General features: G+C 38.5%; 46 protein-coding genes, 1 tRNA gene and 3 pseudogenes. 29 read left to right on the top strand and 21 right to left on the bottom strand.

Annotated features, from left to right (window positions below; genetic code table 11):
• Positions 1-82: pseudogene (locus tag MKL32_RS00805) on the top strand (IS1595 family transposase); the annotation flags it as partial.
• A 14-nt stretch (positions 83-96) separates the two neighbouring features.
• A pseudogene (locus MKL32_RS00800) lies at positions 97-318 on the top strand (winged helix-turn-helix domain-containing protein); the annotation flags it as partial.
• A 59-nt stretch (positions 319-377) separates the two neighbouring features.
• Here MKL32_RS00800 and MKL32_RS00795 read toward each other — a convergent pair.
• Positions 378-1,838, bottom strand: coding sequence for a coniferyl aldehyde dehydrogenase (locus MKL32_RS00795; RefSeq protein WP_270900065.1), 1,461 nt, complete (start codon positions 1,836-1,838; stop codon positions 378-380).
• 639 nt (positions 1,839-2,477) lie between these two features.
• Between MKL32_RS00795 and MKL32_RS00790 the strand changes: the two genes are divergently transcribed.
• The 5 genes and pseudogenes from MKL32_RS00790 (at position 2,478) to MKL32_RS00770 (ending at position 8,576) form a co-directional block, all read left to right on the top strand.
• Positions 2,478-3,815: a CitMHS family transporter gene (locus MKL32_RS00790; protein ID WP_270900064.1), complete on the top strand. Its 1,338-nt coding sequence runs from the start codon at positions 2,478-2,480 to the stop codon at positions 3,813-3,815.
• Between the two features lie 142 nt (positions 3,816-3,957).
• Complete coding sequence (locus MKL32_RS00785; protein ID WP_270900063.1) at positions 3,958-5,067, top strand: porin; 1,110 nt, start codon at positions 3,958-3,960, stop codon at positions 5,065-5,067.
• A 195-nt stretch (positions 5,068-5,262) separates the two neighbouring features.
• Positions 5,263-5,823, top strand: a complete 561-nt coding sequence (locus MKL32_RS00780; RefSeq protein WP_270900062.1) for a phosphatase PAP2 family protein — start codon at positions 5,263-5,265, stop codon at positions 5,821-5,823.
• 147 nt (positions 5,824-5,970) lie between these two features.
• A pseudogene (locus MKL32_RS00775) lies at positions 5,971-7,383 on the top strand (glutamine synthetase family protein).
• Positions 7,384-7,766: 383 nt separating this feature from the next.
• Positions 7,767-8,576 carry a metal-dependent hydrolase gene (locus tag MKL32_RS00770; protein ID WP_270900061.1) on the top strand — a complete coding sequence of 270 codons (810 nt, stop codon included), beginning with the start codon at positions 7,767-7,769 and terminating at the stop codon, positions 8,574-8,576.
• A gap of 221 nt (positions 8,577-8,797) precedes the next feature.
• Here the strand turns inward: MKL32_RS00770 and MKL32_RS00765 are convergent.
• Together MKL32_RS00765 and MKL32_RS00760 are read right to left on the bottom strand one after the other, a co-directional pair.
• Positions 8,798-8,873 (bottom strand) — tRNA-Arg (locus MKL32_RS00765).
• Positions 8,874-8,945: 72 nt separating this feature from the next.
• Positions 8,946-10,304, bottom strand: coding sequence for an amino acid permease (locus MKL32_RS00760; RefSeq protein ID WP_004950684.1), 1,359 nt, complete (start codon positions 10,302-10,304; stop codon positions 8,946-8,948).
• A gap of 371 nt (positions 10,305-10,675) precedes the next feature.
• On the opposite strand from MKL32_RS00760, the gene prpF reads away from it, so the two are divergent.
• The 3 genes from prpF to MKL32_RS00745 all read left to right on the top strand — a co-directional run bounded on the left by prpF (position 10,676) and on the right by MKL32_RS00745 (position 13,257).
• Positions 10,676-11,863: a 2-methylaconitate cis-trans isomerase PrpF gene (gene prpF / locus MKL32_RS00755; RefSeq protein WP_270900060.1), complete on the top strand. Its 1,188-nt coding sequence runs from the start codon at positions 10,676-10,678 to the stop codon at positions 11,861-11,863.
• A gap of 157 nt (positions 11,864-12,020) precedes the next feature.
• Positions 12,021-12,932, top strand: a complete 912-nt coding sequence (locus MKL32_RS00750; RefSeq protein WP_270900059.1) for a polyprenyl synthetase family protein — start codon at positions 12,021-12,023, stop codon at positions 12,930-12,932.
• Between the two features lie 13 nt (positions 12,933-12,945).
• Positions 12,946-13,257: a DUF3817 domain-containing protein gene (locus MKL32_RS00745; RefSeq protein WP_004908508.1), complete on the top strand. Its 312-nt coding sequence runs from the start codon at positions 12,946-12,948 to the stop codon at positions 13,255-13,257.
• 68 nt (positions 13,258-13,325) lie between these two features.
• Here the strand turns inward: MKL32_RS00745 and MKL32_RS00740 are convergent, their stop codons facing one another.
• The 4 genes from MKL32_RS00740 to MKL32_RS00725 form a co-directional block, all read right to left on the bottom strand.
• Positions 13,326-14,174, bottom strand: a complete 849-nt coding sequence (locus tag MKL32_RS00740) for an SPFH domain-containing protein (protein ID WP_004908506.1) — start codon at positions 14,172-14,174, stop codon at positions 13,326-13,328.
• 18 nt (positions 14,175-14,192) lie between these two features.
• On the bottom strand, positions 14,193-14,654 hold the full coding sequence (locus tag MKL32_RS00735) for an NfeD family protein (RefSeq protein WP_270900058.1): 462 nt from the start codon (positions 14,652-14,654) through the stop codon (positions 14,193-14,195).
• Between the two features lie 106 nt (positions 14,655-14,760).
• Complete coding sequence (locus MKL32_RS00730; protein ID WP_005402178.1) at positions 14,761-15,678, bottom strand: patatin-like phospholipase family protein; 918 nt, start codon at positions 15,676-15,678, stop codon at positions 14,761-14,763.
• A gap of 62 nt (positions 15,679-15,740) precedes the next feature.
• The gene (locus MKL32_RS00725; RefSeq protein ID WP_004908496.1) at positions 15,741-16,367 is read right to left on the bottom strand and encodes a lysophospholipid acyltransferase family protein; all 627 of its coding nucleotides are present in this window, start codon (positions 16,365-16,367) and stop codon (positions 15,741-15,743) included.
• A 144-nt stretch (positions 16,368-16,511) separates the two neighbouring features.
• Between MKL32_RS00725 and MKL32_RS00720 the strand changes: the two genes are divergently transcribed.
• The 5 genes from MKL32_RS00720 to MKL32_RS00700 all read left to right on the top strand — a co-directional run bounded on the left by MKL32_RS00720 (position 16,512) and on the right by MKL32_RS00700 (position 23,148).
• The gene (locus tag MKL32_RS00720) at positions 16,512-17,771 is read left to right on the top strand and encodes an MFS transporter (protein ID WP_270900057.1); all 1,260 of its coding nucleotides are present in this window, start codon (positions 16,512-16,514) and stop codon (positions 17,769-17,771) included.
• A gap of 312 nt (positions 17,772-18,083) precedes the next feature.
• Positions 18,084-19,214 carry a porin gene (locus tag MKL32_RS00715; protein ID WP_151814116.1) on the top strand — a complete coding sequence of 377 codons (1,131 nt, stop codon included), beginning with the start codon at positions 18,084-18,086 and terminating at the stop codon, positions 19,212-19,214.
• 265 nt (positions 19,215-19,479) lie between these two features.
• Positions 19,480-21,117, top strand: a complete 1,638-nt coding sequence (locus tag MKL32_RS00710; protein ID WP_270900056.1) for a phosphoethanolamine transferase — start codon at positions 19,480-19,482, stop codon at positions 21,115-21,117.
• A gap of 13 nt (positions 21,118-21,130) precedes the next feature.
• Positions 21,131-21,808 carry a DNA-binding response regulator PmrA gene (locus tag MKL32_RS00705; RefSeq protein ID WP_004950703.1) on the top strand — a complete coding sequence of 226 codons (678 nt, stop codon included), beginning with the start codon at positions 21,131-21,133 and terminating at the stop codon, positions 21,806-21,808.
• A gap of 5 nt (positions 21,809-21,813) precedes the next feature.
• Positions 21,814-23,148 (top strand): sensor histidine kinase, encoded by a 1,335-nt coding sequence (locus MKL32_RS00700; protein WP_125298508.1) that lies wholly within the window; start codon positions 21,814-21,816, stop codon positions 23,146-23,148.
• 11 nt (positions 23,149-23,159) lie between these two features.
• Here the strand turns inward: MKL32_RS00700 and MKL32_RS00695 are convergent, their stop codons facing one another.
• From MKL32_RS00695 to MKL32_RS00685, 3 genes are all read right to left on the bottom strand, one after another.
• A complete protein-coding gene (locus MKL32_RS00695) occupies positions 23,160-23,966 on the bottom strand; it encodes a serine/threonine protein kinase (RefSeq protein ID WP_270900055.1) in 807 nt (268 codons plus the stop codon).
• Between the two features lie 46 nt (positions 23,967-24,012).
• Positions 24,013-24,729 (bottom strand): phosphatase PAP2 family protein, encoded by a 717-nt coding sequence (locus MKL32_RS00690; RefSeq protein WP_199955600.1) that lies wholly within the window; start codon positions 24,727-24,729, stop codon positions 24,013-24,015.
• A gap of 115 nt (positions 24,730-24,844) precedes the next feature.
• A complete protein-coding gene (locus MKL32_RS00685; protein ID WP_042893565.1) occupies positions 24,845-26,032 on the bottom strand; it encodes an ammonium transporter in 1,188 nt (395 codons plus the stop codon).
• A gap of 371 nt (positions 26,033-26,403) precedes the next feature.
• Here MKL32_RS00685 and MKL32_RS00680 point away from each other — a divergent pair, with 371 nt between their 5' ends.
• From MKL32_RS00680 to drt2, 3 genes are all read left to right on the top strand, one after another.
• The gene (locus MKL32_RS00680) at positions 26,404-27,444 is read left to right on the top strand and encodes a molecular chaperone DnaJ (RefSeq protein WP_270900054.1); all 1,041 of its coding nucleotides are present in this window, start codon (positions 26,404-26,406) and stop codon (positions 27,442-27,444) included.
• A 459-nt stretch (positions 27,445-27,903) separates the two neighbouring features.
• A complete protein-coding gene (locus MKL32_RS00675; protein ID WP_270900053.1) occupies positions 27,904-28,140 on the top strand; it encodes a hypothetical protein in 237 nt (78 codons plus the stop codon).
• Positions 28,141-28,157: 17 nt separating this feature from the next.
• The gene (gene drt2, locus MKL32_RS00670) at positions 28,158-29,261 is read left to right on the top strand and encodes an antiviral reverse transcriptase Drt2 (protein ID WP_270900052.1); all 1,104 of its coding nucleotides are present in this window, start codon (positions 28,158-28,160) and stop codon (positions 29,259-29,261) included.
• Positions 29,262-29,304: 43 nt separating this feature from the next.
• Here the strand turns inward: drt2 and MKL32_RS00665 are convergent, their stop codons facing one another.
• Complete coding sequence (locus MKL32_RS00665; protein ID WP_270900051.1) at positions 29,305-32,202, bottom strand: valine--tRNA ligase; 2,898 nt, start codon at positions 32,200-32,202, stop codon at positions 29,305-29,307.
• Between the two features lie 404 nt (positions 32,203-32,606).
• Here MKL32_RS00665 and MKL32_RS00660 point away from each other — a divergent pair, with 404 nt between their 5' ends.
• Genes MKL32_RS00660 through MKL32_RS00650 form a run of 3 tightly spaced genes read left to right on the top strand, consistent with a single transcriptional unit; the run spans position 32,607 to position 34,798 of the window.
• Positions 32,607-33,269 carry a hypothetical protein gene (locus MKL32_RS00660; RefSeq protein ID WP_004908464.1) on the top strand — a complete coding sequence of 221 codons (663 nt, stop codon included), beginning with the start codon at positions 32,607-32,609 and terminating at the stop codon, positions 33,267-33,269.
• Positions 33,270-33,287: 18 nt separating this feature from the next.
• Positions 33,288-34,094 carry an SDR family NAD(P)-dependent oxidoreductase gene (locus MKL32_RS00655; RefSeq protein ID WP_151830214.1) on the top strand — a complete coding sequence of 269 codons (807 nt, stop codon included), beginning with the start codon at positions 33,288-33,290 and terminating at the stop codon, positions 34,092-34,094.
• Complete coding sequence (locus MKL32_RS00650) at positions 34,091-34,798, top strand: adenine nucleotide alpha hydrolase (RefSeq protein WP_270900050.1); 708 nt, start codon at positions 34,091-34,093, stop codon at positions 34,796-34,798. Before MKL32_RS00655 ends, MKL32_RS00650 begins: the two co-directional genes overlap by 4 nt.
• 42 nt (positions 34,799-34,840) lie before the next feature.
• On the opposite strand, the gene MKL32_RS00645 is transcribed toward MKL32_RS00650, so the two are convergent.
• The 8 genes from MKL32_RS00645 to sdsA form a co-directional block, all read right to left on the bottom strand.
• Positions 34,841-35,281 (bottom strand): YbjQ family protein, encoded by a 441-nt coding sequence (locus tag MKL32_RS00645; protein ID WP_004908459.1) that lies wholly within the window; start codon positions 35,279-35,281, stop codon positions 34,841-34,843.
• An 8-nt stretch (positions 35,282-35,289) separates the two neighbouring features.
• The gene (locus MKL32_RS00640) at positions 35,290-35,640 is read right to left on the bottom strand and encodes a YbjQ family protein (RefSeq protein WP_004908457.1); all 351 of its coding nucleotides are present in this window, start codon (positions 35,638-35,640) and stop codon (positions 35,290-35,292) included.
• A 108-nt stretch (positions 35,641-35,748) separates the two neighbouring features.
• Positions 35,749-37,209, bottom strand: a complete 1,461-nt coding sequence (gene adeK, locus MKL32_RS00635) for a multidrug efflux RND transporter AdeIJK outer membrane channel subunit AdeK (protein WP_004908454.1) — start codon at positions 37,207-37,209, stop codon at positions 35,749-35,751.
• A gap of 5 nt (positions 37,210-37,214) precedes the next feature.
• Positions 37,215-40,388: a multidrug efflux RND transporter permease subunit AdeJ gene (gene adeJ, locus MKL32_RS00630; protein WP_075696744.1), complete on the bottom strand. Its 3,174-nt coding sequence runs from the start codon at positions 40,386-40,388 to the stop codon at positions 37,215-37,217.
• Between the two features lie 12 nt (positions 40,389-40,400).
• Positions 40,401-41,651 carry an efflux RND transporter periplasmic adaptor subunit gene (locus MKL32_RS00625; RefSeq protein WP_270900049.1) on the bottom strand — a complete coding sequence of 417 codons (1,251 nt, stop codon included), beginning with the start codon at positions 41,649-41,651 and terminating at the stop codon, positions 40,401-40,403.
• On the bottom strand, positions 41,638-42,288 hold the full coding sequence (locus MKL32_RS00620) for a phosphatase PAP2 family protein (RefSeq protein ID WP_270900048.1): 651 nt from the start codon (positions 42,286-42,288) through the stop codon (positions 41,638-41,640). Before MKL32_RS00620 ends, MKL32_RS00625 begins: the two co-directional genes overlap by 14 nt.
• Positions 42,289-42,440: 152 nt before the next feature.
• Positions 42,441-44,495 carry a site-specific recombinase gene (locus tag MKL32_RS00615; RefSeq protein WP_270900066.1) on the bottom strand — a complete coding sequence of 685 codons (2,055 nt, stop codon included), beginning with the start codon at positions 44,493-44,495 and terminating at the stop codon, positions 42,441-42,443.
• A gap of 14 nt (positions 44,496-44,509) precedes the next feature.
• A complete protein-coding gene (gene sdsA / locus MKL32_RS00610) occupies positions 44,510-45,487 on the bottom strand; it encodes an All-trans-nonaprenyl-diphosphate synthase (protein WP_004950751.1) in 978 nt (325 codons plus the stop codon).
• A gap of 447 nt (positions 45,488-45,934) precedes the next feature.
• Between sdsA and rplU the strand changes: the two genes are divergently transcribed.
• Both rplU and rpmA read left to right on the top strand, forming a co-directional pair.
• Positions 45,935-46,246 carry a 50S ribosomal protein L21 gene (gene rplU / locus MKL32_RS00605; protein WP_004652230.1) on the top strand — a complete coding sequence of 104 codons (312 nt, stop codon included), beginning with the start codon at positions 45,935-45,937 and terminating at the stop codon, positions 46,244-46,246.
• 18 nt (positions 46,247-46,264) lie between these two features.
• The gene (rpmA, locus tag MKL32_RS00600) at positions 46,265-46,519 is read left to right on the top strand and encodes a 50S ribosomal protein L27 (RefSeq protein ID WP_004640422.1); all 255 of its coding nucleotides are present in this window, start codon (positions 46,265-46,267) and stop codon (positions 46,517-46,519) included.
• A gap of 66 nt (positions 46,520-46,585) precedes the next feature.
• Here rpmA and MKL32_RS00595 read toward each other — a convergent pair whose 3' ends face one another.
• Positions 46,586-47,455, bottom strand: coding sequence for a pirin family protein (locus tag MKL32_RS00595; protein WP_270900047.1), 870 nt, complete (start codon positions 47,453-47,455; stop codon positions 46,586-46,588).
• Positions 47,456-47,750: 295 nt separating this feature from the next.
• Here MKL32_RS00595 and lolA point away from each other — a divergent pair, with 295 nt between their 5' ends.
• The 5 genes from lolA (at position 47,751) to MKL32_RS00570 (ending at position 52,706) form a co-directional block, all read left to right on the top strand.
• The gene (gene lolA / locus MKL32_RS00590) at positions 47,751-48,446 is read left to right on the top strand and encodes an outer membrane lipoprotein chaperone LolA (protein WP_270900046.1); all 696 of its coding nucleotides are present in this window, start codon (positions 47,751-47,753) and stop codon (positions 48,444-48,446) included.
• Between the two features lie 111 nt (positions 48,447-48,557).
• Positions 48,558-49,313: an RsiV family protein gene (locus MKL32_RS00585; protein ID WP_004908432.1), complete on the top strand. Its 756-nt coding sequence runs from the start codon at positions 48,558-48,560 to the stop codon at positions 49,311-49,313.
• Between the two features lie 114 nt (positions 49,314-49,427).
• Positions 49,428-50,699: a serine--tRNA ligase gene (serS, locus tag MKL32_RS00580; protein ID WP_004908431.1), complete on the top strand. Its 1,272-nt coding sequence runs from the start codon at positions 49,428-49,430 to the stop codon at positions 50,697-50,699.
• 70 nt (positions 50,700-50,769) lie between these two features.
• Positions 50,770-52,143, top strand: a complete 1,374-nt coding sequence (gene cysG, locus MKL32_RS00575) for a siroheme synthase CysG (RefSeq protein WP_039047817.1) — start codon at positions 50,770-50,772, stop codon at positions 52,141-52,143.
• A gap of 89 nt (positions 52,144-52,232) precedes the next feature.
• Positions 52,233-52,706, top strand: coding sequence for a tRNA (cytidine(34)-2'-O)-methyltransferase (locus MKL32_RS00570; protein WP_004950756.1), 474 nt, complete (start codon positions 52,233-52,235; stop codon positions 52,704-52,706).
• A 40-nt stretch (positions 52,707-52,746) separates the two neighbouring features.
• On the opposite strand, the gene MKL32_RS00565 is transcribed toward MKL32_RS00570, so the two are convergent.
• Positions 52,747-53,136, bottom strand: a complete 390-nt coding sequence (locus MKL32_RS00565) for a winged helix-turn-helix transcriptional regulator (RefSeq protein ID WP_004963630.1) — start codon at positions 53,134-53,136, stop codon at positions 52,747-52,749.
• Positions 53,137-53,257: 121 nt separating this feature from the next.
• Here MKL32_RS00565 and MKL32_RS00560 point away from each other — a divergent pair, with 121 nt between their 5' ends.
• Positions 53,258-53,815 carry a flavodoxin family protein gene (locus tag MKL32_RS00560; protein ID WP_075696742.1) on the top strand — a complete coding sequence of 186 codons (558 nt, stop codon included), beginning with the start codon at positions 53,258-53,260 and terminating at the stop codon, positions 53,813-53,815.
• The last annotated feature ends 135 nt before the right edge of the window (positions 53,816-53,950 follow it).

Here is a 53,950-nt window from a genome sequence, read left to right as displayed (position 1 = left end):
AGAAACGGAGTATCGCTTCAATCATCGGAACGGTAATTTATATCTCGATTTGCTTAAATTACTCCGTAACAATCCTCTTTAACTTCCTAAGCCCCAAAAGAAATACAGCTTTTAGCATTACTGATTCGCCACCAAGGAAAGATTGTTACCCAAAAACAAATCATGGCTGAGCTATGGGGTGTCAGCCACGAAGAGGATACTCACTATCTCCGAATTTTAGTTAAAAAATTGCGTACTAAGATAGGTGATTCAGCACTCACGCCATCTTATATTTTTACAATTGCAGGTGTTGGATTACGTTTTTTAGATCCAAACTAAGGAAATAACCTGTTTATTCACTTAAAAAAAAGAGAGTTTTAAACTCTTTTTTTTCAATTTTATTTGAGATTTGGATCGCCCTTTTTCAAAAAGAAATGCAAAGCGAGTTTTTGTACCCAAGTTCCGTAGGGTGGATAGAATAATTGGGTTGGGAAAAAGCGCTGACGGGTAAAAATAGTTTTTGCATGCGAAAGCTCTCGGAAACCTTCAACACCATGATAAGTTCCCATACCTGAGTTACCGATACCACCAAAAGGAGCATCATGGTTGACTACATGCCAACCCCAATCATTGATCGTCACACCACCTGAATGAGTTTGTTTTAAAATATAGTCACGTTCATTGGCATCATGGGTAAAGCAATACAGTGCTAATGGGCGTTCACCCACTTTGATGTAGGTAATCGCATCATCAATCGTATTGTATGCAACGACTGGTAGGATGGGACCAAATAATTCTTCCTTGAGAATGCGCATATCTGCTGTGCAATTCAATACAAGATGCACAGGCATACGACGAGCATCACGTTCTGGATGATATTCTCCACATGCAATAACCTCAGCACCTTTAGCCTTTGCATCCTCAAGTATCTCCAGCAATCGTTTTAAGTGACGATCATTGACGATGGAGGTGTAATTGCTATTTTCATCAATTGTGTTGCCATACATAGATGTAAAATGTGATTTACATTGTTCAGCAAACGGAATTACTTTTTCTTTTGGAACAAGTGCATAATCTGGTGCTACACAAATTTGCCCACAGTTGGTCGCTTTCCCATGCAGGATACGCATGGCAGCATCAGCTAATGGATAATGACGACTCACTAAAGCTGGTGATTTACCGCCTAGTTCTAAGGTGACTGGGGTCAAATTCTCTGCCGCAGCACGCATTACCACACGACCGATCGCGGGTGACCCTGTGAAAACGATATGATTGAAAGGCAGGGTCGTGAATAGCGAAGGATCGGTAATTTCCTCGCCAAAAATAGCGACTTCATCTTCACTAAAAACTTCAGCAAGCATGCGTTTCATAACAGCATTGGTCGCAGGTGTGATTTCAGGTAATTTGATCATGACCCGATTGCCAGCAGCCAAGGCTGCCACCAATGGTCCTAAAGCCAAGTAAACAGGGAAATTCCAAGGTACAACAACACCGACCACACCTTTAGGTTGGTATTGGACTCTTAGTCGATTTGATAAAAAAAGTAATTCAGTACTTCGTTTGCTTGGACGCATCCATTTTCTTAGATGGCGGATCGCATGTTCAGCCTCTAGAACAGAACCAAGTAAATCGAGCAGTTTAGATTCATCGATTGATCGAGAACTAAAGTCAGTATTAATGGCTTCGGCGATGATATCTTGATAACGAATAATTTGCTTTTTAAGCTTAAATAGTTTGCTACGTCTTGAATCTAAATCGGGATATGGAAGAGCATTAAATGCGGAACGTTGTTGGTTGAAGATGTTAAAAAGTTGCTCATGGGCAGTATCGCGGTGTCCCTGAGATTCATAAAGATTCATTTTTTGTTCCTTCCATGCGTTATGTCTTTGTTTTATATCGTTTAGGATCAAACTATCTATGATTATAATTAAAATTATGATTTTAGATAGTATTCTTTTTTTGATTGTAATGTTATTCGTTAGAATGTTTTTTGAGGATTGTTTTAAATAATATTTTTATTATAAAAAATAGATTTTTAATAAATAAATCTTTTTTGGATTTTTATTCTTTATTCGGGTGTTAAATAAAATAATTGTTTTGAATATTAATCTGGTCTCAGTTGGGTGTTATTTATTCATTATATGTGTTCTTCTAATTAGGTTTATTTATTTTAATTGTTATATTAATAAAATAGTTAAAAAATAACCAATATTTGCACTATTATATTGCATAGGTGTGGTAAATATATAGTATTTTTAAATATTATTTTTACCAACTTTTTATCATTTGGTTGTATTTGTTTTTGTATAAAAGCATTAAAATCAATAACTTGTTTTTGATTGTTGATATTATATGTTTTTTGTTTATTTTTCATGTGAATGTATTTGTTGATTGTTATAATAAAATTAAATGAATTATTTTGATTTCTATCGCATAGAATCTCGGCTGGGTTAGGAGATAACCAGTCACAATATTAATTATGCTAAGGATTGCTTAAAATGCTTACTTTTTTAGGTATTAGCATGATCATGAGCTTTATGTATTTGATCATGTCAAAATGTCTTAGTGCGTTAGTTGCATTAATTTTAATCCCATTCTTATTTGCAATTATTGCATGGGGATTAGGTTTTTATTTTGAAAGTCTTAGTCATATTCAATTAGCCGAGCTCGGCAATACCATGTTAGATGGTATTAAAAAACTTGCACCAACGGGCGTAATGCTTCTTTTTGCAATCCTTTATTTTGCATTGATGATTGATACAGGGTTGTTTGACCCATCGGTTAGATGGATTCTGAAGAAAGTCAAAGGTGATCCACTCAAAATTACCCTAGGAACTGTTTTTCTAACCTTATTGGTTTCCTTAGATGGTGATGGTTCCACGACCTACATGATCTGTGTTGCAGCCATGATGCCACTGTATAAACGGGTCGGCATGAATCCACTCATTATGACTTGTTTGATGTTGTTGTGTAGTGGAGTTATGAATCTTACGCCGTGGGGTGGTCCAACAGCACGTGCCGCAAGCGCGCTGCAAGTGGATGCAAGTGAAGTATTCATTCCAATGATTCCCTCGATGATCGTTGCGGCTGCTTGGCTATTTTTCTTGGCTTATCTGTATGGTATGTACGAACGTAAACGTTTAGGTGTTATTGAGCTGGTAGATATTAGTCATGCTGATGATATCTCGATCTCAAAAGACCCTGATGCGCAACGTCCACATTTACGCTGGTTCAACGGTATTTTAACCTTGTTGTTGATGGCATCTTTGGTGAAAGGGATTTTACCGATGTCGATCTTATTCATGCTTGGTTTCTGTATTGCTTTAGTTGTGAATTATCCATGCGTAAATATGCAGAAAAAACGTATCGCGATGCATGCAGACAGTGTGCTTGCAGTCGTGGGTGTGATTTTTGCAGCGGGCGTATTTACGGGCATCTTATCGGGTACAGGTATGGTTGAAGCGATGTCGAAAGGCTTCGTCGCGATTATTCCACCAAGTATGGGACCTTATCTTGCACCGATTACAGGTGTATTGAGTATGCCACTCACATTTTTTATGTCGAATGATGCTTTTTACTTCGGTGTGTTACCGATTTTAGCTGAAGCGGCTTCGCATTATGGTATTCCACCTGTTGAGATTGCGCGCGCATCGATTATTGGTCAGCCGATACACTTATTATCACCACTTGTTCCTTCAACTTATTTGTTGTGTGGTTTAGCGGCTGTAGAATTGGCAGATCATCAAAAATTCACTTTGAAATGGGCATTTATTACCTGTTGCGTATTGATGGGTAGTGCTTTGATTTTCGGTGTTTTCCCTTTTTATCATATGTAATTAAATTCTCGGAAAACTCATGTGTAGATTGAAATACATGAGTTTTCTCAAGTACTCACAATTCTTTTTTAAATCATAATTTTGCTGATATCAGCGAAATATGGGTTCTTTTTGTATTTTTTAGATGGTTAGGATGACTAGAATGAAGATGAAAATTGTATGTGTAGCGATCTTAAGTGTTGTCACTAGTTCAACATTTGCAGCACCAAAACTCTATGGTGAGATAGATGCAAGTTTAGATTATTTACCAGAAAATAATGCTAACTCATCTGATCGCGATGTATGGAAAATTAATAGCAATAGTTCATTTTTAGGCATTAAAGGCGAAGAAAAATTATCTGATCGTTTGAGCGCTGTCTATTTAGCAGAGTGGGCATTTTATGCTGATGGCGACAAGACTGATTGGTCTCAAAGAAATCGTTATATTGGTTTAAAAGATCAGCGTTTAGGAACTATTAAAGTCGGTAAGCATAATACTCCGCTCAAAGAGTTATCTAGTCCTGTCGATAGTTTTAATAACTACATAAGTAATAAAGCCGATATCACAGGCATTATGACAGGCGAAAATCGTGTCAATAATGTGCTGGTGTACGACTCTCCAGAGCTTGCTTTTCAAGGCGGTAATATTGAAGCCAGTGTTTTGTTGGCTACTGGCGAGAGTCGAGGTATTGAAGATGATAAACGCGGTGGTGTAAATACGGCTGGACGTGGATTAGGGGATGCATGGTCTGCTTCTTTGAGTTATAGCCATCCTTTATTTTTACTTGGCGTTGGTTATGACAAAGCTATTCCAAGTGATTTTTTGGGACACGGTTTATTAAATGCAAAAGATACAGAAACCAATGTAGATGAGGTTTTTGCAGCGGCAAATACATTGCGATTGATTGGTCGAATCACACCTGTTGAGGGATTGATGATCAAAGCGCTTTATCAAACTTCTGAGGTTGAAAATAAACTTGGAAATGATGAAGCTGCTGCAAATATTGATGATTCTAATGGTTGGTTGATTGGTGCTGAGTACAAAGTACCAAATTATGCCAATTGGACAGTCAAAGCTCAGTACAGTCAGAATTCGACTTCATTTAAAACAGAACAGGCAGATTTGGATGCTCAGCAAATATTGTTGGGTTTAGATTATGCTTTCAACAAACAAGTTAAAGTCTACGGATATACAGGTTATTCAACTTTTGAACAGGCTGATGCTAAGGATAAGCAACCTGTTGTGGGTACTGGCTTAGAATTTAAATTTTAAATCGATAAGACATTCTTGCAAATAGTTCTAAATGTTTCTATTTGCAAGAATAATTCTCAGTTACAAAAGTAAGTTTTTGATATCAATAATAATGTGAATAGTAAAGTATAATGATTTCATCATTCTTTCATCTTACTTGCCTACATTAAAACGAGTTTCTTTGTGATAGATATCAAGACCGTGGATAAACATAATATGATCTTTGAGGAAACAAATATTTATTTGTTTCATAGTATCAATTCACTAGCGACCCAATTCCCTATCATAGACAAGATCGCAGTTTTTTTAGCGGATGATCTAAATACTGTTTTTATCAGTTTGCTGGTTCTGATGTTGGTTCTAAAATGGAAAACACATCATCTAATCTTTGCTAAAACCTTATTTATAGTGCTTATCTCTTTGATATTAAGTGACTTAATCGAATATTTTTATCATCATCCTCGTCCATTTCAGTTGGATTTGGGACATAAGTTGATTGGGCATGGTCTGAGTTCATCTTTTCCTAGTCAGCATACGCTAACCGTTGTCATTATTGCATTTGCTTATCTACTTGCTGGATTTAAGACAATTGGAATTATTGGCTTGTTCGTCAGTCTGGTTGTTGGTTTATCTAGAATTTATGTCGGAGTTCATTTTCCATTTGATGTGGTTGGTTCGTTTTTAATCGGCTTTTTACTGGTTGTTTTTAGCAACTATATGTTGAAAAAAATGAGCTTGCGTATAAGACGAATGAGGCTACAGCAGTTGTTTGATTAAATAGAAAATGCGATTTAATATTCATTTTACCTTTTTGAATTTATGATTTTTTTACTGGATAGGTAAAATAATTTATAAAGTCTTTACGTTACAACTTTTGTTGCATTCACTAAGCTGAATAGATCGAAATAACTTAGGTCTATAGCCATGAGTGCAGCATTAGCTGAGATAAATTCTGCGACTAAAATTAATAATAATCTTCAACCCTTAGTTGCACGCACTAGGGTTAATGACTCCATTCATAATCACAGCTTCCTCAATGAAGTGGATAGCTATTTAGATACTTATCCTAATACTAAGCACATCGATATTTTCCTTTATGATCTCAATGGGCATTTACGAGGCAAAAGGATAGATATCAGTTGTCTCAAAAGCTTAGATAAGGGTTGTTATCTACCGCTGTCTATTTACGCCATGAGTTTGGATGGAAATGTTGTTGAGGAAACTGGACTAGGCAAATTTGTCGGTGAACCAGATTATTTATGTGTACCTGTGTTGGGGTCATTACATCCCAATCCCATAGATCCACATATCAATGCCCAGTTACTTTTAACGATGAAAGAAAATAATGTACAAGATTGTCGTTATGAACCGCGCAATATTTTAAATAAATTGCTGAATCAGTTACATCAGTTAGATTATTTTCCATGTATCGCTGCTGAGCTTGAGTTTTACTTACAGCCTTTATTCCAAGAGAGCCAAAAGTTAGCTATCCCTAAACAATGTTTTGATCTAAACCCACATGCTGATATCCAAGCACTGATGGATGAAATAGAAACGATTGCTCAAATACAGGGAATACATATCACTGGAATCGTTTCTGAGTCATCGACAGATCAGTATGAAATTAATCTGCCGCATGGAACTGATATTTTGAAGCTTTGTGATCAAATCTTGATGTTAAAACGGAGTATTAAACAAGTTGCAAATAAACATGGATTTAAAGCTAATTTCTTAGCAAAACCAGATTTGCATAAAGCAGGGAGTGGAATGCATTTTCATATGAGTCTACTTGATGCTAACAAACATAATATTTTTAGTTGTTTTGAACGTGACTTTGCAAAGCCATTATTAAATGTAATCAGTGGATTAATTCATTTCATGCCAGATTCTATGGCGATCTTAGCCCCCAATTTCAATTCATATCGCTGATTTAAGTTAGGTCAGCATGTTCCTTTGGAAGCAAACTGGGGGTGGAATAATCGTAATGTCGCACTGCGCATTCCATGTTCGGATTCAGAAAATCAAAGAATCGAATATCGAGTAGCTGGAGCCGATTGCAATCCGTATTTAGCAGTCGCCATCATATTAATGGGAACGCTGCATGGCTTAACTCACATATCAGCAATCCCTAAATCGGTGAATCAATCTAAGCAGATTGGTGAACATTATTTTCTTCCGACAGAACAAATGGATGCATTGAAGAGATTTAAAGCTAATCATTGGATGCGTGAATATTTAAATCAAGATTTTGTTGCATTGTGGTGTACTGTTAAACAGGCAGAGTATCAGCATGTCTTGAGTCAGATCACTGCTATTGAAAAAAATTGGGATATTTAAGTCATCACATATTTTGATGTCGGACTCAAAAAAAACTGCTAAATGCTTTAATTGGAACAGCATTTATTTAGGCATAGCTTTGTAATGAGTTAAATTTAGGCGCAAAACTCTATGAATTTTAAGCCAAAGCGCATCGAAGGACATAACAAGTCTTTATAGGACAAATAACACTGGTATATGAAAAACAAATTGACAGCATTCAGAAGAGGCTATAATTTAATCATTAGTTCTTATTTGGAACTTTATATAGCCTCTATTTAATTTCAAATAGTTGAGCTAATTTTTTGATTGAAGTTGTAGATCAATCAGAGATGTAAGTCATAAGACTTGCTGATGTGATTTAGTGTTTGCTTACAGAAATGTTATGGGTGAGGAGAGCGACGATGTCAAATGATGTGAATACAATTACAGTGCGCCAAACGCAATTCAAAGCCGAAAAAATTACCACGCAATACACTGAATCTACTTTGATGTCACATTTTCTCACAGCTCTATCCATGAGCTTCCCACAGGGTGAACGTTTTTTTGTAGAAACCGTCCGAAATGTGCGTGATCAAATCCATGATGAACAACTACAAAAAGATATCTCAGGTTTTATTGGGCAAGAGGCGCATCATGCGCGAGCACATGAGCAGTTTAATCAACTGGTGCAAAACAATGATTATCATCTAAAAAAGTTTGAAAAGGCTTATGAGCAGGAAATGACCCGCTTAAGAACTTTAAGTCAGCGCCGTCAATTGGCTGCTACAGTTGCACTTGAGCATTTTACGGCGATGATGGCAGGTTATATGCTTGAATATCCAAATATTATGTTTAAAGGCTTATCTGAAAATATGAAGAATCTTTGGCTTTGGCATGCTGTTGAAGAAATCGAACATAAGCATGTGGCATTTGATGTATATCAGCAAGTCTTTGCCAACTTAGCTCAACGTCGTAGAAGTATGCGAACAATTACGGTGGGATTCATCAGTAGCACGATCATAATGACAGGTCATTTAGTCTGGCAAGATCGAAAGAATACCTTATATTCACCGAAGCAGCTGTTCAAGAACACACAAACACTTATGGGTCTTGTCCACATGATGTGGCGTTTATTACCTGACTATTTAGCATTTTATAAAGCAAGTTTTCATCCATCTGAGATTGATCAGCAGGATTTATTGATCAAAGCGAGAGCCTTATTAGCTAGCTAATTTAATGATTGAGATTTAAAAGTACTGTATTTTTTAGCGTTTGCTTGGTGAATAATTTACGGCATAAAAATGCGTATCTAATTTTGATTTTGGATTTTAAAAATCTTAAATGATTTATCAACTGTTACTTCAATGTACAAAGCTGATCTTTTTATGCAGGGTATGAATTTCTATCTCACTGGCGTAGACCATATTAAAAAATATTGACTTCAACAGCTAAATGGTGCGCTCAGCGGGACTCGAACCCACGTCGGTCGCTTAGGAGGCAACTGCTCTATCCAGTTAAGCTATGAGCGCATAATTAAATGATTATAAACAAAAAAGTGATTGCCTTAGCAATCACTTTTTGATGATACCGACTAGCTGTGTTTAGCTCTTATTTTTCAAATTTAAAACACGATAGAGCACAAACATTAGAACGATCCAAATAGGAATCATGAGCACAGATTCTTTAAAGCCTTGCTGCCACATGATGTAAAGTACAACCGCAATAAATGCGAGTACAAGATAATTGCTGAATGGTGACCATAAAGCAGGGAAGCTCGTTGTTAATGCTTTTTGTTTGACCATCGCTTTAAATTTCAAATGCGTCAAACTGATCATTGCCCAGTTTAAAACTAAAGCACCTACAACCACATACATCAAATGACCTAAGGCATCTTCTGGTACGAAGTAGTTTAAAAGTACACATCCGAAGATGAGCAATGCGGAAAGCAATACGGCTGGAACAGGAACACCTTGTTTATTCACTTTAGCAAATACTTTAGGTGCATTACCTTGTTCAGCTAAACCAAACAACATGCGGCTGTTTGCATACATACCACTGTTATATACAGATAATGCTGCGGTTAAGATAATGAAGTTAAGTAGGTGAGCAGCCCAACCAATTCCCATTTGACTGAAAATCATTACAAATGGGCTTTTATCTAAGCCACCTAAATCAAGCTGATTCCAAGGCACAAGTGATAATAAAATTGTGAGTGAACCGATGTAGAAAATCAGAATACGGAACACAACTTGGTTGATCGCTTTAGGAATCGTTTTCTTTGGATCATTGGCTTCAGCCGCTGCCATACCGATTAATTCAATACCACCAAATGCAAACATCAAGAATGCCAGCATGAAGAATAGACCTTCAAACCCATTCGGGAAGAATCCACCATGACTCCAAAGGTTGGTAAATGAAGCCGTAGAGTTGGCATCCGCAGTGAACAGCAAGAACAGACCAAATAAAATCATCGCTACAACAGCGGTGACTTTAATAATGGCTAACCAAAATTCTGACTCACCATAGAATTTTACATTGGTGAGGTTGATCGCTGTAATAATCACAAAGAAGAATAAAACTGACTGCCACGCAGCAATATGAGGCCACCAGTAATTGATATATTTTGCGACTGCCGTGAGCTCACTCATCGCAACAAGGATATACAATACCCAATAATTCCAACCTGATAAAAAGCCTGGAAATTTACCCCAATATTGATATGCAAAATGACTAAATGAACCTGCTACAGGTTCTTCTACGATCATTTCACCGAGTTGACGCATGATTAAAAAAGCAATCAAACCGCCAATCGCATAACCCAAAATAATAGATGGTCCAGCAGACTGGATGACTTGCGCAGAACCTAAAAATAAGCCCGTACCAATAGCCCCACCCATCGCGATGAGTTGGATATGGCGGTTTTTTAGTCCACGCTGAAGTTTAGAAGAATCGTTGTTCAAAGGACTGAGCTCGACGAGGAATAAGTGGATTATTCTAATAGATTGAATGATTTTCGACTAGTAAAAGTACAGGCGGGCTATGACTGGAAAGTTGTTTTTAAAATTCATTTAAAATCTTATATTTGGGTGAATAGTAAACTAAGTAAAGTTTGTTTTCTGAGCATTTAAATCGGACACTTGATTTTTAAACCGCGTATAAATGTTTCGATGCCATTGTTAATTTGTACAAAAATACTCAATATAGTGAGCACATTTTACCCATAACAATTGACCGAAAAGCAATTGGTCGTATGGCATATTTTATTGCTGTGCAGTAATTTTAGACTCAAGATTTACTTGCACCAAGAACATGATAAAAGGATGAAATTGACATGAGCTCAGTACCGCAAATCAAAGTCCCTGCAACATATATGCGTGGTGGCACAAGTAAGGGTGTTTTTTTCAAACTTGATGATTTACCTGAAGCGGCACAAGAAGCAGGCAAAGCACGTGATCAACTTCTTCTGCGTGTGATTGGTAGTCCTGACCCATACGGTAAACAAATCGATGGTATGGGAGGGGCGACCTCAAGTACCAGTAAAACGGTAATTTTGGCTAAAAGTACACAGCCTGAACATGATGTTGATTATTTATTTGGACAGGTTTCAATCGACCAGCCTTTTGTAGATTGGAGTGGTAACTGTGGAAACCTCACTGCTGCTGTCGGTTCTTTTGCAATTTCAAATGGTTTGGTGGATGCAGCTCGTATTCCTGAAAATGGAATTTGCACAGTTCGCATTTGGCAGAAGAATATTCAAAAAACTATTATTGCGCACGTTCCAGTGACCAATGGTCAAGTTCAAGAAACAGGTGATTTTGAATTAGATGGTGTCACTTTCCCTGCGGCAGAAGTTCAAATCGAATTTTTAGATCCTGCTGATGATGGTGAAGAAGGTGGGGATATGTTCCCTACAGGAAATGTTGTTGATGAATTGGTGGTACCTGAGATCGGTACTTTCCAAGCAACTTTCATTAATGCAGGTATTCCAACTATTTTCTTAAATGCAGAAGCGATTGGTTATCAAGGCACTGAATTACAAGATCATATTAATGGTGATGCCGCAGCACTAGCTCGTTTTGAAAAAATCCGTGCGTATGGTGCTGTTCAAATGGGTTTGATTAAAGACATCTCTGAAGCAGCTGCGCGTCAGCATACTCCGAAGATTGCTTTTGTATCTCAACCAAAAACCTATACATCATCAAGTGGTAAAACAGTTGAAGCTGCTGATGTTGACTTATTAGTTCGTGCATTATCTATGGGTAAACTTCACCATGCCATGATGGGAACTGCTGCAGTTGCAATTGGTACTGCTGCTGCGATTCCTGGTACGTTGGTGAATTTAGCTGCTGGTGGTGGTGAGCGTGAAGCGGTTCGTTTTGGACATCCATCAGGCACGTTACGTGTTGGTGCTCAAGCTGAGTTGATTGATGGAAAATGGGCTGTGAAAAAAGCTATTATGAGTCGTAGTGCACGTGTTCTGATGGAAGGTTGGGTTCGTGTACCAGGTGATACCTTCTAAGCCGTTTTCATCAATTTTAAACACCTCCATTTGGGGGTGTTTTTATTTTGTATAGCTTGAAAAATACAAAGATAATCTATCGGGATAAATAGTGATATGATGTTGCCATTCTGACAGATGCTGTCACTTCTTCATTTATTCATTTTTCGAGGCAATTGTGTCGTCTATTTCTCCAGTTAATGCGGATGTTTTAAAACAAGCTCAACAACGTATTCAACAAGATTTATTGACAGCATTGGCTGCATTTTCTCTCCCGGAACCACTTAAAGCAGCTGTTCACCATGCCGTCATGCTTGGTGGTAAAAGAGTCCGCCCAGCTTTATGTTATGCGGCTGCTTCGTTACAAGCCAACCAAAACTTTGCTGCCGCACGTCGTGCAGCTGTCGCAGTAGAACTGATTCATTGCTACTCACTCGCACATGATGATTTGCCTTGCATGGATAATGATTTACTGCGTCGTGGTCAACCGACTTGTCATGTTGCATTTGGTGAAGATACTGCTTTGTTGGCAGGTGATATTCTGCAATCGATGGCATTTGAGATTTTAGGCAGTCGTTTATTTGACGATCAGGCACAAGGTACAGATGCAGCTATTGTTCTTAAGCAAATGCAAATTTTAGCTACAGCAAGTTCAAAGATGGTTTGCGGTCAGGTTTTGGATCTCCAAGCTGAAGGTAAGTATGTTGCCCAAGATGAATTGGAAAATATTCACCGTAATAAGACAGGTGCTTTAATTCAAGCTGCCATCATGATGGGGGCTGTGACTATTTACTCTGGCACAGATCAGGCGATTCCAAAATTACGTCAGTTTGGTCAGAGCATTGGCTTAGCTTTCCAAGTTCAGGATGACATTTTGGATATTACGGCGAGCACTGAAACCTTAGGTAAAACTGCAGGCAAAGATGAACAAGTCCAAAAATCAACATATCCTGCTTTAATGGGTTTAGAGCAAGCACAAGCCTATGCACAAACCTTACATGATCAAGCATTTGAAGCATTAGAATACTTTGGTGAAAATGCCAAAGAGTTGATTGAGATTTCTAAATTTTTATTAGATCGAAAAAATTAATTTGGGGAAGTATATGAACGTACAAGCTTTACGGTTTGTGGGAACGCTTGAAGGCATTTCATTTTTATTATTGCTCGGCGTTGCCATGCCGATTAAGTATATTTGGGGAAATCCTGTTTTTGTCAAATATATTGGGATGGGGCATGGTGTTTTATTTGTACTATTCCTTGTGATGCTTTTAGTTGTTTGCCATCGAATGAAATGGTCTCTGTCGATCTTTAATTTGGGCTTGATTGCTGCCATTTTACCATTTGGCCCTTTTATCTTTGATCGTAAAGTTAAGCAATTAGCCGAAAAAGATCATTCAGCGTTGATCGCAGAGTAAGATGTACTCAAGCACAAAAAAAGCCATGATGATCATGGCTTTTTTTGCAAATAAAACGTTAAAAACAATTAACGTCCCATAAGACCACGAATTGTATTTAAAACATCGGCTGGTAAAACCACTGTTTTTGCATTATTCGATTTCGCCATATCTTGCATAGCTTTTACATATTGTTCGCCCAATAGGTAAGCAACAGGAATTTCTTTGTCGCCAACAGCATTGGTCACCATATTAATTGCTTTCTCTGATGCTTCTGCAAGAACAACTTGAGCTTCTGCATCACGACGAGAGGCTTCGAGACGTCCTTCAGCTTCCAAAATCGCTGCTTGTTTTTCACCATCAGCTTTAGTAACAGTTGCACGACGCTGACGTTCAGCTGCGGCCTGTGCTTCCATTGCAGATTGCATCGTATGTGATGGTTGAATATCTTGAATTTCTACAGTTTTAAGTGTAATCCCCCAATCAGAAATATCATCAGAAATGGCAGCCTTTAATTTCGCTTTGATATGATCACGTGATGACAAGGCATCATCCAAATCCATTTCACCTACGATCGAGCGCAGAGAAGTTTGTACAAGATTTTGAATCGCCCAAGTATAGTTTTCGATACCATACACGGCTTTTTCAGGTGTGGTCAGATTGATATAAGCAACGGCATTCATCACTAACACTGCGTTATCACGTGTGATCACTTCTTGTGATGGAATATCTAACACAATATCTTTCGTCGTGATTTTATATGCAACTTCATCTACATATGGAATCACAAAATTGAGACCTGGATTCAACGTGGTATGGTATTTACCAAGACGTTGAACAATCCATTTATAACCTTGGGGAACAATTCGAACCCCTTTAAAAATGGTTATACCAACAAAAGCGAAGAGCGCTAAAACAACAATAGTACCGACAGACATTAGAAACCCTCTTTATGTTTATGAAGTGCTATGCGGTTGAACAACTAAATCATTACCCATGATATCAATAACACGAACACGATCTCCGACTTTTACAGGAGCTGTGCTTCGACAGTTCCACTCATCAGAGCCGAGTACAGGCATAGGAAAACGCACCACGATTTGACTGTGATCCAGTCCAGTTTGGATGACCATCCCCACTTGACCAATGGTTGCTTCACGGGATAAGCCCGCTTTGGTCTTATCAATTGAGAGTGGTTTTATAAATTTAAACCAAAGAATCGTACATAAAATCGATAAAATCCCCCAAGTGATCACTTGAGTGGTAAAGCCCATCATTGGGAAAAGCCAAAGTAAAATAGACACCATCACTGCTGCTATACCAAACCATAGTGCAGCAAATGCAGGTAATACTAATTCTGAAAGAATTAACAAAATACCTAATACCAACCAGTGCCAAGGCTCAACTACAAATTCCATAGATTTGCTCGTATCGTTAAACGGTAAATAGAGGTGAAAAAATATTCACCTCTAGCACTGTAACAGATGATTATCTTTATGAATATATAAAGATAATGAATGTGTTTTAGAATTTTGGTCGAGGGGCAGGTTTAAATGCTGCAGGGGATTTTTTGAAGTTAGTAATTGCAGCTCGGATCGCTGTGATCTTGGCTTGAGCCGCTTTTTCACCTTCTAAGATAGCTTGGTTACTTGATTTTAGATCGAGTACACCGAGATGACCGACTTTCGGCTGAATCACGACAGTAGCTTGATTAAGTTCTTCGTTAATACTTTGCTGACCCATGATATTAATCGTCTGATCTAGTAATCCCCACATATTCATGGGTTTATCACCTGTAGGACGCGCAGAAATATCAACCGCGATTACGATATCAGCACCCATATCTTTCGCTGTTTTTACAGGAATAGGGCTGACTAAACCACCGTCGACATATTTGGTACCACCGATGACCGTTGGCACAAAGACATTTGGAATACTACATGATGCACGTACAGCTTGACCTGCATTGCCTTTAATAAATTCAGCTTTCTTGCCGTTGTCTAAACGAGTTGCTACAGCAGCAAAACGTATTGGGAATTTCTCAATCGGTTTGTTGGCAACTTGACTGTTGACATAATTCTGAAGTTTTTGCCCCATGATAAAACCTTGGCTATTTAAGGTGAGATCACGGATGTCAGACTCTTGTAGTTTTAATGCAAGACTTTGCATCTGATAAGGCGTTTGCCCACTTGCATAAATGCTACCAACAAAGCTGCCAGCACTGGTGCCGGTCACAATTTTAGCTTTAATGCCATGTGACTCAAGGACTTTGATGACGCCAATATGTGAAAAGCCTTTAGCACCGCCACCGCCTAATGCTAGAGCAATCACGGGCTCACGTGCTTTTAAGGTTGAAGTTGGTGGCGTTTTTTTTGCAACTTGATCACAACCAAATAATGTCAAGCTAACAAGTGCTAAACAGGAGAGTTGAGCAATTTTCATATTAAAAGGAGATAAAATCGACGAAAAGATGGGCACATCTCAGCAGATTTGCCCTCGATTTTCTAGTTTTTTTTCACAAGTTTTTGTAATGGCTCTGCTAACCAATTTGGATTTTTGGGAGAAAAATGTCCTTGGTAAAAACCCATAATTTTTTCAAGATCTTGTTGATAATGACCTGTTGGCGTAAAGGCACCTAAGCAGTAAATCGTTTTGTGGTCATAATCAAAAGAAAACATCACAATCGGAATACCTGCTGCATGTGCAATATGGTAGAAACCACTTTTCATTTTTTCGGCTTTTTTACGCGTACCTTCAGGTGCCATTCCGACCCAGATTCGATCGCACTTTTGAATTTCCGCAACGACCTGTTCAGTCAAACCATTGGTACTGTCACGATGCACAGGGATTAATCCCGCCCAGTTGAGAAGGGGCTTAAATGGAGGCTTAAATAGTGTATCTTTGCCTAGAACCGTAATCTTGAGCCCCAAACCGCCAATCGCAAGAAAACCGTACCACCCATCAATATTAGACGTATGTGGTGAGATAATAGCGACTGCTTTGGGTAAGTTTGGAATTTCACCAACCACTTTCCAACCTTGACTTAGAAAGAGTTTCTTACACAATGCACGGCTGTAACTGGTTCCTCTTTGTGGTACTAGAGGCGGTAATTCAGGAAAATGTTGTGACATAGGTTCAGAAAAATAATGACAACTTTAATCATCTTAAACTCTCACTATCTGCATCGCATTGGCAAAAAATGAGATTTTATTGTGGTGGTTTTGAGAGGATTAGATAGTTGAACTTGCAAAGAAATACTTTAGGAACAGCCTTACATGCCTAATCTTCGTCAAATCTATTTATTGCTATTTTCGTTGTATTGGGCACAAGGTTTACCTGTCGGTTTTATGACACATGCTTTACCTGTGATTTTAAGATCTCAAGGTGTATCTCTGGCACATATTGGCGGTTTTGGATTATTGATGTTGCCGTGGTCGATCAAAATCTTTTGGGCTGCATATGTTGATCGTTATGCAATCTCGAATTTAGGTCACTATCGCAGTTGGATTATTCCTACTCAATTCGCTAGTGTCATTATTTTGGTGATATTGTCCTTTTTTCCAATTCATGCACTTGATCAACCTCTGTATTTATTAATCTTCTTTACTTTGCTGTTATGTTTAAATCTTACAGGTGCGACACAAGATATTGCGACGGATGCTTTAGCTGTTAATTTACTTAAAAATGATCAATTACACTGGGGTAATACCTTTCAAGTGATTGGTTCTAGGTTAGGGTTTATCATCGGTGGTGGTGTCGTACTTTGGTGCTTGGATTGGTTATATTGGCAAAAAACATTTTTATTGTTGGCGGTTTTAGTATTCCTGAATACCATTTCTATTTTATTTCATAAAGAACCTGAACGAATTAAATCGATAAATTCAAATAATAGCTCAAATCATTCAAAAATTGATGTGATTAAAAAATATCTTCATTATTTTAGCTCGTCTCCACAGTTAAAAGCATGGTTGCTAGTATTAATCACTTTTAAGATTGTTGATGGATTGACAGGGCCTATATTAAAACCACTTGCTGTTGATTTAGGTTTAACTTTTTCTCAAATTGGACTTTATATTACAATTTTAGGTGCAGTAGCTGCATTGTTAGGCGCAGCAATTGCAGGGGGGGTGTTGAAATATCTGTCTAAGGCATATGCCTTGATTATATTTTCTATGTTAAAAATTCTAAGTCTATTTTTCTATGTTTATTTGGGTTATGTATTTGAACATAATAAAAAAATTGATTCTTCTATAATATATGTAATCAATGCCTTTGAGGACGCATGTTCCGCGATGTTGTTGGTAGTCATGCTCAGCTTAATTATGAGTTACAGCCGTAAACACTTTGCGGGAACTGACTTTACTTTGCAGGTTTCAATTATGGCGACAGTCAGTGGTGTATTATATTTACTAAGTGGATTACTTGGTGATTTGCTTGGATATTACAATTATTTGTCTGTAATTTTTCTAATATCATTCATTTGTTTGCTACCAGTTTTTAATTGGAAGAAATATGTAAATATTAATCAAGGTTGATTACAAATTTATAAACCATAGATATTAAACTGTAAAATTTTAATGTGAGAATCTACGGCTTTTCGATAAATGTATATCTTCATTCAATTGTTTTTTAGCTCTATTTCTTGAGTTTGAAATATGATGGGTAATATTGTAAATCACTGACTAATAAATATTTTTTGGTATGGATATAATAAAAAAGATAAGGTGTTAGTCTCGGCTAAAAATTAAACTTTAGTCGAAAATGGAATAAATAAATAAGATTTTAATCGTTTTGTCATATAAAGTTAATGTGTAGGATTTGTTACAAATTTAACTAGGATGGCAAAAATGAAAATCAAAATTGTAACAGCAGCAGTATTAGGTTTACTTGCAACCTCTACTTTTGCAGCACCAACAATCTACGGTGAAATCGACGCGAGTGTTGATTATTTACCAGAAAAAAATGCGACAAAATCAAACAAAGATGTTTGGGAAATTAGTTCGAACAGCACCTTTATCGGATTCAAAGGTGATGAGAAATTAACAGAGCGTTTAAGTGCTGTTTATGCTGCTGAATGGGGATTCAGTGCAGATGGTGACAGCAGTGATTGGACTCAACGTAACCGTTTTGTTGGCTTAAAAGACAGCAAGTTGGGTACAGTCAAAATCGGTAAACATGACACACCAGTCAAGCAACTCTCTAGTGTTGTAGATACCTTCAACAACTATGTTGCTAACAAAGCAGATGTAACAGGGATTTTTACTGGCGAAAACCGTATTGATAATGTAGTGATCTATGAGTCACCTGCAGTCAAAGTTCTTGATGGTGCATTTAAATTTAATGCTTTACTGGCAACAGGTGAGGCGACTGGGATTAAGCAAAGCAGTGGTGGTGCCAAAGTTGAAGGTCAAGGTTTAGGTGATGCTTGGTCAGCTTCGGTAACTTATGAAAACCCACTTTTTGTTGCGGGTCTTGGTTATGACAAAGCGATCCCAAGTACGTTCTTAGGTAAAGGTATTTTAAATGCATCTGATCCTGAAATTGCAGGTGGATCTGTGTTTGCTGCTGCAAATACAGTTCGTGCGATTGGTCGATTAAATCCAATTGATGGTTTAGCGCTTAAAGCACTTTATCAAAGTTCAGAAGTTGAAGAAACTTCTTATGCTGATGCGGGTGATGCTACTAAATGGGCTGCAAAAGCTAAAAATATTGATGATGCACAAGGTTGGTTAGTTGGTGCTGAATATAACATTCCACAGTCTAAAAACTGGACAGTGAAAGCTCAATACAGCCAAAACGATACCAGTTTCAAAGACAACAGTGCTGACTTCAAAGCTAAACAAGTCATCGCAGGTGCGGATTATGCATTTAGTAAGCAAGTAAAAACTTATGGTTATGCTGGCTATTTAACGCTTGAGCAAGCGGACAAAAAAGACAAGCAACCTGTAGGTGGTCTAGGTTTAGAATTCAAATTCTAAACCATGTAATTCTAAAAACACCCATAAGGTTCTTATTGGGTGTTTTTTTATTGGCTCAAATGACATTTATTTTAAATATAATATATGGTTTTTAATAATGATTATTGTTAACTCTAATTAATTCTTATCTATATGATAAATATTGTTATTTTTATAAGTTAAATTCTGCGTTTTTTGCATGAGTCATGTTGCTTTAAGTGATTTTTAAGTTTCAGCTTCTATCTTTGTCGCATACAAAATTATCTCTTCGATTGTGACGATGATTATGCTGCTGAAAAAACTAAGGGCAAAGCCTATTTCGCTACTCACGTTTAACCTATTGCTTTCAATTTGGTTAGGACTTTTCTTAAATTTTGCCTTTTATGAAAAGCTTCAGTCGCTTACACCTTATACAGGTATTAAAGCAGGGTTGTTCGTAGCCGCTTCAGCTGTAGTTGTTATCTCAGCGTATTTCTTTCTTTTTCAACTTTTGAACTGGAAATGGACAGCGAAGCCTGTTGCAATCGCAATGGTATTTATTGGTGGATTTGCTTCATATGCTGTCAGCACATTAGGGGTGTTAATCACTTCTGATCAGATTCAGAATTTGATGCAAACAGATATCGCTGAAGCAAGAGATACGTGGTCCATACATTTGGTCACTTGGACACTGGGCATGACCGTATTACCGATTATTGCCATATTGATCGTAAAACTGAAATCTGAACCGATCTTGAAACAGTTGTTGAAGAAGGTCATGGCGACGATCGTATCACTAGCGATGGTGGGTGGGTTGTTGTTCGTATTTTACGTGGATTTTGCAGCAATCTTTCGTGAAAATCGTGATTTAAAAGGGATGATCTCTCCACAAAATATGATCGCTTCTTTTGTATCTTATTATAAAAAGAAAGCGCCTAAAGAAAATTTACCGTTGGTCACTTATGGGACTGATGCAAAACTTGGAAAAGACAATACTACTCGTCCGAAATTGATGGTTTTAGTGGTAGGTGAGACGGCTCGTGCTGAAAACTTTTCTTTAAATGGTTATGCGAAAAATACTAACCCGAAATTATCAAAACAAGAACTTATTAACTTCTCTCAAGTAAGTTCATGTGGTACAGCAACGGCGGTTTCAGTGCCCTGTATGTTCTCTGGTATGCCTCGTAAAGATTATGATGAAGGGCTTGCTAGTCATCGAGAAGGTTTACTTGATATCGCACAACGTGCTGGCTATAAAGTCACTTGGATTGATAATAACTCTGGATGCAAGGGGGCTTGTGACCGAGTTGAGCAGTTTAAAATACCTGAACCTATCCAGCAGAAATGGTGTGAAGAAAGTGAATGTTTTGACGATCTTTTAATTGATAGTTTGAAAACATATATCGCAACTATTCCTAAAAATGACACGCAACCTCGATTGATCGTTTTACATCAAATGGGTAGTCATGGACCTGCGTATTACAAACGTGTTCCGCCACAGTTCAAAGTCTTTAAACCAACTTGTGATACCAATGCCATCCAAGGATGTAGTCAAGATGCACTGATTAATAGTTATGACAATACCTTGTTGTACACTGACTATGTGTTAGATTCATTGATTGAAACATTAAAAAATACAACGCAGTATGAGACAGGTTTGTGGTATTTATCAGATCATGGTGAATCAACAGGTGAAAGTGGTATGTATCTTCATGGCGCACCATATGCGATTGCACCAAGTCAGCAAACACATGTACCGATGTTGATGTGGTTCTCTGATGCGTGGAAGCAACAAGCCAATCGTCAAGTACAGTGTTTAACACAGCAAAAAACTAAAGCATTAAGCCAAGACAATTTATTCCCAACTTTATTGAGCTTGCTGAATGTCAAAACGAAAGTAATTGAGCCACAAAATGACATGCTGTCTGCATGTTCAAATTCCTAAGAATGAGGAAATCATGACTAAAATCTTGATGATCGAAGATGACTTTATGATCGCAGAGTCAACCTTGACTTTACTGCGCTATCATCAGTTTGAAGTAGAGTGGGTCAATAATGGTGTGGATGGTTTAACGATGTTGACCAAACAACCATTTGACTTAGTACTGCTAGATCTAGGATTGCCTCTGATGGATGGGATGCAAATCTTAAGACAGATTCGTCAGCGATCTTCTATACCTGTTTTAATTATCTCAGCGCGTGATCAACTCCAAAATCGAGTGGATGGACTGAATCAAGGTGCTGACGATTATTTGATTAAGCCTTATGAATTCGACGAATTACTCGCACGTATTCATGCTTTGTTACGACGTGGCGGTGCTGAGAATGCACAATATAAACAACAAACTCAATTGCTCAAAAGTGGTGATTTAGTTCTAGATGTGGAACAACATTTAGCGACCTTTAAAGGGCAGCAGATTGAATTATCCAATCGTGAGTGGGCGATTTTGATTCCATTAGTCAGTCATCCCAACAAGATTTTTTCTAAAGCAAATCTAGAAGATAAGTTGTATGATTTTGACAGTGAAGTCACGAGTAATACCATCGAAGTCTATGTCCATCATTTACGAGCAAAGTTGGGTAAAGACTTTATTCGTACTATTCGTGGATTGGGCTATAGATTAGGACAAGCATAATTATTATGAAGTTATCCAAGCAATATTCCCTCAAGAAAAGATTAATCTGGGGGACATCAGTTTTCAGTTTATTGCTTGGATGTTTATTGATTTTCACCGCTTATAAGATCGCTTTGCATGAAGTTGATGAGATCCTCGATACGCAAATGCAATATATGGCTGAACGGTCTACTACTCAGCCTTTAACCACCATCACCAGTAAAATCGAATTGCATCGGACTTATCACGAGGAAGATTTACTGGTCGATATTTGGGCGTACAAAGATCAAAGTCACTTATGGCATCAAACGCATCTATTGATTCCACCAGTGAAGCAAGCTGGTTTTTATACGCAAGAAACACCACAAGGAAAATGGCGTGTTTATGTCATTCCGTTAAAAGATTATCAAATTCAGGTTAGCCAACAAGAGCAGGTACGCAAGAACTTCGCTTGGGAGTTGGCAGGCAGTATGTTTGTGCCATATGTGTTGTTACTGCCTTTCGCAATTATTATCTTAGCATTCATTATTAGTCTCAGTTTAAGACCTTTAGAAGACTTCAAGGCTGAATTGCGCAGTCGAGATTCGGATGGTTTAGCACCGATTGATAGCCAAGATTATCCGCAAGAGTTGATTCCAACCATTGAAGAAATGAATCATTTGTTTGGACGAATCCAACAGGCACAAGCTGAACAAAAGCAATTTATTGCAGATGCTGCACATGAACTCAGAACACCTGTAACGGCATTAAATCTACAAACCAAGATTTTAATGAGTCAATTCCCTGAACACGAAGCCTTAATTAATCTAAGTAAAGGATTGGCGAGGATTCAGCATCTGGTGACGCAATTACTGGCATTGGCTAAACAAGATGTAGGTTTAAATTTGATAGAGCCAAATACGGAGTTTCGTTTGAATGATGTTGCACTTAATTGCGTCGAGCAATTGGTCAACTTAGCCATGCAAAAAGAAATAGATTTGGGTTTTGAGCGTAATGATGTGATTGAAATGAATAGTTTGGAGTCAACGATTCATTCGATTATTTTTAACTTGATCGACAATGCGATTAAGTATACGCCTAATCAAGGCATCATTAATATTTCAGTCTATAGTGACCAAGACAATTTTGCATGTGTGCAAATTGAAGACAGTGGTGTTGGCATCGACCCTGAAAACTACGATAAAGTATTAAAACGTTTCTATCGTGTGCATCACCACTTAGAAGTGGGCAGCGGCTTAGGGCTTTCCATCGTTGATAAAGCTATTCAACGTTTAGGCGGTACGCTGCAACTGTCTCGTAGTATTGATTTGGGGGGCTTATCTGTTTTAGTGCGCTTACCTAAAATCTTAAATCATCACTAAGTCACTTTGATTTAAGCATCGCTTTCTGCATGCTCTCGAAGATAACGAAGAAACAACACACATTTTTGGATGCGTTTACCATCATTGCCAACGCGGTTTACGTTGAGTCTGAGCACCCAGTTTAAGCGTTTTCCAACTTTACAAATGTCTTTATACACTTGTGGTTCAGCGAGTAGAGCTTGGTAAAGGATATAGCTTGCATCATTAAGCTGTTCAAATTCGAAATGATAGGCCGTCGAGAAAATATATAAAATCCAATCACGGACAAAACAATCGTGCAAGCTGAGCACGGATGCAGGATCAGTTTCGAAATCAATAAAACTAAAATGTCTTTCTTGATCGACTAAAATATTACGTGCAAAAGCTTCGCTTAAATAACCACCTTGCAAATGAACATATTGAACGGCTTGAATCGCTTGGGTAAATAAAGTGGTTTTAGCTGCTAAATCATCTTTGCAGTATGCAAGTGCTTGGTCTAATTGTTTAACTTTACTTTGATGTTGAGCGCCAATATCTTCCAGTAAAATCCCTTTGTCAGAATGAGCAAGCACATTAGGTGTTGATACACCAAGTTGTTTGAGCTGTTGAATACGCTGATATTCACATCGAATCGCCGCCGCGCCACCTTGATTCGGGACAGGCATAATGGCACCAAGATTGAAAATCTTGGCAAGCCATTTCAATGGCGTATATAACCATAGACCATGACGTTCAGATGCTTTTTTTAACCATACTTTACCAGTATCGAGCTTATAAGCCTGAATAGATGCTTGTTGGGTTTTTAAGGTATTGTCTAAAAAAGTCTGAAAGTCATCCATTCGCAGCAAACTATAATTAGGTGATTGTATAAGGGTGTTTGAGTAATCACTTTACCACATCAGGCAAAACTTTCGGAGTATCAATTATGTTCGAGCGTATGAGATGGCGTTGGTAGGTTAAAGCATAGACAACAAGATTGATTGCAAAACAGATCCACGCTGTCCATAAATTATGGCTGAGAAAATGAGCACCACGCATCATCTGTGCCCATCCCATCGCAAAACCAAGTAGGATACCTGCAAATAAATAAAACCATGCTCGTTTTTGTTCATCGAGTCGATAGACAAAATAACCTGTTACCAGTGCAAAGCCTGTACTAGCATGTCCACCAGGAAAACAATGTCCTGCTGTAGCAGAAAAATCCCATGTGAAGCCTGTGGTTGTTGCAGTCGTCATCGCCCAAGGACAAGCATGAGCAGCATTTGCTTTGATTAGCCCGATCACACAAGTACATAACATGCTGACCCAAAACATATAGCCATATTTCCAGCGGTTTGCTTTGAGTTTTTCAACTTTGAAAGAGGCTATCCATAAGAAGAAGAAACTAATGTAGACCAGCGTTAAAACCTTTTTGACATAGGTGTGATTGAGTTTTGCTAGATACCAATCGCCTTTTAGCGCAAAATCACCAAATGTACCCACCCAAGGCTGGATTAAGTACATATCTATGCTGCCCCCTACAGGAAAGACCCACCACAAAATAAAAAAACTGATTAAAAGCAAGAAACTTGTCAGTAGAAAAAATGGCGTTTTAATAATCATAGGATTAAACGTCGAAAAGTAAACAATCTATGATTTATTAAACTGTTTTAATCTTAAACAGCTCTTAAAATTGACATAAAAAAAGCGGCGTTTCCGCCGCATAAAACAATAAAACTTAAAACATTGATTCTTCAGAATTCGCTGAAATCTTATGAATCGAAAGGTCAGCACCACGATACTCATCCTCTTGAGACAAACGGATGCCCATAGTGACTTTCAAAATACCATATATGACAAAACCACCTACCAATGCGATAGCAACACCTAAGCCAGTTCCGATGATTTGAGAAATAATCGATACTCCACCTAAACCGCCAAGCGCTTGCTGACCAAAGATACCTGCTGCAATACCACCAAAAGCACCACAGACACCATGTAATGGCCAAACCCCCAAGACATCATCAACTTTGAGTTTGTTTTGCGTGTAAGTAAATAGATACACGAACATGCCACCAGCAGCTCCACCAATAACCAATGCACCAATAGGATGCACGATGTCAGAGCCAGCACAGATCGCTACTAAACCAGCTAAAGGACCATTGTGCAAGAAGCCTGGGTCATTTTTACCCATAAAGTTTGCTGCCAAAGTACCACCAACCATCGCCATTAATGAGTTGATCGCAACTAAGCCAGAGATAGCATCAACACGTTGAGCACTCATTACGTTGAAGCCAAACCAACCTACGATCAGAATCCATGAACCCAAAGCTAGGAATGGAATAGATGAAGGAGGGTGAGCACTTACACGACCGTCATTTTTATAACGACCATTACGCGCACCTAACAAGATCACCGCAGCTAAGGCAATCCATCCACCCATTGCGTGTACAACTACAGAACCAGCGAAATCATGGAAAGTTGCACCAAAAGAGCTTTCAAGCCATTTTTGGAAACCATAGTTACCATTCCAAATCATCCCCTCAAAGAACGGGTAGATCAGGGCAACTAAAAGTAAAGTTGCGATCGCTTGTGAACGCATTTTGGCACGTTCAGCAATTCCCCCAGAGACAATCGCTGGAATAGCAGCAGCAAAGGTCAATAAGAAGAAGCAACGCATCAGGTTATAACCATGATCAGCAGCTAAAACTTCGCCTGCATGAAAAAAGTTTTGTCCGTAGGCAATCCAATAACCAACAAAGAAGTAGGCAATTGCGGAAATTGCAAAGTCAGTCAGAATTTTACTGAGTGCATTGACTTGGTTTTTGTGACGAACGGTGCCTAGCTCTAAAAATGCAAAGCCTGCGTGCATTGCCAAAACCAGTACTGCACCGAGCAGTAAGAAAAATAGATCTACGTTTTGCATAGTGGTGCTCAAAAAAAGTGCTAAATTTTATTTTGGTGCAAGTATTTGATTCGTTTTTTGCACCAAAATAGATTTAGTAAATCTAAAAACTAGAGCAATCTTAAAAATGCTCATTTCTCTGTATTTTGATAAGCAAAAAACGCACCAATTTAGAAATTAAATTGTAATTTTGATGAAAAGTGGTGCATTTTGATTAAAAATAGCACAGAAATTTAAAGGTGTAGACCTAAATAGCAGCATTTTAGCGGATGTTATTTGTTTAATTGATTTTAGTGTGGAGGCGTTATACTTGCTAATCATCATGCAAAAGACAAGCTGCTACTTTCCAATAGTGATTGTTGCTACAATTTTTATTTTTCAGGTGGATGAATATGTCCTTTGATCTCAAAGTTAGTTTCAAACAAAGGTCTGAACCATCTGCACAGCAGAAAAAACTCAATCTATTAATTGCTCAAATTGAACAGCAAAAAATCAGTCTCGCCACATGGAAAAATGCACAAGACGAGATTCAACAGCATACCCGACAGAAGCTCATGCCAGTCTACCGTGAACTACACGAGGTATTGTTTCTACAATTAGAGCAACTTTGGCACTTGTTGCAATCGCATACATTTTCCAAAACCGACTTACAACAACTCGATGAAAAAATCGCACAACTTGCCCGTATGTTGAAACGCTCACAAATGTTGAATGAAGAACAGCTCACTCTTGTGCAGCAGATCGACACCGTTTATCAGCAACATACTCAACAATCTGTTAAAAAGCTTAAAAAAGTACAGTCAGAAAATTTCGAGTATCAAGCATCCTCTGAGCAGAGCATCGAGCAACATGCAGAACAAAGGAGTGAACAAGAAGACGACTTTGAGCAATATGCGGCAGAACAACAACAAGCAAGAGAAAAAGCCAAACAGCTACGACAGCAACAAAAACGTGAACAAGCTGAGCAACTAGCAGCACAGTCACTTAAAACGGTGTATTTAAAAATAGCTGCCATGATTCATCCTGACCGTGAGCAAGATGAAACTAAGAAAGCAGAAAAAACCGAATTGTTCCAACAAGCCAGTCAGGCTTATGAACAGCAGGATTTGTTTTATTTGTTGAAACTCCAGTTAGAGCTTGAACAGAATAAGGGTGTAGGGTCTAAAGAGTTATCTACGGAGCAAGTGAAGTTTTATAAACTGGCTTTGGATGCACAAAGTCAGCAGCTTGAAAGTCAAATCGAAGAAATTTTAGATTCTTTTCAGTTAGCAAAGAAAGTTAAAGCCGAGCATCTGCATATCAGCGATGTGTATAAAGCCATAGATATGGATTTTGCTGAGTTAAAGCAGCAGTTGAAATGGGAAAAAGAACGTTTAAAGCATATGAAAAAGGTGAGTGGGGTGGAGATGTTGTTAGTGCATGGGGTTTTATAGGTTTAAAAAACTTTTAATTCATAAAAAACACCTTCTATTAAATTTTAATGCCTGTTTGAGGTAATTTTTCTCTAAAATTATAAATATTCAAAAGATAAATTATTTTATTGAGTAGTCTTATTTATTTTGTATAATACTTTTGCTTTCAAGAGTTTCATTTAATTGCTTGAGAGGAAATGGATGTAAATATAAATCTTAACAAATCTATCAATATTGAAAGATTTGTCCAGATTTCTATGGTGGATTGTTCAATACAGCACATCAATATGTGAAGTATCGTACTAACTATGGGTATATTTATCATACTATCATAACTCCTTCTATATGTTTTAGCTGCACTGAAAAGGAGGGGGAATTAATTGTTTTGGTATTTAATTTCTCGGTAGACTTTAGGGGGGATTCTTTTTTTAGAGAAAACAGATAGCAGCGACTCTAACCCCCTGAAGTTGGCAATATTCAATGAAAAATATAGATTTAGATTTTTTTAAAAAAAGAAATAAAACAAGAAACTACTTACATTTTGATAAAAAAGTTAATAATTCAATAGTCTTTGACTACGTAAAGGATGTTAGAAATATAGAAAAACATGCTTTTCTTCCGACAATTAGTTATGTCCTGAATGAAAATAAAATTTATAGAAAAAACTCTAAAAAAATAAAATTACAAAAAATGATTTCAAAGGTAAAGAAAGATTAATTAACTTTCCATGCCATATGGATGGTAATATATATGCCTACTATTCTAAAATTTTAGAAAATCATTATGAGAGGTTTTTAACTGAAAAAGGTTTGGAAAATTCAGTTATTGCTTTTCGAAAAATAAGTAAAATTGATTTTAGAGGTAAGAAATTTTCTCTATGCAATATACATTTTGCAAAAGAAGTTTTTGAAACTATAGATGTTAAGAAGAATTGTACAGTCTTATGTTTTGATATTTCAGGTTTCTTTGACAATTTGGATCATGATATATTGAAAGAAAATTGGTGTAATTTAATTGGTTCTGATTGTCTACCATTAGATCACTTTAAGGTGTATAAATCTTTAACAGAGTTTTCATATGTAGAAAAAAAAGCTCTTTATAAAAAGTTGGATCTATCCTTAAACTCTAGAAGATTACATAAAAGATTAGAAAGACTTTGTGATATTAAAACATTTAGAGAGAAAGTGAGAGCTGAGGGATTAATTCATGTCAATAAAACTAAAAAAGGTATTCCTCAGGGTTCCCCATTAAGTGGGATGCTTTCTAATATTTACATGATGAACTTTGATGCTTTAATTTTAAGTTTGATGAGGGAAGTGAATGGTAATTATTTTAGATATTGTGATGATATGATATTTATCTTTGATAACTCTAATGATAGTACTTTAAATACAGTCTTAAAAATTTTTTTCGAAATTGAAAAAATTAATCTGAAGCTTAATCATAAAAAGACTCAAAAAATTACTTTCAAGGATGGTGTTGTTGAGAAAACAAACTCTAGAGGTTTTAATTTTCCTGAAAAATTGCAATATTTAGGGGTCTTATATGATGGGGAAAATGTATTTTTAAGAGAAACGGGGTTGTCAAAGTTCCATTATAAGCTAAGAAAAGCTATTCGTATGAGAAGTGCTCATTATCGGAAGTTAGAGAGGACGAATAAACATAATAATCATGATATTTATATGAGAACCTTATTTACAAGATTTACATATATTGGCTCTAGAAACTATGTGAGCTATGTATATCGAGTAGCTAACGAGTTTGGTTCAAAAAATATCAAAAGACAGATTAAAGGACATTTTAATATCTTTAATAACTACTTAGATCAGAAAAAATAAAAAAACCCCTCATTCGAGGGGATTTTTTTAATCAAAATACAGCTTACAGCGCAGCAATTTGCTCCATACTTGCTTTAATTTTACTTAACTGATCAGCAAATTCAGCCAATTTCACTTTTTCACCTTCAACAACCGCTGCTGGTGCTTTAGCAACAAAACCTTCATTTGAAAGTTTATTGGCAATTTGATCATGTTGCTTTTGAACCTTATCCAAGTCCTTCTGCAAACGACCCAATTCCGCTTTAGGATCAATCAAGCCTTTCATTGGTACAAATACAGATGCATGGCTTACAACGCTAGAGCATGAAAGTGGTGGCTCTTGCTCATTGGTCAAGAACTCAATGCTTTCAACTTTTGCGAGTGCTTTGAATAACGCTTCGATACGGATGATTTGTTCACGTTCAGCATCAGAAATATTCTTGAGCAATACAGGTAATAAACGTGCATTACCTAAGCCCATTTCACCACGGATGTTACGCACCGCACCGATCAAACCTTGTAACCACTGCATATCTGCTTCAGCTTGATCATTGATCTTCGCTTGTTCAGGAACTGGGTATTGTGCAGTCATAATCGTTGCACCACCTTTGCCTAACATTGGCGCAAGGGTCTGCCAGATTTCTTCTGTCAAATACGGCATTAACGGATGAGCCAAACGTAAAGATGCTTCCATCACGGCAAGTAGTACGCGACGAACCTCAGCTTTACGCTCCTCAGATACATTCGCATCATTCAGAACAGGCTTAGTCAACTCAACGTACCAGTCACAGTATTCATTCCAAATAAAGTCATAGATTGCTTGTGCTGCAAGGTCTAAACGATATGTTGCAAATGCTTGATGTACCGCAGCTTCTGCTTTTTGCAAACGGCTGATGATCCACTGTTCTGGAAGTTCCCAAAGATCAGGGCGTGCTTCTTGACCAACAGTTTGACCTTCAACATTCATCAGAACGAAACGAGTTGCGTTCCAAATCTTGTTACAGAAGTTACGGTAGCCTTCAACACGTTTTAAGTCGAACTTGATGTCACGACCTGTGTTTGCAAGCGCACAGAAGGTGAAACGTACTGCGTCCGTACCATAAGCATTGATGCCCTCTGGGAATTCTTTACGAGTTGATTTCTCAATCTTCGCAGCATCTTTTGGATTCATTAAGCCCGTTGTACGTTTCGCAACTAGGCTTTCTAAATCAATACCGTCGATCAAATCTAATGGATCAAGGACGTTACCCTTAGACTTCGACATTTTCTGACCTTCACCATCACGTACTAAGCCGTGAACGTAAACCGTCTTGAATGGAACTTGTGATGAACCATCTTCATTCTTCATGAAGTGCATGGTCATCATGATCATACGTGCAACCCAGAAGAAGATAATGTCAAAACCAGTCACCAACACATCTGTTGGATGGAAGGTTTTAAGGAAATCATTCGCTGCATCTTTTTGTGCGTCGCCAGTCCAACCTAAAGTTGAGAATGTCCACAGCGCAGATGAGAACCATGTGTCCAAAACATCTTCGTCTTGTTTAAGTTCTACATCAGCAGCGATGTTGTTCTTGCTACGAACTTCTTCTTCGTTGCGACCCACGTAAATGTTGCCTTCTGCATCATACCAAGCAGGGATACGGTGACCCCACCAGAGTTGACGAGAGATACACCAATCTTGAATATCACGCATCCAAGACATATACATGTTGGTGTATTGCTCAGGAACAAATTTGATACGACCATCTTGAACTGCTTCAATTGCAGGCTCAGCAAGTGGTGCAATTTTCACATACCATTGGTCTGTCAATAATGGTTCAACGATCACACCTGAACGGTCACCGCGTGGTGCTTTTAAATCATAAGGTTGAATTTGATCTAACCAGCCTTCAGCCTCAGCTTGTTCAACCAATTTCTTACGTGCTGCAAAACGCTCTAAACCGATATAGTCAGCAGGCGCAGGAAGTAGTTGTGAAATTTGCTCACCCGCTCTAGCGATGTATTCAAACTCAGCCAAAACCTCTGCATTTTTGTTGAAGATATTGATAATCGCTAGACCACAACGTTTACCTACTTCATAGTCATTGAAGTCATGCGCAGGTGTGATTTTTACACAGCCTGTACCGAAGTCTTTTTCAACGTATTCATCTGCAACAACTGGAACTAAACGACCTGTGATCGGTAGAACAATGTTTTTACCGATAAGGTGTGCATAGCGTTCATCTTCAGGATGTACTGCAACTGCTGTATCGCCCAATAATGTTTCAGGACGTGTCGTTGCAACCACAAGGTAGTCATTACCATCTTTGGTTTTAAGCGATTTGTCTTCAAAGAAATATTTAAAGTGCCACAACGAGCCTTTTTCTTCTTTGCTTTCAACTTCAAGATCAGACAGGGCAGTTTGTAGTTTTGGATCCCAATTCACCAAACGCTTACCACGATAGATCAAACCATCTTCGTGAAGTTTAACAAACACTTCTTTTACAGCATTGGATAAACCTTCATCCATCGTGAAGCGTTCACGTGACCAATCGACTGATGAGCCTAAACGACGGATTTGACGTGTAATTGTTCCGCCTGATTGTTCTTTCCATTCCCAAACTTTGTCGATGAACTTTTCACGACCTAAGTCATGACGGTTAATCCCTTGTAGACCAAGTTGACGCTCCACAACCATCTGCGTTGCAATTCCCGCATGGTCGGTTCCAGGTTGCCATAAGGTATTTTTACCCATCATACGGTTATAACGAGTCAGTGCATCCATGATGGCATTGTTAAAGCCATGACCCATGTGCAAGCTACCCGTAACGTTTGGTGGTGGAATCATGATACAGAATGATTCACCTTGACCTGATGGTTTGAAATAACCGTTTTGTTCCCAGATTTGATACCACTTCTTTTCGATCTCGGTTGGATCGTAAGTTGTTGCGATATTTTGAGCAGATTGAGCGTCAGTCATAGTACAGAAGATTAAAATTGAATAAAAAATTAGATCTATTGTAGCAAAAAAATGATGAATATTTTCATCAAAAAAAGTCGATGAAAACAGTTGGTTTTTTTCTTGAAAAAGTTAGATTTATGTATGTTACATCACACAATTAAAAATGTTTAAGCATAAAACAACGATATAAAAATATTAAAACTTAAAAAAGGACGGTTACGATGAGTTATTCAATTCTATTAAAAATTAATGAAGCAACACACGGTCAACCATTTTTGGCATTTATGCATGTTGATCGTGAATAGAATGTGGTAAATTCAGCATTTGAAAAGCCAAAAATGAAAGAAAAACAGAATCTAAGGATGAATAAGGGCTTATTGAATAAGCCCTTATTTTATGGAATCTAGAATAGGGTGATTAGAATGAACACTGCCGTTTTTTTAAATATTCATGCCGATACATACGCGCGATTTGCTCACATCCGTACGCAGCTCTTACAGGGTAGTAAAGAAAGCCAAGCAAATGCTTTGGGGGCAGTTTTATCTGAAATTGCATGTGAAGTGATAGAACAAGTTTTTATGGTGCTATTGCAAGACAATCAACATCATTCACTCACAGGTGAATCTGAAAAAGTGATTCAGCAGATTTTAGAAGCAATCCGAAAATATATGCCATGGTCAGTGTCATTCTTTGGGAATGATCGTCTAGTTCCATTGATTGAACATTTATCTAAAACAATTCGAGTTGAAGATGAGTCGGTATATATGACTTATCCGATTGAGCAACAGTTGACTCAACAGGTTAAAGCTTCGAGTCAAAAATTAGCTGAAGGGGAAAGTCGGGAAATTGCCAATTCACTGAAGTTGCTCACAGAAGTGATTGATGTAGGTGTCACTCATTTAATTCGTGAGCCGAAAAAGAGCCTAAAATTTAATTTTGTAGTCGATAAAACCTTAAATGGCGTCATTAATATGACGACACATTTAGGGTATAAGCGTTTAGAAAAATTAGGTACTCAACTTGATCAACAAGCTGCGGCAACTTATGTAGATCACTTTCTTAAATTTATGCGTCACCCTGCATAAATAAAGGAGATATATGACATGGCGAAACTTAAAAGTCTTGAAAATAAAGTCGTATGGATTACAGGTGCATCTTCGGGCTTAGGTAAAGCTTTGGCACGAGAGTGCGCTTTACAAGGTGCTCAAGTTGTACTGACTTCACGTCGTTATGATGAGTTGGAATCGGTTCGAGTGGGTTTACTTAAGCCTGAACAGCATCTTTCAATCGCTGCTGATATTACCGATGAAGCTCAAGTCCGCCATGCACATGAACGAGTTCTCGCAACCAAAGGACGTATTGATTGGCTGATCAATAATGCAGGTTTGAGTCAACGTGCATTGATTCAAGATACGACTATGCAAACTGAACGTGCGATCATGGAAGTAGATTATTTTTCACAAGTATTTTTTACCAAAACTGTGTTACCAACCCTGTTAAAGCAAAAATCTGGACGGGTTGTTTTTGTATCGAGCGTTGCGGGTCTATTAGGTACCCAATATCGAGCAAGTTATTCTGCAGCGAAAGCAGCGATTCACATGTGGGCAAATAGTTTACGTGCTGAGGTTGCGAAAGAAGGTGTGGAAGTTTCTGTTGTCTTCCCTGGTTTTGTGAAGACCAATGTTTCGTTTAATGCTTTAAATGGTGAAGGTAAACCACAAGGACATCAGGATGAAGCGATTGAAAATGGACTTGAAGCCGATGTATTTGCTGAACGAGTAGTGAGTTCATTAATGGCAGGTGATGAATATATTGTTGTTGGCGGGAAAAAAGAACAACTCGGAGTATTGGTCTCTCGCTTATCACCAAGCTTGTTATATAAAATGATTCGTAAAACACGAGTTAAATGATAGTGCAAACACCTAATAAAGCTGTTTTTAATTGGAGTGGCGGAAAAGATTCTGCCCTCGCACTTTATACCGTCTTACAGCAAAAACTATTCGAAGTGGTTGCTTTGTTGACCACAGTCAATGAGGAAACGGAATTGTCATCTATGCATGCGATTCCATTTTCATTATTGATGAAACAAGCTGAAAGTATTGGTATCCCTCTTTATCCTGTATTTTTACCCAAGAACCTACCTGTTTATGAGCAGCGCATGTTAGATGCTGCTCAGCATTTCAAGGCACAGGGGGTAGAACATTTTATTTTTGGTGATATTTATCTTAGTGACGTGCGTAAATATCGAGAAGACCGTTTACATCCTTTAGGAATTGAAGTGGTCGAGCCAATCTGGAATCTTGATTCAACTGAAGTGATGAAACACTTTTTGGATTCAGGCATTAGAACTAAAATCATCGTCACAGATGCTAGTAAATTGGATCGTTCTTTTATTGGTCAAGATATAGATGCAGCATTGATAGAACGGATGCCTGAGGATATCGATATCTGCGGAGAAAATGGCGAATACCATACTTTTGCTTATGCTGGAGCATTGTTCAAACAACCCGTTGAATTTGAGATTGTAGAAACTCGTCAAATGTCTTATGACTTTAAATTAGAGAATGGGGAAGAAAAAACCTATCACTATTGGCAAGCGATTTTTGCAGAGTAACTGAGTTGTCCTGATGCAGCATGTGCAACAGGACATACGTCTTCAAGATGGCTGATAGATCGCTGTTCCATATGCAAACACTTCAACCATCCCACCTTGCATACCGAGTTCAGTCGTGCTGAGACGAACCCCCATGATATGGCTAGCACCGATTGCATGTGCTTCTTGCTTGAGGCGGAGCATCGCTTCACGACGTGCACGTTCAACCACACTTTCATAACTGGTCAGGCGACCGCCGAAAAAGTTTTGAATATTGGCAAGTATGTATTTAAAGTAATCATGTGAGATGACGACATTGCTACTCACCAATTGCCCCTTTGCTGATGTTTCAACAAATCGATTGGTATCAATTCGAATATGGGCAAATTTTTTTTCTTTTTCATCTAGTTCACGTAAATGTTTTTGTTCGATATGACGACCAAATCCCCATCCGACTGAAAACAGAATCAAGAAAAGAATAACCTGAAAAATTAATCCACTCATAGACATGCCTAAGCGCTAAATGGATCAGGAAGTTTTGGTGTGATCGGCTGGACGACGACAGCTGTTCCATAGACAAAGAGTTCAGATGCACCTTGAGCGATATTTGAGGTCGAGAAACGAATACCGACGATAGCGTTGGCACCTAAAGCACGTGCTTTATCGATCATACGTTGTGTCGCTTCTTGGCGAGATTCTTCAAGCAACTCTGTATAGCCTGTTAGTTCACCACCAACAATGTTTTTTAATCCTGCCATAAGATCTCGACCAACATGTTTACTGCGTACCGTACTGCCGTAAACGACATCTAGCTGACGTAAAATCTCGTGACCAGGAACTGATTCTAAACTGCTTAATAACATAGCGTTTTTCTAAGTCTTTAATATTTCAGTATTGAAGATAAGAAATATTCCGCATGCATGCAATAAAAAAGCTCACCGAAGTGAGCTTTTTTATGACAAAGTTTTTTTTTATTGAGCGCTATTTTTTTCAGCGCTAGATGGTTGGCGTGCAATCGTCTCAGTTGAAGACACTTTAAGTCCACCACCTAAGGTTTTATAAAGCTCAACCTGATTATTTAAATCAGCTTGTTGCAATAATAATAAGCCTTGTTCTGCTGAATATGCTGAACGCTGAGCATCTAACACCGTTAAGTAGCTATCAATACCAGCACGGAAACGAGCATTAGATAGTTTATAAGTGGTGTTAGTGGCATCAACTAAGCGGCGTTGAGCACTCAAACGATCACCAATATTGGCACGAGTTGCTAAAGCATCATTCACTTCACGGAATGCAGATTGGACTGACTTTTCATAATTTGAAAGGGCAATCTTCTGATCTGTTTCAGAAATTTTGACATTCGCACGACGTGTACCCCAATCAAAGATTGGCATATCGATGCTCGGACCAATTGACCAAAGTGCGTTGCCAGATTTAAACAAATCACTTAAATCTGTTGATGCATAACCTGCTGAACCCGTCAAACTAATCGTTGGGAATAGTCGTGCTTTCGCAGCACCTATATTTGCACCCGCAGCACTCAGTTGATACTCAGCCACTTTGACGTCAGGACGATTATTCAACAAGTCACTTGGTAAGCCTGCAGTCAACACATTCTTTTGCGTGATACGAGCGACTTGTTGTTTTGGTAATAGGTTTTCAGGAACTGGTTGACCGACCAATAAATTCAACAAGTTTTGAGCTTGTGCAATCTGGGTTTTGTAGTTAGCTACATCATTACGTGCAGTTTCAACTGAAATCTGAGCTTGACGCACAGGAATTTCACTATCAATTCCGACATCGAAACGCTTTTTGTTCAAGTTAAATGACTCTTGCTGTGCTTTGAGCGTTTGCTCCGCAAGTTTGAGTTGTGCACTGGCGAATGAATAATTCAACCATGCTTGTGTCACTTGTCCAATTAAGCTGATCTGAGTTGCATCACGTGAACTTTGTGTCGCAAGATAACTATCTAAAGCAGCGTCTTTCAAACTACGAACTCGACCCCAGAAATCTAACTCGTAAGCCGTTAAACCTAAACCAACTTGGTAAGTCGAGTAGGGGTTGTTAGGATCACGAGATGGCGTGACTTGGCGAACCGCACTACCACTTGCCCCAATCGTTGGTAATTGGTTGTTTTCTGAAATTTGGTACTGCTGTTGCGCTTTTTGAATATTCAACGCTGCTGTACGCAAGTCACGGTTATTGGCAAGTGACATATCAATCACTTGTAATAAACGAGGGTCCGCAAAGAAGTCTTTGTAGCCTTGTTCTGCGATAGAAGTTCCAGAAGCATTACTATATGACGCAAAGCTTTCAGGAATCGCTGTGTTCACAACAGGCTCTGGCCCACGCATGCTTTGGCAGGCAGCCAAAGACAGCGCGAGTGCAGAGATTGCAATGCCACGACTGGAAATAGACCAAACAGTTTGCATCACGATCAATGCTCCTGAGTATTTAAAGTTTTAGGTTTGTACTTAAAGATACTACGAATCCACACGAAGAATACAGGGATGAAGAAGATACCTAAAAGTGTTGAAGAAATTACGCCACCCAGTACACCATAACCAACAGAATGTTGACTACCTGCACCCGCACCACTTGCAAGGGCTAATGGTAAAACACCAAATCCGAATGCAAGTGTAGTCATGATAATCGGACGTAAACGCATTTTTGCAGCATGTAATGTTGCTTCAAATAACTCTTCGCCTTTTTCTTGCAGCTCTTTTGCAAACTCTACGATCAAGATCGCATTTTTTGCAGAAAGACCAATCACGGCTACGATTGCGACTTGGAAATAAATGTTAAAGGATAAGTTTGGATCACCTTTAATCACCATTCCTAACCATGTCATCGTGAAAGCACCAATAATACCTAGTGGTACAACCAACAATACCGAAATTGGAATCGCCCAGCTTTCATACAATGCTGAAAGACACAGGAACACGATCAATAATGAAAGAATGAGTAATGGAACTGTTTGGTTACCAGAATCACGCTCTTCCAAAGATAAGCCTGTCCATTCATAGTCGAAACCTTGTAAGCCCATCGATGGTAACTTACCAATGATTTCTTCCATTGCTAACATCGCGTCACCTGAGCTGACACCTGGTGCAGGAGAACCTTGAATGTTCACAGAAGATACGCCGTTGTAACGTTCTAAACGTGGTGAACCATACGTCCATTCACCTTTAGCAAAAGCTGAGAATGGAACCATTTCACCTTTGTTATTACGTACATACCATTTGTTTAGGTCTTCAGGCATCATGCGGGTATCTGCTTCACCTTGAACATAAACTTTTTTCACACGACCACGATCAACGAAGTCATTGATATAAGAACCACCCCAAGCCATGCTCATGGTGCTGTTAATATCACTAATACTCACACCCATTGCACCAGCTTGCGCTTGGTCAACTGTGATTTTGTACTGAGGAGTGTCCTCTTGACCATTCGGACGTACACCTGCAAGACGTTTGTCTTGTGATGCCATACCTAAAATAGCGTTACGAGCAGCAATCAGTTTTTCATGACCTTGACCACTTACATCTTTCAACTGGATATCAAAACCAGACGATACGCCCAATTCAGGCATTGCAGGAAGCTGTAATGGCATGATGTAAGATGCATCTTTTACGATCATGTTCAATGCCATACCACGTTGAATGATGGCACCAATTTGTGATTCAGGTGTTGTACGCTCGCTCCAGTCTTTCAATTTGATAAAAGCAAGACCAGCATTTTGACCAACCCCTGTAAATGAGAAGCCAGACACAGTAAAGATCGACTCTACATGCTCTTTTTCCTTATTTAAGAAGTAATCAGTCATAGTGGTGATGACTTTATCTGTTCTTTCAAGACTTGCACTCGGTGGTAATTGAACAAGTGTCATAACAACACCTTGGTCTTCTTCAGGTAAGAAAGACGAAGGCAACATCTTGTATAAACCAACTAAAGCAGCAATAACAACGATATAAATGACTCCAGAGAACAACTTATGATGGGTCATACGGTTGACACCACCTTGATATTTCTCTGAAAGTTTTTCGAACCCACTATTAAAACCACGGAAGAAACGCGCAAAGATACTGTTGCTTTGTTCTTTGTTTGGATCGTGTTGTTTTAATAACGTTGCACAAAGGGCAGGGGTAAATGTTAACGCAACGATCAAAGATAAAATCATTGCCGTTACTAAAGTGATAGAGAATTGACGGTAAATTACACCAGTTGTCCCCCCGAAGAAGGCCATTGGTACGAATACCGCCGTTAATACACTAGTGATACCAATCAAAGCACCAGAAATTTGACCCATCGACTTTTCAGTAGCAGGTACAGGTTCAAGGTGTTCTTCTTGCATAACACGTTCGACGTTCTCGACGACTACAATCGCATCATCGACCAACAGACCAATCGCAAGCACCATCGCAAACATGGTGAGCGTGTTGATTGAGAAGCCGAAAATATTGATTACCGCAAAAGTTCCCAATACAACTACAGGGACTGCAAGTGTCGGAATGATTGTCGCACGCCAGTTCTGTAAGAACAGGAACATGACGATAAATACAAGAACAACAGCTTCAATCAGTGTGTGTACTACACTTTCAATCGAAAGCTTAATGAATGGTGTCGTATCGTAAGCAAGTTTATCTTTTAAACCACTTGGATAGTTCACACGTAATTCTGATAAACGTTTTTCAACTGCAGCAGCTGTATCTAGCGCATTTGCACCCGTCGCAAGTTTAATCGCGACACCACCTGCAGGATTACCATTGAACTTAGAGTCAAACTGATAGTTGTCAGAACCTAACTCAACACGTGCAACATCACTTAAACGCACTTGTGCGCCATCAGCAGCATTTTTTAGGAAAATGTTTTTAAACTGCTCTGGAGTCTGCAACATACTTTGTGCATTAACTGTCGCATTTAAAACTTGTCCTTGAACTGCTGGAGCACCACCTAATTGACCTACGGCAACTTGAGCATTTTGTGAACGTATAGCTGCTGCAACATCTGAAGGTGTGAGATTAAAACTAGTAAGTTTTGCTGGATCTAACCAGATACGCATTGCATATGAACCACCAAATACTTGGAGTTCACCTACACCTGCCACACGACTCAGTGGCTCAGAGATGTTTGAATTGACGTAATCTTTAATGTCAGAAGCAGAAAGGCTGTTATCTGGCGAATAAAATGCAATAACTTGCAAGAAGCTTGCACCAGACTTCGTCACTTTTACACCTTGACGTTGTACGTCAGCAGGTAACAGTGCTGTTGCTGATTGCAGTTTGTTTTGAACTTGTACTTGGGCGATATCAGGATCAATGCCTTGTTCGAAGTTTAAGTTGATCGATGCTTGACCATTACCCGCACTGTTTGAAGAGATATAACGCAAACCATCCAAACCATTCATTTGCTGTTCAATGATTTGAGTAACCGTATTCTCAACAGTCTGAGCTGAAGCACCTGGATATGTTGCAGAAATTGTCACCGTGGGCGGTGCAATTGTTGGGTATTGCGCAACTGGCATTTTGGTGAGGGTGAGAATACCCGCCAGCATAATCACCAACGCAATCACCCATGCAAAAATTGGGCGATGAATAAAAAATTGAGCCATGCAATCTACCCCTTAAACTTGTGAAGTAGCTTTTTGTTCAGTTTTTGAAGAGTCAGCTTGTTTTTGTTCATTTGCTTTAGGTGCAGCATTTTGACCTTGTGATGCTTGAGGTTGGTAAGGCTTAGCCTTAACTTCTTGACCTTCTTTTACCTTTGCAACACCATCCACAATAACTTTATCACCAGCTTTTAAACCATCGGTAATAATCCAGTCTTGACCTTGAACACCTGCTGTCGTCACTGGTCGAGTCTCTACAGTACCTTTCGCATTTACGACCATAGCAATTGCTTGCCCTGTAGGTAAGCGAGTTACAGCTGCTTGTGGAATCAGATATGCATTAGGTAGAACTGCTTGAGAGATTTTTGCAGTTGCGTACATACCAGGTAATAACAAGTGATTTGGATTAGGGAAAACGGCACGTAAAGTCACTGATCCTGTTTCAGGGTTAACACTCGCACCAGAGAATGCGAGTTGGCCTTCGATAGGATAATCTGAACCATCTTCAAGTGTGAGTTTGACGCGCGTATTATTACTACTATCTAAACTACCTTTACTCAACTGCTGACGTAAACGGAGCATTTCAGCACTTGATTGATTGATATCTACATAGATTGGATCAAGTTGTTGGATTGTCACCAACGGATCTGCTTGGTTTGCAGTAACTAAAGCACCAGAAGTTACCGAAGAACGACTAGATTGCCCTGAGATAGGTGCGCGAACAGTTGAATAACCTAAAGTAATTTCAGCATTTTTCAATGCTGCCTGAGCTGCAGCTACATCTGCTTCAGCCAATTTTACTTGAGCATTAATATCATCATATTCTTGTTTAGAAACGGCGTTAGTACCAACCAATTGGCGATAACGATTTTCTTTCACACGCAATGCATTTAAATTAGCTTGCTGACGCAATAAAGCTGCACGAGCATTGTCAGCAGTTGCACGGTTGGTATTAGCATCTATTTGATAAAGCGCTTGACCTGCTTCGACATAACTGCCTTCAGCAAATAAACGCTTTAAAATAACGCCACCCGTTTGTGGACGAACTTCTGATATTTGATACGCAGAAGTGCGCCCAGAAAGTTCAACATTTTGTTCAACACTTTGTGGTTGAGCAACGATAACACCAACTTCTGGAGGCGGCATTTTTTGAGCAGCAGCAGCTTGCTGTTCATCTTTAGGATCTTTGCTACAACCAACAAGCGCAATGCTTGTTGCTAATGCGCAAGCAGTGAGGGCAGGAGCCCAAAGCTTAGCCGACATCATTGTTCCACCTCAATTTAGATTTTTTATCTAAAAACAAATTGTTGCTGAAATTGCTTTGATACAGCCAAAACCAAAGCAACGAAGTCAAAATCAACCCAATACCCCAACCAGCCAATACATCAGTTGGGTAATGAACCCCTGCATAAACTCTAGATATCCCCATGATTATTAACCATAAAACAGATACTAAAACGATACTGGAACGATATTTGTGCTGTTGTGATAGCAACAGAACTAAACTCGATAGGGTTGCAGCATACAGGCTATGGGCACTTGGGAAGGATGCTCCATAACTTTGAACTAAATGATAAAACGCCAATGGTCTTGGTCGATCAATGCCCCATTTCAGAAGCCAACCAATCACAATGCTACCGATCACGCTCAGGGCAACAAATATGACCTTTTTATAGTTTTTCTTTCGAATTTGACGGATACAAAAAAACGACGTTAAAACCAGTAAAAAGGGCATGCCTCCTAGGCGAGAAAACAGAACGGCTACGTGGTTAAGCGCAAACGAACGGTGTTCAAATAGCATTTTAACACCTCTAAGGTCTAAATTTGATATGCTTGGAGAAAACAGCCCAATCACACCGATTATCAAAAAAATGCAACCAATACAAAGCAGTAGGTACGGCATGCGAACCTCATTATTTGCTTAACCATTGTTCAGGGTTATATAATGTTTGAAAGTGTACTTGCGAGTACACTTTTGGTCAAGTCTTGAAATTTTATGATAATTTCATTTTCAGATTTTTTTAAGGTTCAGTAAAAAAACATAACAAAAATTGATTAATGTCTCACTTTTTGTTCACTTGATGCATCATCATCTACTTCGATTGGTTGCTTTGGTGGCCAAAAGAAATCACTTGGTCGTGTTAAGAAGTGGGTGAGTACCAATTTTGCCAATGGTTTCCATTGTGCGAAACGTACGCGACGAGCGCGTAAAGCAACAATAATAGTCAAAGTAAAGCTAACAAATAAGTTGGTTAAACCAATGAGCATGACACCAAGGAACGATACAAGGATTAAACCAATATCAGGTGATCCACTAATAGTCATCAAGCCTTGTATAAAATTTGCAGATGCAAAGGCAATATGACGAATATCTAGTGGTAAGCCTAGAATAAAACCAATGGTTCCCATACTTCCAAGCATGATACCGAACAAAAAGTTACCAGCTAAAGCACCTAAGTTGGTTTCGATATAATTAGCAAACTTATCCAGTCTTTCTTGTCCCATTAAACGTTTCAAACGGAGATGTTGTTTTAAACGAGGACCTACCTTTCGATATACGGCTAGGTTATCGAAATATCCTGCAAGTAAACCTGATAAAAATAAGCACACACCAGCAATTGCTGCATGTGGAACGGCTAAAGAAGTGAATGGATTTAAGGAGTGCAGCGTTTTACTTGCTTTAACAGGTGAAAGCAAAGGTTCATGTAAGTTGTATTGCCACAAGAAAGTAATAAGTGCAGCTACTGGAATCGCAATCGAGATATTGCCGAGGATAGCCACAAATTGAGTACGAATAATATTGATAATTAAAGCTGCGAGTTCAGCAATTTGTGCGGTTTTACTACCTTTTTGATGTTGCACTGTTGCTGCGAGAGCAGCAGCTGTCATTGCAGGTTGTTTAGTTGCAACTGTGAAATGCAGAACATGAATCAGCATAAAACCCAACGCATAGTTCATGCTATATAGAAATGCATGTCCAAATGGGGCCAAGACCAAACGCGCTGTCAGTATTTTTAAGGTTGCCATGGTCGCAATAATTGCACCTGCACCCGCAGCAGCCTTATACATTCCCCAAAAGCCAGCTTTGTCAGTACTTACATAATGTTCGCCTGTCTTACTTGCATTCTCAGTAACTTGTAACGCAATTAACTCACTGGTAGAACTCAGTAAGTGACGCACACTTTTTTCATCGTAATTCGCTTGAGTTAGATCTGTGATTAACTCACCCAATGATCGGTATCGAATTTCATTTTTGCTGACCAATAAACTAAGCAATAATTCAATTCGATCAAGGGCTTGTTCTAAAAGCGAGAGTAAATAAGTCAAACTGATGCTTACACCAATACGCTTGGTTGCTCTGCGGATTTTGAGTACAACTTCGCGACATTGATCCAGCATAACAAATGCTTGTGATGCATCAGGAGGCGGGACAACTACAATGCTATCTTGATCTTCGATCTGCTTTTTATACTTCTCAATCAATTCGACAATTTCTCGGTTTTGAACCAGAAAAGGAGATTCGTATTCAATAATGTCAGGTATGGCATTAATAAACTCAGGATATAAGCCAATGCCACTGATTCGATATGAAAGAACAGTAATCGCTTTTATTAATTCATTTTTAGAATAGAGTTTTTCTTTACTATTGCTATGACTTTCACTGATTAGGCTAAATAAACGAATCCAATCTTGTGTATCAATTAAAGCTAACCAATCGCTATCAGTTTCTTGGTGAAAAACTTTACCCACTAATGTTCTGAGTTGCTGACCATCTTCAATTAAAGGAAGAAAATGAGCGCCTAATCGTTGGCTTAACTGGTTCCAAAAGCCATCCAAAGAGAGAATGCCACTGTCGGCATACAAGCTAATTTGTTTATATTGACTAATCAGACGCAATAAAAAGTTTTGAAGCAAAATGGAGGATGCAGGAGTGAGTAATAAAATCCTAACCAATGCATCAATACGTGATTTTACTTCATTGGCATCGTTAGGATCAGCTGGTCGTATACGATTGACCAGTTCAATAATTAGGTTTTCGTCAAGAGCAGCTTGAGGGAGTTCAAGCTGTTCCTGCATTTTTAAAAATAAATCAGATAAATTTAAATGCATAGGCAATTAGAACATCATTGGAGTCGGTGTAAGGCCATTAAGGTTAAATTGATCAGTGCTTGTCGATATTCATTATCAGGTAAGGCTTTTAAAGCCTCTAATGCGCCATCCGTTTCTTGTTGGGCACGCTTTTGGCAATATTCGATTGCGCCCGAGTTATGCACGATTTGAATAACTTTATCTAGATGCTCGATACCACCAGTGGCGATACTACGACGAATAATTTCATGTTCTTCACCCGTCGAATGAGCCAATGCTGAAATTAACGGTAAAGTAGGTTTACCTTCCATCAAATCATCACCAATATTTTTACCTAATGTTTCAGCATCAGATGTGTAATCCAAAATATCATCAATAATTTGAAAGGCATTTCCAAAATGACCAGCGAAGCGACGAAGAGGTTCACGGTACTCTTCTGTACCTGCCAAAATAGCTGCGCCTTCAGTAGCAAGTTCAAACAAACGAGATGTTTTACCATGAATAATGCGCAAATATGTTTCTTCGGTTGTTTCAGGTTGATGCTGAGATTGAAGTTGTAAAACCTCACCTTCAGCAATTTCACATGTGCCTGTAGAGAAATCTTTTAATAGCGTAATGTTATTTAAATCAACCAATAGATCAAATGAACGTGCTATTAAGAAATCCCCCACCAAAACAGCAGTTTGATTGTTCCACGTTGCATTTGCGGTTGGGCGACCACGGCGGAGGTTTGATTCATCGACTACATCATCATGCACTAAAGTTGCGGTATGAAGCATTTCAATGATGGCAGCTAAATGTTGCGCTTGCTGCATATTTGCCAATCCACAAGCTTTTGCAGCCAGTAAGCACATGATTGGGCGCATACGCTTCCCACCAGCTTCTACGACATGTTTGCTTACAGACATGACTAAGCCAACTTTAGAGCTAATTCCTTCATTGATCAGGTAATCCATCGCAGCAAAATCTGTCGCAACAGGGGAAAGAACGTCTTGCTTAAAATCGATAACCATATGAAGAAAAACCTCGTATAGGTGGGTAGTGCGCTAAGTGTATCAATTAATCTGTTGCTAAACAGTTATACAGGCTGTGTAATCCGTCATTTAAAACATTATGATGAGTTTTTTGGTCTTAATTTAGACAGAAAAAAGAGCTTGCCCACCAAACATCATTACTTTACTTATGACTTTGTAAAAACACAGTTTGTTATTGTCGCAATTTGTTTTTAAAAATGTATTGCAAATCACAGAAAGAATCAATCAAAACTGTAGAACTTCAATCTAATTGATTTTATTAGAAAATCTAAAAATTGATTGAATCTATTTGCATTTGTATAAAATGACTTGTTGTTTGATCAAATTTCACTTAAAATTTGTCCCCTTATATAACCCCAGTGGCGTTCGTTTTAAGATCGATATATCCCTTTATCGACACGACGACACGGGCATGTTGGAGTACATATGTACGCAGTAATCCAAAGCGGTGGTAAACAGCACCGTGTTGTTGAGGGTGAAACCCTTAAAGTAGAATTATTGAAAGCTGAAACTGGCGCAACTATCACGTTTGATGACGTGTTAATGGTTGTAAACGGTGACAACATTCAAATCGGTGCTCCAGTTGTAGCTGGCGCAAAAGTAACTGCAGAAGTAGTTGGCCATGGTCGTCACGACAAAATCCGCATCATCAAAATGCGTCGTCGTAAACACTACCGTAAGCAACAAGGTCACCGTCAATGGTTTACCGAGTTGAAAATTACTGGTATCGCAGGCTAACACGAGGAGTAAATAGACATGGCAACTAAAAAAGCCGGTGGATCGACGAAGAACGGTCGTGATTCGAATCCTAAGATGTTAGGTGTTAAAGTTTACGGTGGTCAAACTGTAACTGCTGGTAACATCATCGTTCGTCAACGTGGTACAGAGTTCCACGCTGGTGCAAATGTTGGTATGGGTCGTGACCATACTTTATTTGCTACTGCTGACGGCGTAGTAAAATTTGAAGTGAAAGGTCAATTTGGCCGTCGCTATGTAACTGTTGAAGCGTAAGTTTTAATAGTTCAGAAAAACCCGCTTTTAGCGGGTTTTTTTATCGGTATACATTTTATAAGGTGTCTAATTAGAATAGTGTCCGAATTTTCCTGTCTTAATATCATCATAAGCCTGTAAAATTTCATCATAACTATTCATGACGAAAGGCCCTTGTCCATTAATTGGCTCGTTTAAGGGCTGTGCTGATAAAAATAATAAATCACAGTTTTCTAGAGCGTTGATTTGAACGCCAGTTCCTAAGCTCGACATGACAGCCATCGCTTGTTCTTCGAGAGATTCTTCATCAGAAGAAAACTGTACTTTACCTTTACGCAAGTAGATCAAGGTTGTCGTACCCTCGGCAGCAGGTAATGTAATTTGTTGGTCTTTCACAAGATGTATGTCAAAGACATTCATCGCAGTAAATGTTTTTGCGATTCCAGTTGTTTGATTTAATTCACCAGCAACTACGCGAATATAGCTAGTTTGATCATCGAGAATAATTTTAGGGATATCTTCATTTAATAAACTTTGATAGCGAGGGGCAGACATTTTGTCTTTGGCTGGTAAATTTACCCAGAGTTGTACCATTTCAAAGGGACCACCACTTTCACGAAACTCGGAACTAAACTGTTCAATGTGCTGTATTCCAGAGGCAGCAGTCATCCACTGAACATCACCTCTTTTGATCAAGCCACCGCCACCTGTGGAGTCCTTATGTTGTAATTCACCTGAAAATACAAAGGTCACGGTTTCAAAACCGCGATGTGGATGTTCATTTACGCCTTTCTTTTTGCTTTTAGGTTCGAGTTTTCCTGGTCCTAAATGATCAAGCAGTAGAAAGGGTGATGTTGTATTACCAAGTTCATGGTAAGAGAATACTGAAAGTGCAGGGTAAAAGTCGCCAATAGCGAATCGAGTGTCATTTCGATGGATGAATGCAAGACTTTTCATAGTTTATGCTTATTTTATGAATTCTAGTAAGACTATCAAAAAGTTGATTCAGGTCTAGTCTATTCTTTATTAATAATTTCTATATCAAAAAATTTAGCTACATGATTGATTTTAAAATCTTGTCAAATTGTGGATTTGCATCCTTACAATTTCTACATAAAGACCGCATCTTCATACATAATGCTGAACTTTGCGACACGAAATACACAAAACCTGTGCTTTTCTTCATTTTTTTAATGATCAAAAACAGTAAGATGTCGTCATAACAGTAGAAATCTGATAGAAGGTTCATTTTATGAATTTCGTAAAAAAAATGGCATATGCTGCAACAATTGGTGCAGTGACACTGGCTCCAGTTGTGAGTACACAGTTATCTGCTGCACCAACAGCAGCATCTGCTCAGCAAGCAACCTCCAGTTTGGTGAAGCAGTTATCTGGCTTGCAACGTTTAACAGCAGATTTTGAACAAACTACAAAAGTTACAAACAGTAAGCCGAGCAAAAATAAAAGCTTAACTGCACAACATATGAATCAAACTTTCAAAGGTACAATGAAAGTGGAACGTCCTGGAAAGTTTTATTGGGAAACGACTAGCCCAGCGAAGCAGACCATTGTGACCACAGGTAAGCTTGTTTGGATTTATGATCCAGATTTACAACAAGCTGTTCGTCAGAGTTTAGATGATCAAATTGCCAATACACCAGCATTATTGTTATCAGGCAATACAAATCAGATCATGCAGTCTTATCGTGTGACTCAGCCTGACCGCACTAAGCTTTATTACACTTTGTATCCAAAACAAGAGGACAGTGCTTTCCAAAGCATGACCATTAGTTTTGGTGCAAATAAAGCGCCAAACCTTATGATTTTACAGGATTCTTTAGGTCAAACGACTTATGTTCGATTCAGTAACATTAAAGTCAATCCAAAGATCCCTGCATCAGTATTTAATTTTGCACCACCTAAAGGTACAGATATTATTGATCAGTAATCAGTTAAAAAAAGCCGCATATTTGCGGCTTTTTCTTGTCTGAAAGATACATTTTTAAATTTTATATCCTCACAAGGCTTTGTATAGTGAAGAAAAACATCAGAGACTTGCATGACGATGAATACTTCACAATTATCAAAACTTATTCCAATTCTTATAGTTGTTGCTTTAGTCGGATGCCAACCTAAACAAGAATCATCCAAAGAAACTGCAAAATTAGACATACCATTAATTCAAGCAAAAGTAATTCCAGTTAAGCTTCCCAAGCAAAAAGTTTGTTTGGAGGATGGTTGTACCAATTATGATTTGCAAACCGTCGAAACCAATCAAAAATGGATCGATGAATATTTTGTCAATCGTATGAAAAAAGCTGAGCCGAATGCTTTTGCTAATCTTCCTGATCAGAAAGTTAAAGTTCCTGCAGATGAACCTTCATTGAGTGAGAGTAGTACATACGTTCGTTTTATAGGACAAAATTATAATTTAGCGACATTTGCGATTCAGTCGTATTCATATTCTGCGGGCGCAGCACATGGTATGTCACATCAAGAGTTTGTGAATTTTGATCTTTCTAATAAAAAACATATCACTGTCAGTGAATTGATTAAACCTGAGATGAATACCAAACTGCGTGATGAACTATATGCGTCTAATCAGAACTGGTTAGAAGATCATAATATTAAAAAACAAGATTTACAGCTCAGTGACAATTATTACTATGGAGTGAATGGTATTGTTTTTGTCTATCCTTTATATGAGCTTGCATCTTATGCTGAAGGAATGAGTGAGTTAACGTTGCCCTATTATGCAGCGAAACAGTTTATTAAAGCTGAATATTTACCAAGTTTACCAAAAGAACCAAATTAATTGATTTTCAGCATCTCAACATGTGTAGGTGCTGAGTCTTTGTTGTCTATCGCTGTATTTTTTTGGGTTAAAGCCTTACACTATAGCCAGTTTTTTCTCTATTCATGATTGATTATGATTGACCCAAAATTACTCAGAAATAATATTGAAGCAGTAAACGCTGCTTTAGCAAAACGTGGTGTTCAGCTTAATGCGCAAGAATGGGCTGATTTAGAAGTTCGCCGTAAAGAATTGCAGTCAAAAGCTGAGAATTTACAAGCTGAACGCAATGCGGGTGCTAAACAAGTTGGTCAAATCAAAAAATCTGGTGGAGATGCTTCCGAAATCATGGCACGTATGTCTGCCATTGGTGACGAAATCAAAGCTGCTGAAGTTGCTTTGGCAGAACTTCAAACTGAGTTAGAACAAAAATCACTGGCGATTCCAAACCTGCCTGATGAATCTGTACCTGAAGGTAAAGATGAAAGTGATAATTTAGAAATCTTGAAATGGGGTACACCACGCCAGTTTGATTTCGAAATTAAAGATCACACTGATCTCGGTGAATGGATGGGTGGTCTTGAATTTGAGACTGCAACAAAACTAACAGGTTCTCGTTTCAGCGTGTTGAAAGGTCCATTGGCTCGTTTGCAACGTGCCCTGACTCAATTCATGCTAGATACACATACGCTTAAAAATGGTTATACCGAAGCTTATGTACCTTACTTAGTAAATGCAGATACTTTACGTGGTACAGGACAATTACCTAAGTTTGAAGAGGATTTATTCAAGCTTCAAGGTGAAAAGGAATACTACCTGATTCCTACTGCCGAAGTGCCGATTACTAACTTTGTGCGCGATGAAATCATTGATGCAGATCGTTTACCGTTAAAATATGCTGCACATACACCATGTTTCCGTAGTGAGGCTGGTTCTTATGGTCGTGATACCCGTGGTTTAATTCGTCAGCATCAATTCGATAAGGTCGAAATGGTGCAAATCGTTAAGCCTGAGCACTCTATGCAGGCACTTGAAGAATTAACTGCACATGCAGAGGGCATTTTACAGGCACTTGGTTTGCCATATCGTAAGATTTTGCTCTGTGGTGGTGATATGGGTTTTGGCGCAACTAAGACTTATGACCTCGAAGTGTGGGTACCGAGCCAAAATACCTATCGTGAAATCTCTAGTTGTTCAAATATGGGTGATTTCCAAGCGCGTCGTATGAAAGCACGTTATCGTGTAGATCAGAAGAAGATCGAATTGGTGCATACATTGAATGGCTCAGGTCTTGCGGTGGGTCGTACCTTGCTTGCGGTAATGGAAAATTATCAACGTGCTGATGGTTCAATCGAAATTCCAGAAGTTTTACGTCCATATATGGGCGGCGTAAGCTTCATTGATTAAAACATGCATCGATTTTGTGCATAGTTTTTGCTTTAGTTCAATCAGATAGAAAATATAGAAGAGGCCAGATGTGGAAATATTTCCAATCTCTTTAAAGTTGCAGCAGCAACGTTGTCTGATTGTAGGCGGTGGGCGTATTGCCTATCGTAAAGCAAGTTTATTGATCAAAGCAGGTGCAATCATTGATGTGGTTGCACCTGAGATTGAGCCTGATTTAATGATTTTAGTTGAGAAATCAACAGGTCAGTATATCCAAGAAAGCTTCTCAGAATCTGTACTTGATACTCGCTATCGCTTAGTGATTGCTGCGACAGACCAAGCAGATGTAAATAAAGCCGTATTTGATCATTGTGAGCAGCGCAATATTTTAGTCAATAGTGTTGATGACATACCTAATTGCCGTTTCATGGTACCTGCAATCATTGATCGTTCACCTTTAGTGATTTCTGTTGCGTCTAATGGGGCATCGCCAGTATTGTCTCGACAATTGCGTACACAGATTGAAACTATTGTGCCGCACGGGATGGGTAAACTCGCTGAGTTTTCTGGACAATGGCGTAAGCAAGTTAAAGAAAAAATTTCTAACCCAGATGAGCGACGTATCTTTTGGGAAAATTTATATGCAAGTCCTCTAAAAGAACAAGTTTTCAATGACAATCTTGAGCTTGCAAATCAACTGATCCAGCAAGCTCTAACTGAATGGTCTGCACCTAAAGGTGAAGTGTATCTCGTTGGTGCGGGACCAGGTGACCCAGAGTTATTGACACTCAAAGCGTTGCGTTTGATGCAACAAGCTGATGTTGTGATCTATGATCGTTTGGTTTCAGGTCCGATTTTAGATTTGTGTCGTCGTGATGCCGAAAAAATTTATGTGGGTAAAGCACGTTCAAATCATTCTGTTCCACAAGAAGGCATTAATGCTTTGTTGGTTGAATATGCACAACAAGGTAAGCGTGTTTGCCGTCTAAAGGGTGGTGATCCATTTATTTTTGGGCGTGGTGGTGAAGAGATTCAAGAATTGGTGGAAGCCAATGTGACATTCCAAGTGGTTCCAGGAATTACCGCGGCTTCAGGTTGCTCCGCTTATGCAGGGATTCCGTTAACACATCGTGATTATGCGCAAAGTGTGCGGTTTCTAACAGGACATTTAAAAGAAGGTTCACCAGAGTTGCCTTGGAGTGAATTGGTCTATGAAAACCAAACTTTAGTTCTGTACATGGGCTTGGTCGGATTAGAACGCATTTGTGAGCAACTGATTGCACATGGTCAACGTCCAACGATGCCTGTTGCATTGATTTCTAAAGGTACAACGCCTGAACAAAAAGTTGTTGTTGGAACTTTGGCTGATATTGCAACAAAGGTATCTGAACATCATATCGTAGCACCGACTTTAACGATTATTGGTGAAGTTGTGAGCCTACGGGAACAGTTAAAATGGCAATAAATCTCTCCTAATCCCACTTTAAAAAGAGAGTGAGTTCCTCTCTTTTTCAAAGGGTGACTAGGAGGGATTATGAAAAGTAGAGAAAATTTGTGATTCATGTGGTCCTATACGAACCTGAGATTCCAGCAAATACAGGTAATATCATTCGTTTATGCGCTAATACAGGTGCTCAGCTACATTTAGTCAAACCTTTAGGTTTTGAGCTAGATGATAAAAAATTGAAGCGCGCAGGTTTGGACTATCATGAATGGGCAAGAATGTTGATATGGGACAATATTGAGTTGTGTCTTGCTGATCTCAAATCTAAAGGTGTTGAGCATGTCTTTCCACTTACGACCAAGGGCAGTGCGACACCACATACAGTTGATCTCAATCGTCCAGTTGCTTTATTGATGGGACCTGAAACTAGAGGTTTGCCTGAGCATGTCCGAATGATGTTCCCACAAGAGCAGTGGATAAGGTTACCAATGGCTGAAAACTCAAGAAGTTTAAATCTATCTAATGCAACTGCTGTTATTGTCTATGAAGCTTGGCGTCAACAAGGATTTAAAGTTCTAGTCTAGTTTAATTTATTGCTCAAGTGCTAAAACGACTTAAAGTGATCTACTTTAAGTCGTTTTCTTGTTTGGGGCTTGAATCAAATTTTTGTTGAGCCGATATCACTTTTTCAATATTAGTTTCAGCCCAATCTTTTAACTGAAATGCCATTTTGGCAACTTCATGTCCTAACGATGTTAATGAATAATCAACACGTATTGGAGAGGTATTTTGGACTTGTCTTTGGATAAATCCATCTCGCTCTAGCATTTTTAGTTTTTGAGACAGTACTTTAGGTGAAATACCTTGAATATTTTTCTTTAAAAGATTGAAGTGCTGAGTTTCGTCTGCGAGGACATTGATAATCAGTAAAACCCATTTGTCAGCAATTTTTTCAAAAAATAACCGAGCAGGGCAATGTTGTTGATAAATATTATATTTTAATCCGGTATTCATCTTTTTAACCCAGTATTTAATGCGAATAGCAACATAGTTACCAATTGGTAACTAATTGATACCTAGTTTCTAAAATATATATTATTAAATCGAACTTTTTTGAAATTATAAGGATTCTCTCATGTCAAACATTGCTGTGGTTTATTATTCTGGTTATGGACATACGAAAGTTGTTGCTGAAACATTTGCTCAAAGCATACAAGCAGATTTAATCGAAATTGATCAAAATGGCGATATTTCAGAACAAGATTGGCAGCTGCTAAATCAAGCACAGGGGATCGTTTTTGGTACACCAACATATATGGGAGCAGCGCCTTGGCAATTTAAGAAATTCGCTGATGCATCTTCGAAAATCTGGTTTACACAGGGCTGGAAAGATAAAGTTTTTGCAGGTTTTACCAATAGTGCAAGTTTAAATGGTGATAAACAAGTTACCTTAATCCATTTACAAACTTTAGCCTCTCAACATGGTGGAATTTGGGTAAGTTTAGGCTTATTACCAGCAAATACTAAAACAGCAACCCGTGAGGATGTGAACAATTTAGGTGGTTCTGTTGGTTTATTAGTACAAACTCCATCAGATGCAAGTGTTGATGAAATTCCTTCAGGTGATTTGGAAACAGCAAAGCTTTATGCAAAACGAGTTAAAAATATTGTTGAAAAAATTCATGCATCTTAAAGGATAATAATAAAAAAAAGGCGCATGAAGCCACTACTGACCCATAGTTTGCTTTAAATAAAAAAACCTGAGTCTAAATAGTTAAAATATGAGTGCAAACAAACACTTTAACTATAAAGGACTCAGGTTTTGTCA

This window comes from Acinetobacter sp. AOR34_HL (assembly GCF_027854795.1).
Classification (GTDB): Bacteria; Pseudomonadota; Gammaproteobacteria; order Pseudomonadales; family Moraxellaceae; genus Acinetobacter; species Acinetobacter junii.
Note: the sequence above shows the minus strand (reverse complement) of the source record. Positions and strands in the feature narration are given on the sequence as shown.

What these genes read in the sequence shown, in the direction of transcription:
- MKL32_RS00795 (WP_270900065.1), bottom strand. Translation starts at nt 1,838, where the DNA reads ATGAATCTTTATGAATCTCAGGGACACCGCGATACTGCCCATGAGCAA.
- MKL32_RS00790 (WP_270900064.1), top strand. Translation starts at nt 2,478, where the DNA reads ATGCTTACTTTTTTAGGTATTAGCATGATCATGAGCTTTATGTATTTG.
- MKL32_RS00785 (WP_270900063.1), top strand. Translation starts at nt 3,958, where the DNA reads ATGAAGATGAAAATTGTATGTGTAGCGATCTTAAGTGTTGTCACTAGT.
- MKL32_RS00780 (WP_270900062.1), top strand. Translation starts at nt 5,263, where the DNA reads ATGATCTTTGAGGAAACAAATATTTATTTGTTTCATAGTATCAATTCA.
- MKL32_RS00770 (WP_270900061.1), top strand. Translation starts at nt 7,767, where the DNA reads ATGTCAAATGATGTGAATACAATTACAGTGCGCCAAACGCAATTCAAA.
- prpF (WP_270900060.1), top strand. Translation starts at nt 10,676, where the DNA reads ATGAGCTCAGTACCGCAAATCAAAGTCCCTGCAACATATATGCGTGGT.
- MKL32_RS00745 (WP_004908508.1), top strand. Translation starts at nt 12,946, where the DNA reads ATGAACGTACAAGCTTTACGGTTTGTGGGAACGCTTGAAGGCATTTCA.
- MKL32_RS00740 (WP_004908506.1), bottom strand. Translation starts at nt 14,174, where the DNA reads ATGTCTGTCGGTACTATTGTTGTTTTAGCGCTCTTCGCTTTTGTTGGT.
- MKL32_RS00735 (WP_270900058.1), bottom strand. Translation starts at nt 14,654, where the DNA reads ATGGAATTTGTAGTTGAGCCTTGGCACTGGTTGGTATTAGGTATTTTG.
- MKL32_RS00730 (WP_005402178.1), bottom strand. Translation starts at nt 15,678, where the DNA reads ATGAAAATTGCTCAACTCTCCTGTTTAGCACTTGTTAGCTTGACATTA.
- MKL32_RS00725 (WP_004908496.1), bottom strand. Translation starts at nt 16,367, where the DNA reads ATGTCACAACATTTTCCTGAATTACCGCCTCTAGTACCACAAAGAGGA.
- MKL32_RS00720 (WP_270900057.1), top strand. Translation starts at nt 16,512, where the DNA reads ATGCCTAATCTTCGTCAAATCTATTTATTGCTATTTTCGTTGTATTGG.
- MKL32_RS00715 (WP_151814116.1), top strand. Translation starts at nt 18,084, where the DNA reads ATGAAAATCAAAATTGTAACAGCAGCAGTATTAGGTTTACTTGCAACC.
- MKL32_RS00710 (WP_270900056.1), top strand. Translation starts at nt 19,480, where the DNA reads ATGCTGCTGAAAAAACTAAGGGCAAAGCCTATTTCGCTACTCACGTTT.
- MKL32_RS00705 (WP_004950703.1), top strand. Translation starts at nt 21,131, where the DNA reads ATGACTAAAATCTTGATGATCGAAGATGACTTTATGATCGCAGAGTCA.
- MKL32_RS00700 (WP_125298508.1), top strand. Translation starts at nt 21,814, where the DNA reads ATGAAGTTATCCAAGCAATATTCCCTCAAGAAAAGATTAATCTGGGGG.
- MKL32_RS00695 (WP_270900055.1), bottom strand. Translation starts at nt 23,966, where the DNA reads ATGGATGACTTTCAGACTTTTTTAGACAATACCTTAAAAACCCAACAA.
- MKL32_RS00690 (WP_199955600.1), bottom strand. Translation starts at nt 24,729, where the DNA reads ATGATTATTAAAACGCCATTTTTTCTACTGACAAGTTTCTTGCTTTTA.
- MKL32_RS00685 (WP_042893565.1), bottom strand. Translation starts at nt 26,032, where the DNA reads ATGCAAAACGTAGATCTATTTTTCTTACTGCTCGGTGCAGTACTGGTT.
- MKL32_RS00680 (WP_270900054.1), top strand. Translation starts at nt 26,404, where the DNA reads ATGTCCTTTGATCTCAAAGTTAGTTTCAAACAAAGGTCTGAACCATCT.
- MKL32_RS00675 (WP_270900053.1), top strand. Translation starts at nt 27,904, where the DNA reads ATGAAAAATATAGATTTAGATTTTTTTAAAAAAAGAAATAAAACAAGA.
- drt2 (WP_270900052.1), top strand. Translation starts at nt 28,158, where the DNA reads ATGGATGGTAATATATATGCCTACTATTCTAAAATTTTAGAAAATCAT.
- MKL32_RS00665 (WP_270900051.1), bottom strand. Translation starts at nt 32,202, where the DNA reads ATGACTGACGCTCAATCTGCTCAAAATATCGCAACAACTTACGATCCA.
- MKL32_RS00660 (WP_004908464.1), top strand. Translation starts at nt 32,607, where the DNA reads ATGAACACTGCCGTTTTTTTAAATATTCATGCCGATACATACGCGCGA.
- MKL32_RS00655 (WP_151830214.1), top strand. Translation starts at nt 33,288, where the DNA reads ATGGCGAAACTTAAAAGTCTTGAAAATAAAGTCGTATGGATTACAGGT.
- MKL32_RS00650 (WP_270900050.1), top strand. Translation starts at nt 34,091, where the DNA reads ATGATAGTGCAAACACCTAATAAAGCTGTTTTTAATTGGAGTGGCGGA.
- MKL32_RS00645 (WP_004908459.1), bottom strand. Translation starts at nt 35,281, where the DNA reads ATGAGTGGATTAATTTTTCAGGTTATTCTTTTCTTGATTCTGTTTTCA.
- MKL32_RS00640 (WP_004908457.1), bottom strand. Translation starts at nt 35,640, where the DNA reads ATGTTATTAAGCAGTTTAGAATCAGTTCCTGGTCACGAGATTTTACGT.
- adeK (WP_004908454.1), bottom strand. Translation starts at nt 37,209, where the DNA reads ATGCAAACTGTTTGGTCTATTTCCAGTCGTGGCATTGCAATCTCTGCA.
- adeJ (WP_075696744.1), bottom strand. Translation starts at nt 40,388, where the DNA reads ATGGCTCAATTTTTTATTCATCGCCCAATTTTTGCATGGGTGATTGCG.
- MKL32_RS00625 (WP_270900049.1), bottom strand. Translation starts at nt 41,651, where the DNA reads ATGATGTCGGCTAAGCTTTGGGCTCCTGCCCTCACTGCTTGCGCATTA.
- MKL32_RS00620 (WP_270900048.1), bottom strand. Translation starts at nt 42,288, where the DNA reads ATGCCGTACCTACTGCTTTGTATTGGTTGCATTTTTTTGATAATCGGT.
- MKL32_RS00615 (WP_270900066.1), bottom strand. Translation starts at nt 44,495, where the DNA reads ATGCATTTAAATTTATCTGATTTATTTTTAAAAATGCAGGAACAGCTT.
- sdsA (WP_004950751.1), bottom strand. Translation starts at nt 45,487, where the DNA reads ATGGTTATCGATTTTAAGCAAGACGTTCTTTCCCCTGTTGCGACAGAT.
- rplU (WP_004652230.1), top strand. Translation starts at nt 45,935, where the DNA reads ATGTACGCAGTAATCCAAAGCGGTGGTAAACAGCACCGTGTTGTTGAG.
- rpmA (WP_004640422.1), top strand. Translation starts at nt 46,265, where the DNA reads ATGGCAACTAAAAAAGCCGGTGGATCGACGAAGAACGGTCGTGATTCG.
- MKL32_RS00595 (WP_270900047.1), bottom strand. Translation starts at nt 47,455, where the DNA reads ATGAAAAGTCTTGCATTCATCCATCGAAATGACACTCGATTCGCTATT.
- lolA (WP_270900046.1), top strand. Translation starts at nt 47,751, where the DNA reads ATGAATTTCGTAAAAAAAATGGCATATGCTGCAACAATTGGTGCAGTG.
- MKL32_RS00585 (WP_004908432.1), top strand. Translation starts at nt 48,558, where the DNA reads ATGACGATGAATACTTCACAATTATCAAAACTTATTCCAATTCTTATA.
- serS (WP_004908431.1), top strand. Translation starts at nt 49,428, where the DNA reads ATGATTGACCCAAAATTACTCAGAAATAATATTGAAGCAGTAAACGCT.
- MKL32_RS00565 (WP_004963630.1), bottom strand. Translation starts at nt 53,136, where the DNA reads ATGAATACCGGATTAAAATATAATATTTATCAACAACATTGCCCTGCT.
- MKL32_RS00560 (WP_075696742.1), top strand. Translation starts at nt 53,258, where the DNA reads ATGTCAAACATTGCTGTGGTTTATTATTCTGGTTATGGACATACGAAA.